The following is a 57,671-nucleotide window of genomic DNA, read 5'->3' as shown; positions in this document are numbered from 1 at the left end:
GCCCGGTACGAGGGCTCCTCCGCCTTGCGATACACGGCGCCAGACGCCGCGGGCTGATCCTCGAGGATCCACCGGACAGGACCTGCCCCCGCCCGACCCCAGCCCGCTCACGACGCCGGTCCCCTCCGCAGCCCGTACAGACAGGCTCCGAGGGCCAGTACCGCGACCCCCGGGAGCACCGAGGTCAGTGGCAGGGCGCAGGCCAGGACCGCACACCCGGCCAGGCCCAGCACCGGTACCGCGCGTACCGGACGCCCCTCGGCCGGGGTGAGGGTCCAGGCGGCGGCGTTGGCGACGGCGTAGTAGACCAGCACGCCGAACGACGAGAACCCGATCGCCCCGCGCAGGTCCACCGTGGCCGCCAGAACCGCCACCACGGCTCCGACGGCCACCACCGCGCGGTGCGGCACCGCGAACCGCGGATGGACCGCGGCCAGCGGTGGCGGCAGCCGCCGGTCGCGTGCCATCGCCAGGGTGGTCCGGGAGACCCCCAGGATCAGCGCCAGCAGTGAGCCGAGCGCACCCACCGCGGCGCCCACGCGGACCAACGGCACCAGCCCCGGCAGCCCGGCGGCGCGGACGGTGTCGGCCAGCGGAGCCGTGGCCGCGCCCAGCACATCTGCGCCCAGCACGCTCAGGCCCGCGACCGCGACCGCCGCGTAGACGGCCAGGGTGATGCCCAGCGCCAGCGGTACGGCACGCGGGATGGTGCGCGCCGGATCGCGCACCTCCTCGCCGAGGGTGGCGATCCGGGCGTATCCGGCGAAGGCGAAGAACAGCAGCCCCGCGGCGCGCAGCACCCCGCCGACGGTGGTGTCCCCGCCCGGGTCCAGCCGGGCGGCGTCGGCCGCGCCGGAGGTGAGCGAGCCGACCACCACGGCGGCCAGCACCATCAGCACCACGGCCACGACGGCCCGCGTCAGCCAGGCGGCCTTGCGGACACCGAGGTAGTCGACGGCGGTCAGCGCCACCACGGCCGCCACCGCCACCGCCCGCGCGTGCTCCTCCCAGACGTAGGCACCGACGGTCAGCGCCATCGCCGCGCAGGACGCGGTCTTGCCGACCACGAACGCCCATCCGGCCAGATGGCCCCAGAACTCCCCCAGCCGCTCCCGGCCGTACACGTAGGTTCCGCCCGACGCGGGATAGCGGGCGGCCAGCCGCGCGGAGGAGGTGGCGTTGCAGTACGCCACCACCGCGGCCACCGCCAGTCCGATCAGCAGGCCGGATCCGGCGGCGCGCGCCGCCGGGGCGAGGGCGGCGAAGATCCCGGCGCCGAGCATCGCGCCCAGGCCCACCACCACCGCGTCGAACACCCCGAGCCGGCGCCGCAGCCGCGACGGCGGACCGGGGGAGCCGGACACGTTCGACGCGGTCGGCGGCTGGCTCATGGCTACTCCCGGGCGGCGTGGCTCCTGCGGCTGAGTCGCAGCGTAAGACCCTCCGGCATCAGCGTCAGTCGCTCGGCGACCCGGAGCCGGTAGCCGGGGTCGGGGTGCAGATCGTAGCGGCGCACCAGCAGCCCCAGCACCAGGACGGCCTCGTGGAGGGCGAACTGGCGGCCGATACAGGCGCGGGCGCCGGTGCCGAACGGCTTGAACACCTGGGCGGGCCGGGCCCGCACGGCCTTCGGCGCGAAGCGGTCCGGGTCGAACGCCTCGGGGTCCGGCCCCCACGCCGCGGGGTCCCGGTGCAGCATCGCGGTCAGCACCAGCGCCCAGGCGCCGCGCCGCATGGGGTGGATCCCGCCGAGCAGGGTGTCGTGGAGCGCCTCGCGGGAGTAGGCGGGGGCGGTGGGCCACAGCCGGAGCGATTCGTCCAGGACCCGGCGCAGATAGCGGACCTTGGCCACCTGCTCGTACGCGGGCTCCTCGGCGTCGCCCCACACCTGGTCCACCTCCCGCTGGGCGCGGGCCAGGACATCGGGGTGGCGGGCGAGGTAGTGCAGGGCGAAGGACAGCGCGCCGGAGGTGGTCTCATGGCCCGCGACCAGGAAGGTGATGACCTGGCGGCGGATGTTCTCGGCGGACAGCCGCTCGCCCGTCTCCGGGTGGGCGACCTCCAGCATCCGGTCCAGCAGGTCGGTGTGTCCGGCCGCGCCGCCGTCGGCGCGGCGGGCGGCGACGATCGTGTCCACGGTCCGGTTGAGGAACGCCATGTCGGCCGCGTTGCGCCGCTCCGCACGCCGCATCAGGGGTGCCACCCCGGGCGGCAGGACATTGCGGCGCTGGGCGTGGGAGAGCGTGCCGACCATCGCGGAGACGAAGGGGTGCGGCCGGTCGCGCTCGAAGGAGCCGAAGTCGTGGCCGAAGCCGGTCCTGGCGATGGTCTCGAGCGTCAGCTTCGTCATGTCGCCGGGCACGTCCACCGCGGCGCCCGCCTTCTCCTGGCCGTCCCAGGTGTCCGTCAGCCGGGCGGCGACGTCCAGCATCGCCCGGTGGTAGCCCGCCATGGCGGCGCGGCTGAACCCGGGGGCCAGGATGTCGTGTGCCAGCTGCCAGTTGGGCTCGTGGTTGTAGGCGGTGAACAGCCCGTCGCCCACCACGGGGCGGAGGTTGGCGACCCCGAGGCCGACGTGTTTGGCGAACCGGGACTCGTCGGCCAGGTCGGCGGCCAGGTCCGCGCCCCAGACGAAGACGACCTCCCGGCCGAACGCCTTCCGGCGGAAGACCGGGCCGAGGCGGCGCGCCACCCGCATCGAGTCCTGGAGGGGCGTGCGCGGGCTCGCCCCGAGGACGTCGCCCAGCAGTGGCAGCCGGCGCGGCGGATGCGGGATGCGGTGGAGCTCGGGCCAGCCCAGCTCCGCACCGCGGAATCCGCTGGGCATCGTGGCACCGTCCGCCGCCCGCGCCGTCTGCGCCATGTGTGCCATCCCCCTCGTGTGCGGCGGCCCGTGGGGAGGATCCCCCGCTTGTTATACGTGGATTCAATAGCGCGTTCAGTGTGGTCCCGCTGTTGAACCGACGTCAAGTAGGGTGCTGCCATGGCCGTCGACCCATGCGGGCGCATCCGTCGCCGGATGAGCTCCGAGGAGCGCAGGGAGCAGTTGCTGTCCGTGGGGGCGCGGCTGTTCGCGCAGCACCCCTACGACGATGTGTGGGTCGAGCAGGTGGCGGAGATCGCGGGGGTCTCCCGGGGGCTGCTGTACCACTACTTCCCGACCAAGCGGGAGTTCTTCGCGGCGGTGGTCCGCCGGGAGAGCGAGCGGATGCTCACGCTGACGGAGGCCGTGCCCGGGCTGCCGTTCCAGGAGCAGATCGACGCAGGACTCGACACCTTCCTCGCCCATGTCGAGCAGCACGCCTCGGGTTTCCGCGCCTTCCACCGCGCGGAGGCGGCGGGGGATCCGACCGTGCGCGCCGTGCACAGGGAGTATCTGGCCGGGGTGGAGGAGCAGATCCTCCAGGCGCTCGCCGCGGACCCCTCGGTGGCGGATCCGCCCCGGGACCCCGGCGCGCTCCGGCTCGCCGTACGCGGCTGGCTGGCCTTCATGGTCGCCGTCTGTATGGAGTGGCTGGACGAGCCCGGCCCGTCCCGGGAGCAGGTGCGCGAGCTGTGCGCACGGGCGCTGATGGGGGCGCTGGCCCCCGCCCCGTGAGCCGCCCGGGTGGGCGCGCACGGCCGGTCGGTGCGCTCCGGGATGATCGGGCGGCCGGTCGGTGTTACGGCAGTGGCACCACCGGTGCGATGCACCGGACCCATGTCGTCGACGACCGGCGACCGACCGACGAGGAGGCCGTTCATGCCGCTGGAGGGCGAGTACCAGCCGAGCCCGGAGAAGTGGGTACGTGACCAGGTCGAGCTGATCGAGAGCTCCGGGGGCGCCAAGGGCATGACGATCCGGGGCATGCCCGTCGTGCTGCTGACGACGCGGGGCGCGAAGAGCGGCAAGATCCGCAAGACCCCGCTGATGCGGGTGGAGCACGACGGCCGCTATGCCATCGTCGCTTCCCTGGGCGGCGCGCCCAAGCACCCCCTCTGGTACCACAACGTGGTGGCCGACCCCCGGGTGGAACTGCGGGACGGCTCGCTGCGCCAGGACATGACGGCGCGCGAGGTCACGGGGGACGAGAAGGCGCTGTGGTGGGAACGCGCGGTCCAGGCGTACCCCGACTACGCCGACTACCAGCGGAAGACGGACCGGCAGATCCCCCTCTTCGTGCTGGAGCCCTCGGCCGCGCCGCACTGACACCCGCACGACCGCACCACGCACGACCGCACCCGCGCGACCCGACCGCCGGTGGCCCTCAGGGCCCCGGCGGTTTTTTTGGTCTCTCCTTTCACCATCTTCTGAATGCGAATCGTGATGACGGCACGCCAACTACCAGGCAGAACATGCAAGTTCTTGGCACACCTCTTGACGGGTGATGCACATCACTGAAGCATTCAACAACGAGAGAGCGCTCCCACGCTCCTCAATCGTTCACTTCCTGTACAAGGAGAGCCGCCATGTCCACACCCCCCACCGACGGTCCGGCCCATCGCAGACCCGCACTCCCCCGCCGCACGGTGCTCACCACGATGGCCGGTGCGGCGGCCGCCGCACCGGCCCTGCTCGCACTCCCCTCCTCCGCCGCCGCGGCCCCCGCATCCGCCCCGGGACGGCGCGGTCGCAGGCACGCGGCCCTGCCCGGCGGCGGCGACCTCGGCCCCAACGTGCTGGTCTTCGACCCCGCCACACCCGGTATCCAGACCACCCTGGACCGGGTGTTCAAGGAGCAGGAGTCCGCCCAGTTCGGCAACGGCCGCTACGCCCTGCTGTTCAAGCCCGGCACGTACCACGGGCTCAACGCCCAGCTCGGCTTCTACACCTCCATCGCGGGCCTCGGCCTCTCCCCCGACGACACCACCATCAACGGCGATGTCACCGTCGACGCGGGCTGGTTCGGCGGAAACGCCACCCAGAACTTCTGGCGCTCGGCGGAGAACCTCGCCCTGGTACCCGTGAACGGCACCAACCGCTGGGCGGTGGCGCAGGCGGCGCCGTTCCGGCGGATGCACGTCCGCGGCGGGCTCAACCTGGCACCCGACGGCTACGGCTGGGCCAGCGGCGGTTACATCGCCGACAGCCGGATCGACGGCACGGTGAGCCCCTACTCGCAGCAGCAGTGGTACACCCGCGACAGTTCGGTGGGCGGCTGGCGCAACGCCGTGTGGAACATGGTGTTCTCCGGTGTCGAGGGCGCGCCCGCGCAGACATTCCCCGACCCTCCGTACACCACCCTCCAGACCACCCCGGTCTCCCGCGAGAAGCCCTTCCTCTATCTCGACGGCGCCGAGTACCGGGTGTTCCTGCCGGAGAAGCGCGTGAACGCACGCGGCACCACCTGGGGCAGCGGCACCCCCCGCGGCACCTCGCTGCCCCTCACCCACTTCTACGTGGCCCGGCCCGGTGTCACCGCGGACACCCTCAACGCCGCGCTCGCCCAGGGGCTCCATCTGCTGCTCACCCCGGGGATCTACCACCTCGACCGGCCGGTGGAGGTGGGCCGGGCCAATACCGTCGTCCTCGGCCTCGGCTACGCCACGCTGGTGCCGGACAACGGGGTGACGGCGCTGAAGGTGGCCGATGTCGACGGGGTGCGGCTCGCCGGTTTCCTCATCGACGCGGGACCGGTCAACTCCCCCACCCTGCTGGAGGTCGGCCCGTCGGGCGCCTCCGCGGACCACTCCGCCAACCCCATCACCGTCCAGGACGTGTTCATCCGCATCGGCGGTGCGGGCCCGGGCCGCGCCACCACCAGCATGGTGATCAACAGCCGTCACACCATCGTCGACCACACCTGGGTGTGGCGCGCGGACCACGGCGCCGGGGCGGGCTGGGAGACCAACCGAGCCGACTACGGCGTCCGCGTCAACGGCAACGGCGTCCTGGCCACCGGGCTGTTCGTCGAGCACTTCAACAAGTACGACGTCCAGTGGTACGGACAGCGCGGCCGCACCATCTTCTTCCAGAACGAGAAGGCGTACGACGCCCCCAACCAGGCCGCGATCCAGAACGGGAACACCAAGGGGTACGCCGCCTACAAGGTGGCCGACTCGGTGACCTCGCACGAGGCCTGGGGCCTGGGCAGCTACTGCTACTACAACGTGGATCCCAGCATCCGCCAGGACCACGGCTTCGCCGCCCCGGAGCGGGCCGGGGTGACCTTCCACCATCTGCTGGTCATCTCGCTCGGCGGCAAGGGCCAGTACGAGCACGTCATCAACACCACCGGAGCCGCCACCTCCGGCTCCTCCACGGTGCCGTCGACTCTGGTGTCCTACCCCTGAGAACGGGCGTCCCGCTGAGAAGGGGCGCCCCTCCTGAGAACGGGCGTCAGAGCGAGACCTTCCGTCCCACTCCGCGCTCCCGTGCGGCGGCCAGCACCAGCGCGGCCGCGGCGGCGTCCTGCACGGCCACACCCACGGACTTGTAGAGGGTGATCTGTGCGTCGTTCCCGCGGCCGGCCGCCGTTCCCGCCACCAACTCGCCCAGTTCGGCCCGGACATGGCCGGGTGTGATCAGACCGCTGTCGATCGGATCGGCGAGGTCACGGTTGGGGGGAACGGCGGACAGCGCCGCCGAACGCGACTCCACGAACAGCAGCGCGTCGGTGACGGTGGCGTCGTCGAGCTCCCGCCCCCGCGGGTTGTAGCCGACCGAGGTGATGTGCGTGCCCGGTGCGATCCAGGGGCGGCGGACGACCGGTTCATCGGCGTAGGTGGCCGCGCAGACGACATCGGCGCCCTCCACCGCCTCCTGGTACGACGCCGTGGCACGCACCGCCGTCCCGGTCGTCGCCGGCTCCCGCGCGATCTCCTGTGCGAACGCCGACGACCTGGTGTGGTCCCGGCCCGCGACGCGTATCTCGCGGATCGGCCGCACCCGGACGGCGGCGAGCGCATGGGCCCGCGCCTGCGGCCCGGTGCCCAGGACGGCCAGCACGGAGGCGTCCTCGCGGGCCAGCAGCCGGGTGGAGAGCGCGGAGCAGGCGCCGGTACGGGCCGCGGTGATCCAGGTGGCGTCCATCAGCGCCGCCGGGGCTCCGGTGTCGGGGTCGAACACCAGCATCACGCCCTGCCGCACCGGGTCCGGGCCGCCCGCGTTGCCGGGGAACACCGACACCAGCTTGCTGATCAGCGCCCGGGTCGAGGGCACGTAGGCGGGCATGTCCACCAGCATCGTCGCCGGATGTCCGGGGAGGGCCGCCCCGGTGCGGGCGGGGACCACCGCGCGCCCGGCGCTGAGATCGGCCATGGCCGCGGCGAGCGCGTCGATCAGCGCATCGGTGTCCAGCAGGTCGGCGACGTCGTCCTGTCCGAGGATCAGCATGGGCGCAGCGTAACGACGCGCGCGCGGTGGTGGGGCACACCGTGAGGGCCGCCACAGTGATCAGTGCGCATGCGGTGGTGTCCGCCGGGTAGCGGAAGCCGAGCAGAGTCAGATCCTGATCAAGAAAGACATACCAACCATGACAACCGCGAACACATCCGGCCTCCTGCCTATTTACGACAGCATGGTGGCCGAGCACGGGGATGTGCCCACCCAGACCCGCGAGGCCGCGGAGGAGATCCAGCGGGAGGCAGCGGAGGTTCTGGACTGGAACCGGTTCCGCCCCGGCGATTGACGCCGAGCCTCGCTCCCGGGTGCGGGGCGGTGGTACCGCCACCCCCACCCGATCCCGGCATTACCGGCGCCCTTCTTGGATAAGATCGCAACGACGCACCCTACTTGATGTCGTCGACGCTTATTTCACGAGGGGAATCAGTGACTACAGGGATCGAAACCTTCGAGTTTCAGGTCGAGGCGCGCCAGCTGCTCCAGTTGATGATCCATTCGATTTACTCGAACAAGGACGTCTTTCTGCGTGAGCTCATCTCCAACGCCTCCGACGCGTTGGACAAGTTGCGGCTGGAATCGCTGCGCGACGGAAACCTGGAGGCGGACACCTCTGATCTCCACATCGCCATCGAGGTCGACAAGGAGCAGCGCACCCTGACCGTGCGCGACAACGGCATCGGCATGTCGCATGAGGAGGTGGTGCAGCTGATCGGCACCATCGCCAACTCCGGTACCGCGAAATTCCTCCAGGAATTGAAGGAGTCGAAGGACGCGGCGGCCTCGCAGGACCTCATCGGCCAGTTCGGTGTCGGCTTCTACTCCAGCTTCATGGTGGCCGACGGGGTCACCCTGCTGACCCGGCGGGCCGGAGAGAGCCAGGGCACCCGCTGGGAGTCCAGCGGCGAGGGCACGTACACCATCGCGCCGGCCGACGACGCCCCGCAGGGCACCGCGGTCACCCTGCGGCTGAAGCCGGAGGACACCGAGGACGCGCTCTACGACTACGCCTCCCCGTGGAAGATCCGGGAGATCGTCAAGCGGTACTCGGACTTCATCACCTGGCCGATCCGGATGGCGGTCGAGGCAGCGCCGAAGGCCGCGGTGGAGGACACGGACAACGGGGAGTCCGCTGACGACGCCGCCGGGGACGCCGCCCCGGAGGTCGAGACGGTCAACTCGATGAAGGCGCTGTGGGCGCGTTCGAAGGACGAGGTGACCGACGACGAGTACCACGAGTTCTACAAGCACATCAGCCACGACTGGAACAACCCGCTCGAGACCATCCGCATGCAGGCGGAGGGCACGTTCGAATACCAGTCGCTGCTGTTCATCCCGTCCCACGCACCGCAGGACCTGTATATGCGGGACCGCAAGCGGGGGGTTCAGCTCTATGTGAAGCGCGTCTTCATCATGGACGACTGCGAAGCGCTCATGCCGGAGTACCTGCGCTTCGTCAAGGGTGTGGTCGACGCGGCGGACCTGTCGCTGAACGTGTCGCGCGAGGCCCTTCAGCAGGACCGGCAGATTCAGCTGATGCGACGGCGCCTGGTCAAGAAGGTGCTGTCGACGGTGAAGGACCTGATGGCCGATGCCCCGGAGCGCTACACGACCTTCTGGAAGGAATTCGGCGGCGTCCTCAAGGAGGGTCTGCTCGGCGACTTCGAGAACCGCGAGACGATCCTCGATCTCTGCTCGTTCGCCACGACCCGGGACGCGGAGGAGCCGACCACGCTGCGGCAGTACGTGGAGCGGATGAAGGAGGGGCAGGAGCACATCTACTTCATGACGGGCGAGTCGCGCTCGATCGTGGAGAGCTCGCCCCATATGGAGGCGTTCCGGGACAAGGGGTTCGAGGTGCTCGTCCTCACCGACCCCATCGACGAGCTGTGGGTGGACGCCGTCCCCGAGTTCGACGGCAAGCCGCTGCGGTCCATCGCCAAGGGCCAGGTCGACCTGGACACCGACGGCGAGAAGGACGAGGAGGCGGAGGCCGAGCGGGAGCGACAGAAGCAGGACTTCGCCGATCTGCTCTCCTGGATGACCGCGACGCTGAGCGACAGCGTCAAGGAGGTGCGGCTCTCCTCACGGCTCACCACCTCTCCGGCGTGCATCGTGGGTGACACCCATGACGTCACCCCGGCGCTCCAGAACATCTACAAGGCGATGGGGCAGGAGCTGCCCGAGGTCAAGCGGATCCTTGAGCTGAACCCGACACATCCGCTGGTGAGCGGGTTGCGCACGGCCCATGGCGAGCGCAAGGACGACGCCGGGCTGGCCGAGACGGCGGAGCTGCTCCACGGGATGGCGCTGCTGGCCGAGGGCGGGGAGCTGACCGACCCCGCGCGCTTCATCAAGCTGGTGGCCGGGCGACTGGAGAAGACGCTGTAAGCTCACAGAACCGAACATCACGGATATAACGCGAGGGGCGGGCCGCCATGGACCGCCCCTCGCGGGCGTACGCGGACCGCCGCGGCCATCCCCACCCACACAGGATCGCGAGAAAATATCTCGCACAATGTGTTAACTTCTACTAGATCTTCTGCTAAGAATGGCGTCCGTCAGAGTTCGCGCCGGCCCACTCCCCGGGCCTGCCCACTCCAAGGGACGTACGACATGGGTTCTCCCCCACCCTCCTCCGCACCGCGGCCCTCGCCGCCGCTCAGCCGCCGCTCCGTGCTGCGTGGCGCCGCGGCGGGAGGGGCCATGGGGCTGCTGGCCGGCTGCGGCGGCCGGTCCGACGCCGCCTTCCACCCCGACGCCGGGCCCTGGCGTCGGTACGCCGGGACCACCGTGAACTTCATCTCCGAGAACACCGCGCCCACCGCCGCGATCGCCGCCGATCTCAGGCCGTTCACCGAGCTCACCGGCATCCGCGTCAACATCGTCACTCTCGAGCTGTCCGCGCTCGCGCAGAAGGTCGCCCTGGACCTCGCCTCGGGCAACGGTGAGTACGACGTGGTGTACGCGGATCCGTACCAGGTGCTGGCTCCCTACGCACCGGCCTTCGCCGACCTCAGGGAGTTCACGGAGGACCCCGGCCTGCCCCGGCTGCCCGGCGGTCTCGACGACTTCATCGGCACCCACCTGGACGCGGCGGGCCGCTTCGGCGGCGACGGCAAGGTCCTGGCGCTGCCCTATGACTGCCCGACCATGGTCTGGCAGTACCGCGCCGATCTCTTCAAGCGGTACCGCGACCGGATGGCGGACGACCTCGGCTTCGATCCGATGCCCTCCGACAACACCACGTGGGAGCAGTACTACGCCATCGCCCGGTGGTTCAACGACGAGACCGACGAGGTGCGCTACGGCACCGGCCACCAGGCCAAGCAGCACGACGCGCTGATGTGCGACTTCTCCAACCTCCTCTGGTCCTACGGCGGTGACTACTTCGACGGCGGACGCCGTGTCGGCCGTATCGGCACCCTCGACCCCGGACCGTGCCGGCTGGACTCGGACGCCGCGATCGCGGGCGCAGAGTTCTACCAGCGGCTGCTGAAGATCGCCGACCCCGGCTCGCGCACCTGGGACTGGGACGGCCTCGGCGCCGCCTTCCGCGCCGGACGCATCGCCATGTGCCCCAACTGGCACGAGTACGCGGCGTCCAACAAGGCCGCCATGCCCGGCAAGGTCGGCTACGCCCGGCTGCTGAAGGGCCCGGTCCGCTCGGCCGGGATGTACGGCGGCACCGGGATCGCCGTGTCCAAGGTGATCCCCGAACGGCGCCGCCGGGCGGCCTGGCTCTTCGTCAACTGGGCCACCACGCCGAAGACCCAACTGGCCAACCTGGCCAGCAAGGTCGGCGGCGGCACCCCCACCCGTACCTCGGTCTACGCGATGCCACGCGTCACCGCTGCCCAGCACCGGCCCTCGAAGATGGCCAACATGCTCTCCGCGGACGCGGTCAAGAAGACCTGGCGGTCCGACACCATCGGCCTGCGGCCGAAGATCCCCATGTGGGCTGAATGCGACACCGCCGTCTACACCCAGCTGTCCGGCATGCTCGCGGGCGACGCCTCGCCGGAGTCCGCCATGCGGGCCGCCACCAGCCGAATCGACCGTATCGTCGCCCGGGGTGGGTGAACTGACCATGGGTTCCCTGACGACCGGCCCGCACCGGGCCGAGCGCTCCTCCGGCCGCCGTATCCGGCTGCCCCTCCCCGGCTTCGCCGGGCGCATGATGGCCCCCGGGCTGCTGGTACTCGCCGGTGTCTCCCTGCTGCCGTTCGCGGCGGTGGTGGTCATGAGCTTCTCGCGGGTGCATCTGCTCGGCGGGCTGCGGCTGGAGGGCGCCGGAGCGGACAACTGGACACGGCTGTTCACCGACCCCGACATGGCGTGGGCCTGGGCCCGGACCGCCGGGTACTTCGTGCTCACGGTGGGCGGGGAGATGGTGCTCGGCACCGTCCTGGCCATCTGTCTGTGGCGGCTGCGGCACGGCCGCAACACCGCGCTGAGCCTGCTGCTGCTCCCGATGTTCGTGGCGCCCGTCATCGTCGGACTGCTGGGCCGCTTCCTCACCGACTCCACCTTCGGGCTCTACTCCTGGGTGCTGGGCCAACTCGGCTACCACGGCGATCTGATGGGCGACAAGACGACCGCGTTCGTCTCGGTGACCCTGATGGACGTCTGGGAGTGGACACCGCTGGTCACGCTGATCGCACTGGCCGGGCTGACCTCCGTGCCCTCCAGCGTCCTGGAGGCGGCGTCGCTCGACGGCGCCGGACTGCTGCGGACACTGCGCCACATCGTGCTGCCCGCCATCGCCCCCGTGCTGCTGGTGGCGCTGCTGATCCGGTCGATGGACGCGCTGCGGTACTTCGACATCATCTGGAACACCACGGGTGGCGGGCCCGCCGACGCCACCAAGACGGCGTCCGTCAAGCTCTACGAAACCGCCTTCCGCTTCTTCGACTTCGGCTACGCCGCCGTGACCGGACTGCTGATGCTCGCCGTCACCACCGTCGTGGCCCGCTACTTCGTTCGTCTCCTCGACCGGAAGGGACTGGCCCGATGACCGCCTCCACCACCGGTGCCGCGCCACTGGAGCGCGGCAGCCGCGGCTCACGCGTCGTGGTCCGTGTGCTTGTCGCGACCGCGCTGATATGGACGGTGGTCCCGCTCGGCTGGATGCTGCTGTCGTCCTTCAAGTCCACGGCCGAGGTCACCGCGGCCACCCCCGATGTGTGGTTCGGCCCCACCCTGGACAACTACCGCAACCTCTTCGGCGGCGGCAACAACCTGTGGCCGCATCTGCGCAACAGCGTGGTCGCCGCGGGCTGTTCGGCCCTGCTGGCCACCGCCCTCGGGGCGCTGGCCGGATACGGTCTGGCCCGGACCAAGTGGCGGGGCAAGCACCACCTGTCGTTCTGGATCATCTCCACCCGGATGGCGCCGATCGCCGCCGTGGTCCTGCCGATCTTCCTGATCTTCCGGGTGCTGGGGCTGATCGACACCCTGCCCGGTCTGGTGCTGGCCTACCTCAGCTTCAATCTGCCGTTCGCGATCTGGCTGCTGAACGCCTTCTTCGCGCAACTCCCCCCGGCGCTGGAGGAGTCGGCCCAGGTGGCCGGGTGCACCCCGTGGCAGGCGTTCCGCCATGTGATCCTGCCGCTGACCCGCCCAGGGCTGGTCACCACCTTCGTCCTGTGCCTGGTCTTCTCATGGAACGACTACGCCTTCGCCCTGGTCCTCAGTGGACCGCGTACCCAGACCCTGCCCATCGCCGCCAGTCAGCTGGTCACCCAGACCGGTATCGACTGGGGCCAGCTGACCGCCATCGGCACCGTCGTGGTGGTCCCGATGATGCTCGTCGGCCTTGCCGTACGCCGGTGGCTGGTCACCGGCCTGACCATGGGAGCCGTGACCGGAGAATGACCGCCGACGCCCTGCCCTCCGACATCCCCGACACCATGCGCGCCGCGGTGCTCCACGCCCCCGGACAACTGGAGATCCGGCGGCGCCCGGTGCCCCGCCCCCGCCCCGGCCAGGTCCTGGTCCGCATCGAAGCGGTCGGCATCTGCGGCTCGGATGTGCACTACTACGAACACGGCAGGATCGGCGACTTCGTCGTCCGCGCCCCCATGGTGCTGGGCCATGAACCCAGCGGCACCGTGGTCGCCCTCGGCCCCGGGGCGAGGCGCCACACACCGGGACAACTGGTGTCCCTGGAACCGGGCGTACCGTGCGGACGGTGCGCCCAGTGCCGCCACGGCCGCTACAACCTCTGCCCCGAGGTGTCCTTCTACGCCACTCCGCCGGTGGACGGCGCGCTGTGCGAATACGTCGCCGTCGACGAGGACTTCGCCCATCCGGTGCCCGACACCCTTACGCCCGACGCGGCCGCCCTGCTGGAGCCGCTGTCGGTCGGCGTGTGGGCGTGCCGCAAGGGGCGTGTCACCGCCGGTTCCCGGGTACTGGTCACCGGTGCCGGGCCGATCGGTCTGATCGCCGCCCAGACGGCGCGGGCGTTCGGCGCCGCCGAGGTCGTGGTCACCGATGTGGAACCCCATCGCCTCGCCGCCGCACGGGAATTGGGCGCCACCGGCGCCGTCGATGTGCGCACCACCCCGCTCGCCGACACCGGTTTCACCCCCGATGTGCTGGTGGAGTGTTCCGGGGTACCGGCGGTGGCCGACGAGGCCATCCGCACCGTCGGCCGGGCCGGGCGCGCGGTGCTGGTCGGCATGGGCGGGGACTCGGTCCCACTGCCTCTGGCGCATGTGCAGAACTTCGAGATCGAGGTCACCGGCACGTTCCGGTACGCCAACACCTGGCCGACCGCGATCGCGCTGGCGGCTTCCGGTGAAGTGCGACTCGACCCTCTGGCCACCCATCACTACGACCTGGAGGAGGCCGAGCGGGCGCTGACGGTGGGCGCCCAGGACCCGACGGCACTCAAGGCCGTGGTGCGGCCGCGGCCCAGCTGAGGACACCACCACCCCGCGGTCCGGGCCCGGCTGCTAGTCTCCGGCGGATGCGTCGCAAGGTGGCCCGGACAGCGGGTGTGATGGCACTGGTTCTGGCCATGGCCGCGGGGTGGCTGTTCCTGAGCGGCACCTACGGCCGCTGGCAGGACGACCGTGCCCTGGACGCGGCGTGCGGCGGGGCGGTGGACCCGGGTGAGGCGAAGTCGCTGCTGGGCGCGGACCGGTTGAAGACCGCGACCCGGTACGGCCGCCACGGCACGGACAACTCCTCCGGGGCCCCGGTGATCTGCTGGCTGGACGTCGGCGACGGCTACCGCAAGCGCGCCGTCGTGCGGATGGAGTGGCGCTCCCAGGCGTGGTCCCCGCACACCGAGGCCAAGCGGGACCAGAACAACTATCTGGCACTCGTCTCCACCCCGATCGGCCACGGCTGGTCGGGGATGATGAACCACTGGCTGGACGGCGACCGGGACGAGGGCACCGCCACCGTCGTCATGGACTGCCGCAACACCTCGGGGCCGCGCAAGGGCGACAGCCTCACCACCTCGGTCGTCAGCTGGACCGACCGCTCCTACGAAACGGCCGCCCACCGCATCCATCTCGCCCGGCTCACCACCGGTATCGCCGGGCGCGCGGCCCGCGCCTGGGGCTGTGACGCCCTGCCCGGCGGCGAGGTGACGGCGGTGGAGCCGATGGTCTCGCTGGATCCGGTGCGACCGGAGCGGACCGCGCCGCTGGCGGCGGCGAAGGGCACCTGTGCGGGGATACCCGCCACCTCCTCCCTCCCGCGGAGTCTGGGCACCTCGGTGGCCCGTGCCCCGATCGAGGACTGCTTCCTGCTGCCGGAGACGTCCGGGAAGAAGGCGGCGAAACCGGTCTACCGGCTGTCCGCGTTCTACGGCACCTTCGCCGACGACCAGCGCAGACTGACGTCGTCCAAGAAGGGCTACACCTCCGACGGGCCCCTGCTGACCAGCTTCGCCGACTGGGCCCAGGCCCGCTGCCCCGGCACCCCGGCCACGGCGGTCTACGCCATCAGCAAGATGCCCACCCGCACGGCGGGCCGGCCGCACACGTACACCCGCAAGGCGCTCAAGGCGTTCGCGGAGCGGTCGGCGAAGCGGCACGGCTGTACGGACGTCCGGGTCCACTGAGCGCTCCGCGGGAAGGGCTTCGTTCCGTCGACCGAGCCACGGGGAGCCTGGCAGAGGCTCAGAGAGCCTCTGCACGACGCCACAACCCCAGACAGGGAAGCTCGGGAAGGCTGACAGAGGGACAGGGCGGGGGTCTTGTGGACTCGGTGTGAATTCCACCCCGTTCTCGTCACCGCACGGCACGGAGCCCACATCCCCCGCCGTCGGGCCGGGGCGTCGAGGTCATCGCCGCGCGCGTCTCCCGCGCATCCTCGGACTCGTGCGTGTGCAACCACGTCACACTGCCCCCGCGCTTCCGCCCGAGGAAGGTCTGATCCCTCGGCCGTACGCCGCTCCGCGGATGACGCCGTTCACGCGCACGGCGTACCGTGGTCTCGCCCCTACCCGATCTGCGTGGGCTGCGCGGCCCCCGGCGCGCCACCATGTGCGCCCGCCGAAGGCGAGGCGCTGACCGGTGACCGAAGTGCGCTCGCCTGACTCTTGCGCCGCCGCTGACACTGGCTGCTGGACATGCTGGCGCGTTGGGCGGGCGGGTCTGGGATCCTTCTTCCCATGAGCACACCACCAGACGGATTGCCCGCCTACCGAGTCTTGACCGGCCCGGACGACGCCGGGTTCTGCCAACGTGTGAGCGAAGCGATTGGCCTTGGCTACGAACTGCACGAAGGCCCCGCCATCACCTTCAACGGTGAGAACGTCATCGTCGCCCAGGCGCTGGTCTGGCCGACACAGACGTAGTGGCCCAGAACTCAGCCGGCCCGGCCGCGGCTCCGAGCGGACGCCGGGCCGACGCATACCCGGAGGTGCCCCAGGTGCGGGGGCAACGGCGTCATCCCATAGGTCATCAGCAACCCCGGCCGCGCGTCGCACTGGTGGCGTGCGGCCGGGCGTGGACGCTCAGGCCCTGTTCCGCGGGGGCCGTCCGGGGTCACAGGTGTTCGGCCACCGCGGCGTCGATCAGCTGGCGCAGCCCGTCCGCGTAGATCCGGTGGTCGGTCATCGCCGGGAGGACGGCGGCCAGATGGCCGGTCAGCACCGGGAAGTCCTCGGGGTCCAGCGCGGCGAGCGCGGCGCGGGCGGTGGCCACCGCCCGCTTCGTGTCGCGGTGGTCCACGAAGGCGACGGCGCCGAGGGTGAACAGATACATCCGCCGGTAGGTCTCGATCGCGGCCTTCGGTGTCATCCCGGCGGCGAGGCTGTGGGCGAGCTGGGGTTCGACCAGCCGGCCAAGCATCCGCGGGCCGAACCAGGCGTGGCCCGCGCGCAGCGCCGCCAGCCCCGGATGTGCGGTCAGCACCTCGTAGAGCGCGTGGAACCGGATCTCGGTGGCGGTGGCCCAGCCGGTGTCCGCGGCCACCTCGGGCAGCTCGGCGGCGAGGCGGTCCGCGCAGGCTGCCAGTAGTCCGTCCAGATCGCCGCAGCGCCGGAAGACGGTGGCGTGGGAGACGCCGAGGCGCTGGGCCACGGCGCGGAAGCTCAGGGCCTCGGGCCCGTCCTCGTCGATGACCGCCAGGGCCGTGTCGGCGATGGCATCCAGCGTCGGCCGACCGGATTCCGGGGTCTTCCCTCGCGCGCTCCTCACGGGGACAGCGTAGCGAATGGTCGGTACACCGGAACGTACACTGGTCGATACAGTGTTTCAGACCAGGAGGTGTCCCCGTGACCGTGACCTATCAGGACGTACGGGCGGCGGCGCGGCGGGTGGCGGGGCAGGTCCGTCCCGTCGCCCTCGCCCCGGTGGACGAAGGGGCCCTCGGCACGGCCCGGGGGTGGCTGGCGCTGGAGTTCCTCCAGCACACCGGCTCCTTCAAGGCTCGTGGCGCGTTCACCTTCCTCCGCGGCCACGCCGAGGCGGGCAGCCTGCCGGAGGCGGGTGTGGTGATCGCCTCGGGCGGGAACGCCGGTCTGGCGTGCGCCTGGGCGGCCGCGCGCCACTCCGTGCCCGCCGCGGTGTTCGTGCCCGAGACCGCGCCCGAGGTCAAGGTGGCGAAGCTGCGCGGACTGGGCGCGGAGGTCCATCAGGTGGGCACCGCGTACGCGGACGCGCTGGACGCCTCGCGGAAGTACGCCGCCGAGACCGGAGCGCTCCCGTCGCACGCCTACGACCATCCGCTGATCGCCGCCGGAGCGGGCACCCTCATGGAGGAGATCCACCAGCTGCTGCCGGAGCTGGACACCGTGGTGGTGTCGGCCGGCGGCGGCGGTCTGTTCACCGGGGTCGCGGTGTCCGCGCTGGAGCACGGGGTGGGGGTGGTCGCGGTGGAGCCGGAGCGCTGCCGGGCGCTGAACGCGGCGCTGGAGGCCGGTGAGGTGGTCGACGTGCCCGTCGACTCGGTCGCGGCGGACTCCCTGGGGGCGCCCCGGGCGTCGGCGATGGCACTGGAGTGGGCGCGCAAGGACGGGGTGCGGTCCGTGCTGGTGCCCGATGCGGCGATCGTCACGGCGCGGCAGGCCCTGTGGGACGACCGCGGGCTCGCGGTGGAGCACGCCGCGGCCACCGCGCTCGCGGCCATCACCTCCGGTGCGTACACCCCCCGCGCCGGGGAGCGGATCGCCGTGGTGCTGTGCGGTGCCAACACCGACCCGGGCGATCTGGTGCGCGGTGCCACCCGCTGACGGCACCCGGCTCCGCGCCGGTGCCTTCCGGACCGGTGCGGAGCCGATCAGGGTGCGCCTTCCGGCTACTCGCCCGCGTGTGCCTTCTTCAGCGCTGCGATGTCCAGCTTCTTCATCGAGAGCATGGCCTCGGTGGCGCGCTTGGCCTTCTGCGGATCCTCATCGGTGACGAGGTCCATCAGGACGGACGGCACGACCTGCCACGACACCCCGAACTTGTCCCTGAGCCAGCCGCAGGCGACCTCCTCGCCGCCGCCCTCGGTGAGCTTGGTCCAGTAGTGGTCCACCTCCTCCTGGTCGGCGCAGTGGATCTGGAAGGACACGGCCTCGTTGAAGGTGAACTCAGGGCCACCGTTGAGCGCGACGAACTTCTGGCCGTTGGCCTCGAAGTCGACGGTCAGCACCGAACCGGCGGGACCGGGCCCGGCCTCGGTGTACCGGCTGACGCGTCCGATGCGGGAGTTCTTGAAGATCGAGACGTAGAACTGGGCCGCCTCTTCGGCCCGGCCGTCGAACCACAGGCACGTGGTGAATCCGTCAGTGGCCATCGGAGCCTCCTGCTCGTGGGAGTGTTTACCTGTACCGACCGCCACCTCCGGACAAACTCATCGGTCCTCCGGCATCTGATGTCCCGTGATGTAGTCATGCAGCCGTCCGGAGCCCTCGAGCATGGCCGTGGCGCGCCGGGTCAGCTCCTCCTGGCGCTGGGCGATGGCGGCGCGCAGCGCCTCGCTGCCGCCGGTCCGGCGCAGTCCGTCGAGGACGGGACGGATCTGGGGCAGGGGGTAGCGGCCCTGCCGGAGCAGGCTGACCATCCGCGCGTCCCGTACGTCGACCGAGTTGTAGCGGCGGTACCCGGTGATCGGCTCACGCTGCGGGGTCAGCAGTCCGAAGGACTCCCACACCCGCAGGGCCGAGGTACGGACGCCGAGCCGGGCGGCGACCTCCCCGATGCGCAGACCCGAGCGGGGTACCGAGGTGGCGTCCGGGGACTGCTCGGCGATCGTCTCCAGCGCCTCGCCCGCGGCTTGGAGGGAGAGCCGCTGTTCGTGCAGGGCGGCGTGGGCGGCGTTGACGAGGGTGAGGGCCAGCGGCAGGTCGTCGTCGTGGACGGCGCGCATCACCGCGCGGGCGGTGTCCGCCCCGTACCCCTTCAGCAGCGCCCGGTGGGTGAGCAGCGCCCGGCGGTGCCGGGTGTCGAGCCTGCGGTAGCCGGAAGGGGTGCGCTCGGCCGGGGGCAGGATGCGCGCGTCGACGTAGTTGCGGATCTGCTGGGTGGAGACACCCACCAGGCGCGCCAGATCGATCGGGCGCAGTGCGGTGTGCTGGGTGCTCATGGGCACGGCCCTCCCGGCGGGGCTTGCTGTCGGGGGTTTCACGGGGAGTTGAAGGTTATCCCCCCGGTTCCCCCGTGTGCCGTGCGCGGATTGCGGCATAAGTCTTCACTGGTACTTCAATGAAACACTTGAAGCCATGGATATCAGCTACGACAACTCCGCCCTTTCCCCCTGCCCTCCGCCGATATCGGACCCGGTGCTCCCCGCCCCGGACCGCACCGCCGCGGACAGCCATGATCTGATCCAGGTGCGTGGTGCCCGCGAGAACAACCTCACCGGTGTCTCCCTCGACATCCCCAAGCGGCGGCTCACCGTGTTCACCGGGGTTTCCGGCTCCGGTAAGTCCTCGCTGGTGTTCGACACCATCGCCGCGGAGTCGCGGCGGCTGATCAACGAGACCTATACGGCGTTCGTCCAGTACTTCATGCCGTCCCAGGCCCGTCCCGATGTGGACGCGCTGCGCAATCTGAGCGCCGCGATCATCGTGGACCAGGAGCGGATGGGCGCCAACTCCCGTTCCACCGTGGGCACCGCCACCGACGCCCACACCCTGCTGCGGATCCTGTACAGCCGTCTCGGCTCCCCCGCGGTCGGCCCGCCGATGGCGTTCAGCTTCAACACGGCCGAGGGGATGTGCCCCTCGTGCGAGGGTCTGGGCCGGGTGTCCGAGATCGACATCGGTCAACTGGTGGACCGGGAGCTGTCGTTGAACGAAGGGGCGATCACCGTCCCCGGGTTCGCGGTGGACAGCTGGCACTGGCAGGTGATGGCACAGTCGGGCCTCTACGACCCCGACCGCAAGCTGAAGGAGTACACCCCGGAGCAGTGGCGGGACTTCCTCCACAAGCCCGCCACCAAGATCAAGGCAGGTTCGCAGCAGTTCACCTACGAGGGCCTGGTCACCAAGGTGCGCCGGCTCTATCTGGCCAAGGACCGGGAGTCGATGCAGCCCCAGGTGCGGGCGTTCGCCGACCGGGCGGTCGCGCTCACCGGCTGCCCTGACTGCCACGGCACCCGGCTGAACGAGGCGGCCCGGTCCTGTCTGATCGACGGCCGCTCGATCGCGGAGTGCTCGGCGCTCCAGATCAGCGATCTGGCCGCGTTCGTCCGGTCCCTCGAGGACACCTCCGTCGGACCGGTCCTGGAGACACTGCGGGAGACACTGGACTCCCTGGTGGAGATCGGCCTGGGCTATCTGAGCCTGGACCGGGAGTCCGGGACGCTCTCCGGCGGTGAGGCCCAGCGGGTGCGGATGGTCCGCCATCTCGGTTCCGCGCTCACCGATGTCACCTATGTGTTCGACGAGCCTACGGTGGGTCTGCATCCGCATGACATCGAGCGGATGAACGGGCTGCTGCTGCGGCTGCGCGACAAGGGCAACACGGTGCTCGTGGTGGAGCACAAACCGGAGACCATCCGGATCGCCGACCATGTGGTCGATCTCGGTCCCGGGGCGGGCGCGGCCGGTGGGCATATCACCTACGCGGGCGACCTGGCCGGGCTGCGGGCCTCCGACACCCTGACCGGCCGCTGTCTGGACCGCCGGGTCCCGCTGCGGGAGAAGGCGCGGCAGCCGGTCGGGCACCTCCCGATCCGGGGCGCGCGGACGCACAATCTGCGCGATGTGAGCGTGGACATCCCGCTGGGGGTGCTCACCGTGGTCACCGGTGTCGCCGGATCCGGCAAGAGCTCGCTGATCCACGGCTCGCTCACGGGGCGGGAGGGAGTGGTCGTGGCGGACCAGTCGGCGATCCGCGGCTCCCGCCGCAGCAACCCGGCCACGTACACCGGGCTGCTGGATCCGGTCCGGGCGGCGTTCGCCAAGGCCAACCGGGTACGGCCGGGTCTGTTCAGCGCCAACTCCGAGGGCGGGTGCCCCGCGTGCAAGGGCATCGGCCTGATCTACACGGATCTCGCCATGATGGCCGAGGTGGCGTCGGTGTGCGAGGAGTGCGGGGGCAAGCGGTTCCGGCCGGAGGTGCTCACGTACCGGCTACGGGGGAAGAACATCGGCGAGGTCCTGGCGATGTCGGTGGCCGAGGCCCGTGAGTTCTTCACCACCGGCCACGCGCGGGTGATCCTGGACCGGCTGCTCGCGGTGGGGCTCGGCTATCTCGTCCTCGGCCAGCCGTTGTCCACCCTGTCCGGCGGCGAACGCCAGCGGCTCAAGCTGGCCATCCACATGGCCAGGAACGGGACGACCTACATCCTGGACGAGCCGACCACCGGACTCCATCTGGCCGATGTGGACCAGCTGCTGGAGCTGCTGGACCGGCTGGTGGACGACGGCAACACGGTGATCGTGATCGAGCACCACCAGGCCGTGATGGCCCACGCCGACTGGATCGTGGACCTCGGTCCGGGGGCCGGACACGACGGCGGCCAGGTGGTGTTCACCGGCACCCCGGCCGAGCTGGTCGGCACCGGCACCACCCTCACCGCCCGCCATCTGCGCGCCTACACCGGACGCGGATAGCCACCGGTGGTCCCGGGGTGTCCCGGGACCACCGGACACCGGGGGAAGCGCGGCGGTGGGGGTCAGCGCGGCGGTGGGGGCACCGGGGCGCCCGCGGGCGGCGGGATCCTGGCGAAGGCCGCCGGGACCGCCGCGCCGACCTCGGCGGATGCGGCGGGCGGGGCGGGCATCAGGGCGTCGCGCGCCGCGCCCGGGTCCCAGCCGGTGTCGACCACCCGCTTCTGCACCAGCACGGCGGCGCCCAGCACCGCGAGGCCGATCAGCAGGATGACCACCAGGCCCGCGGCGCCACCGGCCTTGCCCGCGTTGCCGATGAGCGCCCCGAACCAGCCGAAGTCGGCGTCGCCGAAGGTGGTGTTCTGGTCACCGAAGGCACCGAGCACCTTCAGCAGCAGCGCGGGCAGGAAGGTGATGAGCACCCCGTTGAGGAACGCGCCCACGACCGCGCCGCGCCGCCCGCCAGTGGCGTTGCCGTAGACACCCGCGGCACCCCCGGTGAAGAAGTGCGGCACCAGCCCGGGCAGCACCAGGACGAGTCCGAAAGCCGGGTTGAAGATCCAGGTCAGCAGGCCCAGGCTGACCAGACCGCCGGTAAAGCTGGAGAGGAAGCCGATCAGTACGGCGTTCTGCGCGTACGGGAAGACGATCGGCGCGTCCAGCGCGGGCAGGGCGCCAGGCACGACCTTCCGGGCGATGCCCTGGAAGGCCGGCACGAGCTCACCGAGGATGGTCCGGACACCGAAGAGGATCACCGCGACGGCGATGCCGAACTGGAGGCCCTGCATCACCGACTGCATCAGATAGTTGCCGGTGCCGGTGGCCACACCACCGGAGCCGTCGGCGAACGCCTTGAAGGCCGCCTTCTTCCCCTCCTTGGCGAGAAAGGCCACCGCCAGCGCCAGGTAGATCAGCAGCATGGACAGGGCGGTTGCCACCATCGAGTCGCGCAGGAAGCGCAGTCCCTCGGGGAGTTTCATCTCCTCCGTGCTGCGGCTGCGCTTGCCGACCGCCCGTCCGGCGGCGCCCGCGACGATGTACCCGGCCGTGCCGAAGTGGCCTATGGCCACGGTGTCATTGCCGGTGACGCGCTTGGTCCAGGGGTGCGCGAAGGCGGGCATGGCGACCAGCAGGATGCCCAGCAGCACTCCGCCGACCGCGACCACGGCGACCGTCGGCTGTCCGGCGCCGGCCAGGACCACGGTCAACAGGGTCGCCATGAACAGCATGTGATGTCCGGTCAGAAAGACATAGCGCAGCGGGGTGAAGCGCGCCAGCAGCAGGCTGACCACAAAACCCAGGATCATCAGCCAGGCGACCCGGGAGCCGAATCGGTCCTGGGCGATACCGACGATCGCCTCATTTGTGGGGATGACTCCATGGGCGCCTGTGACACCCTGGATCATTGTGCCCAGCGGGGCAAGGGAGTTGGTGACCAACCCCGCCCCCGCACCGATGAGCAGAAATCCGAGTGTCGCCTTGATGGCACCGCCAATGATCTGCCCGGCGGATTTCCTCAGCGCGATGAGTCCGACGGCGGTGATGATGCCGATCAGATACGCGGGTTCGCTCAGGATCTCGTTGACGAGAAATTTCGCGAGGGTGACAAGCCAGCCCATGATTCTTTACTGTTCCCGTCGTTCAGACGTCGTACGTGTCCCGGAGCACCGCGTCCACCTCGGCGGTGCTGGTGAAGTCCTGGACGACCTTCACCGGCCGTCCCACATCCCCCAGGGTCCTGGCGATCTCGCGCGAGGTGAGCAGGGCGACGGCCTCGGACGCCTTGCCCTTGGCGGAGATGGTGTCGGTGGCCTCCACGGTGACGTACCGGGACCAGCCCCAGTGGTCCAGCACCTGTTCCAGGGTGTGCTTGAGGAAGAGGCTGGTGCCTACGCCGTTGCCGCACACGGTGAGGATCTTGTGCAGGGCCGCGGGTCCGGCCTCGGCCGTCTCCGCCGCGCCGGTGGCCGCGGGTTCGGTGGCCGCGGCGGCGGGGGGTTCGGGCGCGGTGGTTCTGGGCTCGGCGGATTCGGGTTCGGACCCGCCTGCGAGGACGGCGCGCAGCGCTTCGGGGGTGGCCGCCGCGGCCAGGGCGGACGCGGTGCCGGGGTCGCCCAGCAGCCGGGCCAGGCCCGCCATCGCCGCGGTGTGCGCGCCGGAGTCCCCGGCCGCGAGGCCCACGACGAGGTCGACCGGGTCGTTCGACGCGTGCCCGAAGGTGACCGGTTCGGCCAGCCGCACCCAGGACATTCCGGTGGCCAGGACGGCGGGGGACGGCCGTGCGTGGGCGAAGGCCAGGCCGGGGGCGATGACGATGTACGGCCCGTTCTCCTCGACATTGGCGATCATCTCGGCGGTGTAGTCATCGGTGGTGACACCCGTGCCGACCATGAGTCCACCGGCGACACGGATCGCTTCGCGCCAATCGGCCACCTGTACGTCGAGCCGAACGGCCTCGACAGGGAGGAGGCTTATCAGTTCTTCCATGAACGAAATCGTGGCATACACACGGAGCGGTCTCGAGACCCGTGCGCATTCCGTGTACGACCGCCCCACCCCATTCCGGGATTTCCGGGATTTCCGGGATTTCCGGGATTTCCAGGAGAGGGGAATGTTTCGGACGGGCCGTCAACGCGCCGGAAAAGGTCATCGACCCGCAACTGCCGCATGCGAGAAGAATCGCGGCGCACTTCCGGGGAGAACGACGCCCCGAGCCGGGGTCCACTCGAGGGCGCCGGATCAGAAGGAGAGGACATCACCCACGGGACATCCACCCACGGGACATCAGGGTGTGGACGAGGGCCGCGAGCAGGCCGAACCCGGCGGCGGTCAGCAGCGCCCCGGGGAGGGACCGGGCCGCGACCGGCCCGGCCAGGCCCGCTCCGAGGGCGAAGCCGGTGACCTTCAGACCGGCGCCGGTGGTGACGATCCGGCCGCGCAGCCGCTCCGGCGCCTCACGGTGGCGCACCGCGAACAGGGCGGCGAGACCGGGGCCTTCGGCGGCCCCGGCGAGGAGCACGGCGGCGATGACCACGGCGGGCCGTCCGCTGGCCGCCAGCAGCGACGCCATGGCCAGGACCACGGCGCTGCCCCCGATGACGGCGTCCGGGCGCAGCGGACTGGGGTGGCGGGAGAGCAGCGCACTCGCGGCGAGTGACGCGGCGGCGGAGGCGGACAGCAGCAGCGCCCCGCGGTCCGCCCCGCCGAACACCGCGGCACCGAGCAGCGGAGCGCAGGTGATGAACGCGCCCTCGCCCGCACAGGTGATCACGGAGGTGGCGGTGGCGCGGGCCAGGGCCCGGTTGCGGAGGATGGCGCGGGCCCCGGCGGTGAGCTCGGTGAGGACCGGGCGATTCCGATGCACTGCCGGAACCGGGCGCCGGGCCGGGGGCAACGTCCAGGCCGCGGGCAGCGCGAGGCAGAGCAGGACGACGGCCACCGCCACGGCGGCCGGTGCCCCGGCCAGGGCCGCGACGGTTCCGGCGAGGGCGGGCCCCACCAGGGTTCCCAGACCGAAGGTCATGGCATCCAGCGCGTAGGCCCGCGAAACGGCCTCCGGCGGTATCAGCTTGGGCAGTTGGGCGGTCCAGCCGCCCGACAGGACCGGGCCGAGCAGCCCCGCGCCCAGTGCGAGGGCGAGGGTGACGGCGAACGGCACCCGGCCGAGGCCCAGCGGGATCGCGGCCAGCGCGACGGCGTGCAGGGCGAGCGCCGCGGTCAGCACCCGGCCCGGCCGGGCGGACCGGTCGAGCAGTGTCCCGGCCACGGGTCCACCGACCGCCGCCGCCACGGTGAAGCCCGCCAGCAGGGACGACCCCGAGGACGCCGAGCCGGTGAGAGCGAGCCCGGCCAGCAGCAGCGCGGGCCCCGCCGTCTCGTCCCCGGTGCGGGCGGCTGCCGCCCCGGACAGATACCTCCCGAGCGAGTAACGCCTCTTCATGCCCGGCACGTTACGGAGGTAACTCAAAATCGCGCCAGATGCGTTACCGTAAGGCCATGCCGCCCCCGAACGACGCCTGGTCCACCCGGCATTCGGTGCAGGCCACCGCGCACCGTACCGCCGCCCTGGTCAATGCCCTGGCCGAGGAGTGCCCCGAGCCCGCCGCGATCGCCGAGGTGCTGCTCGCGCACGGCGAACCGGGCCCCCTCGAGCTCTCCGCCGAGGACGTCGCCGCGATGCGGGCCGCCGCCGGGCGTCTGCGCGAGGTCTTCACCGCCGGGGACACCGACCGCGCCGCGTCCGTGCTCAACTCCCTGCTGCGGGAGGCCACGGGCCGGGTCCGGCTCAGCTCTCACGACGGCACCTCCCCGTGGCATCCGCATCTCGACAGCGACGACAACGCCCCGTGGGACGAGTGGTTGCTCGCCTCGTCCTGTATGGCGCTGACCGTGCTGATCTGGGACCGGCAGCGCCCGCCCGGCGGCGTGTGCGCCTCGCCGAGCTGCCGGAATGTCTTCCTCACCCTGGGCAGTGGCCCCGAGCGCCGCTACTGCTCCCGGCGGTGCGCCACCCGCGAGCGGGTCGCGGCCCACCGGCGGGCCAGAATCTGACACCCTTCGGGACCTGCACGTCCCGGGCCTGAGCGACCACCGGTGGCCACCGATCGCCACCGGTGGTTCTACGGATGCGGTGGTCCCCGAGGGGGCGGAGGCTGATGACTCTCCCGATGGTCCGGAAGAGGCAGCATGACGTCAGCCGTGCGGGCTGCGGCGTCCCCCCGTCGCCTCGTGTCCCGTACCGGGACCGCTCGGCCCGGCGGTGTCCGAGCGCCCGACCCTGACCGGACGTGAGGGTGAACGGCGTGCGGGGCGCAGCCGTACGCCGCCGAGGTCTACGCGGAGCCGGCCCGCGCACTTCCTGGGCGAGGGGCCGACCTTGTCGCCGCGGGAGCGTACGTGGCGGCGCCGGCCGCCGGCGGACTCACCGACAAGGAGATCGCGGCCCGGCTGGTGGCCGTGGTGCGTGGCGCGATGGAGTAGCCATTGCTCATTCCCTCGCACCACGCACCGTCTAGCGTGTGCTGATCAGCACGGCGGAACAGGGAGACGGGCGCGTATGACGGAGTTGGCGGTCACCTACCGGGGCACGGTGTACCCCTGGCACTGCGACCACATGGGACATATGAACGTCATGTGGTACGTGGGCAAGTTCGACGAGGCCACCTGGCAGTTGATGGCCTCCGTCGGCCTCACTCCGGACTATCTGCGCTCCGAGGGCCGCGGTACGGCCGCGGTGGACCAGCGGATCTCCTACCGGCGGGAGCTGCACGCCGGGGACACCGTGGTGATCCGCTCGGCGTTCCTGGAGGCGAAGAGCAAGGTCGTGCGCTTCTGCCACCGGATGGAACACGCGGTCACCGGTGAGATCTGCGCGGTGACCGTGCTGACGGGGGTGCATATGGACACCGTGGCGCGCAAGGCGGTGCCGATGCCGGACGCGCTGCTGGAGGCGGCCCGGAAGGCGGTCGTGGACCTGGACCCCTGGGAGTGACGTACGCCTCACGGCGGATGGCCGCGATGGAGTAGCGATCACTCATCGTCGTGGTGCGGGACGGTGGTCCACTGGACGTGGCGGCCGGGCCGTGGGGACGGAACCCGGGCCGCGAGCCCCGGCCGTGTGATTCCGGCCAGGGGCAATCCCGCTCCGCCCCCGAGCGGGGCCGAAGCGGCGGCCCCGGGGGCGGAAGCGGGGTCCACACCGGATCAGCGCGCCGGGCCGTCGAGCGCGGCGCCCGCCCCCTGAAAGGCAATCCGCATGGCATCAGCACAACCGGCGCGCGGCACGCGGACGGACAAGCGGACGGACAGGACGTGGACGGCCGACCGGCTCAGGTCGGCCGTTCACGACGTCGTCACCGCCCATGACCCGGCCACGACCGACCCGGTGGAGTTCCTGGGCGCGCTGTTCGACGCCGGGCTCGCCTGGGTGCACTTCCCGCCCGGACACGGCGGGCTGAGCGCACCGCGCGCCCTCCAGTCCGTGGTGGACGACGAGCTCACGGCCGCCGGGGCGCCGCCACGCGCCCCGGGGCTGCACACCATCGGGCTCGGCATGGCCGCCCCGGTGCTGCTCGCCTTCGGTGACGAGGCGCAGAAGAAGCGGTTCCTGCGGCCGCTGTTCACCCGCCGGGAGGTGTGGTGTCAGCTCTTCAGCGAACCGGGCGCCGGTTCCGATCTGGCGGCGCTGGCCACCCGCGCGGAGCGGGACGAGGCCACCGGCGACTGGGTGGTCAACGGCCAGAAGGTGTGGACCTCGGTGGCACACGAGGCGCACTGGGGGCTGCTGGTCGCCCGGACCGGCCCCGAGCTGCCCAAGCACCAGGGGCTGAGCTACTTCCTGGTCGACATGCGGGCCCCGGGTGTCGAGGTGCGGCCGCTGCGCCAGGCCACCGGTGAAGCCGAGTTCAACGAGGTGTTCCTGACCGATGTGCGGATCCCGGACACCCACCGGGTGGGCGCGGTCGGCGACGGCTGGAAGGTGGCCTCCGGCACGCTGATGAACGAGCGCGTCGCCATCGGCGCCGGGGCGATGCCGCGCGAAGGCGGTCTGGCCGGCGGGCTGGCCCGGCTCTGGCGGGAGCGGCCCGAACTGCGCACCTCCGGGCTGCACTCCTCGGTGGTGCGTGCCTGGGTGGACGCGGAGGCGCTGCGGCTGACCGCGGAGCGGCTGCGCCAGCAGCTGGCCGCCGGGCAGCCGGGTCCGGAGGGCTCCGCCGCGAAGATCGCGTTCGCCGGTCTCAACCAGCGGATGTCCGGGCTGGCCCTGGACCTCCTCGGGGAGGAGGGGCTCGGCTACGACGACTGGACCTTCCGGCGGCCGGAGCCCGACGACGACTTCTCCACCCGCTCCTTCGGCTTCTTCTACCTGCGGACGAAGGGCAATTCGATCGAGGGCGGCACCACGGAGATCCTGCGCAATGTGATCGCCGAGCGGGTGCTCGGACTGCCGCCGGAGCCCCGGAGCGACAAGACCATCCCGTGGAAGGACCTCCCCAGGTGAGTACTGAGCCCACAGTCGATCTGCTGTACAACGAGGTCGAGGACGAACTGCGGCTTCCGCTGCGCGCCCTGCTGGCCGACCGCTGCCCGGCCGTTGCGCTGCTCGCCCGGATCGAGAGCGACGAGCCGTACGACACCGGGCTGTGGCGGGCGCTCGGGGCCGAGCTGGGGGTGACCGGTCTGAGCGTGCCCGAGGAGTACGGCGGCGCGGGCGCGGGCTGGCGGGAGACGGCCGTGGTCCTGGAGGAGCTGGGCCGCGCGGTGGCGCCGGTGCCGTATCTCGGCAGCAGTGTGCTGGTGACGGCCGCGCTGATGGCGGCGGACGAGACCCGGGTGCTGCCCGAGGTGGCCGCGGGCCGTCGGGCCGCGGCACTGGCCGTACCGTTCTCCACCAGCCCCGGGCTGCCCTTCCCCGACGCGGTGCGGCTCAGCGGCTCCGCCCTCAGCGGTACGGTCACCAGCGTCGCCGACGCGCTGCCCGCGCGGGTGCTGCTGGTTCCGGCCACCGGTGCGGCGGGCCCTGGTCTGTATCTGGTGGACCTCGCCGCGGCGGGCGACACCGTGACCGTCACCCCGCGCCGTTCGCTGGACCTCACCCGGCCGCTGGCGGACCTCACCCTGCGCTCGGCGCCCGCCGTGCCGGTGGCCCTGGGGAACGAGGCGATACGGGTGCTGGAGGTGGCGCTCACCACCGGGGCGGCGCTGCTGGCGTCCGAGCAGCTCGGGGTGGCCGAATGGTGTCTGACGACCACGGTGGGGTATGTGAGGGAGCGTCATCAGTTCGGCAGGCCGGTCGGTTCGTTCCAGGCGGTGAAGCACCGGCTGGCCGATCTGTACGGGCTGGTCTCGCAGGCGCGGGCGGTGGCCCGTAACGCCGTCGCCGCGCTGGACGCCGGTTCGCCGCACACCGCGCTGGAGGCGTCGCTGGCGCAGGCGTTCGTCTCGGAGGCGGTGGTGGAGACCGCCGAGGCCGCGCTGCAACTGCACGGCGGTATCGGCTTCACCTGGGAGCACCCGGTGCATCTGTATCTCAAGCGGGCCAAGAGCGGCGCGCTGGCGCTGGGCACCGCCGACCGGCACCGGTCGGCGCTGGCGCTTCTGGTGGACCTGCCGCCCGCCGCCTGACCCGCCGCCGGAGGGGAAAGCGGCCGACGACGGGCCGCCGCCGGTGCGGCGGCGGCCCGTCCTCGTGGCGGACCGTTCGCGGATCAGTCGAAGAGCAGCGGGTCCTCGAAGTACAGCCGGGCCAGATCGGTCCGGGAGGTGATGCCCAGCCGGGGGAAGATCTTGTACAGGTGGTACTCGACGGTCCGGGGGCTCAGGAAGAGCTGGGCGGCGATCTCCTTGTTGGTGCTGCCCTCCGCCGCGAGCCGGGCGATCCGGATCTCCTGCGGGGTGAGCCGCTCCCCGGTGCCCCGGGCGGACGCGCCGGCGCGGGCCGGCTCCCCCGTGGCGCGCAGCTCCTGACGGGCCCGCTCGGCCCACGGGGTGGCGCCGACCCGGTCGAACGTGGCCGCGGCCGAGCGCAGATGGGCGCGGGCGTCCCGGCGTCTTCGGGCCCGCCGCAGGGTCTCGCCGAAGTACAGCTCGGTACGGGCCTTCTCGATCGGCACACTGCCGCTGTGCAGGGACAGCGCCTCCTCGAAACACGTGATCGCGGTGGTGTCGTCGGAGGCCAGCAGCGCGCGGGAGCGCGCCAGCAGCGCCCGGGCCTCACTGCGCGCCGAACGGGACTGCCAGCGCTCCAGGGACGCCAGCGCCTCCTGGGCGGCCTGCCGCTCCCCGGAGCGAACGGCGGCTTCGATCCGGTCCGGCAGCGAGAAGAACGCCACGATGGGGTGGCCCGCGCCGGGTTCGGCGACCGCGACCCGCTCCAGCAGCCGCAGCGCCTCGGGATAGGCGCCGCGCATCAGGGCGAGGCAGGCGAGGGCGTGGCGGCTGGTGGCCACGGCGAGGCCGATCCGGCGGCGCAGGGCGGTGCCCAGGGCCTCGTCGGCGGCCTCGCGGCACTGCCGTTCGTCGCCGCGCAGGGCGCACATGAAGGCGCGCCGGGCCAGGTGGATGGCGGCCAGGTTCTCCTGGCCGGATTCGCGGGCCAGCCGCAGCCCTTCGTCGGTGAGGGCCTCCGCGTTGGCCATCCGCCCGCTGTACAGCTCGAGTTGGGCGGTGAACTCCAGGTTGCTCGGCAGCACACCCACGTGGCCCGAGGCCCGGGCCGCCTCGGCCACCCGCCCGAACAGGGCGAAGGCGGTGGCGGCTTCGCCGAGGTAGAGCGAGCCGACGCCCGCCCAGCCCACCAGCAGCGGTTCGCCCGCCCGCTGGGCGGCGTCGATGCCCGCGGTGATGAGTTCGGTGCCGCGCTCGAAGTCCTCGGCCACCACCCGGTCGATACCGGTCAGCAGCAGCCGGGTGCCGTCGGTCATCGGCGTCCCGCCGGCCAGTCGTCCGGCCGCCGCGGACAGTTCCCGGAAGCGGCCGGGGTCCCCGGCGTGGGAGGCGGCCTCCGCCGCCTGGATCAGACAGTGGGCGGCCTCGTCGGGAGCCTCGTCGGCGAGCGACCTCGCCGCGGAGCGCAGTGCGCGGTAGGCGTCGGTGAGCACACCGCCACGCATCCGGACGGCGCCGCGCAGCTGGAGCAGCCGGCCGATGACCACCGGCCGGTCGGCGATGGCCAGGGCGTCACGCACCAGGTGTTCGGTGCGCGACGCCTGCCCCGCCTGCCAGGCGGTACGGGCAGAGTCCAGGAGCCGTTCTGTCCGGCGGGCGGGGTCGGGGGTCAGCCGGGCTGCCCGGTCCAGCAGGTCCGCGGCGGTGCCGTACTGAGCCCGGGAGCGGGCGTATGCCGCGGCGCGCTCCAGTTCGTTCGCCACGTCCTCGTCCGGGCCGAGCGCGGCCGCCGCGCGGTGTCCGGCCCAGCGGCCGTCCCGTTCGTGCGGGCGTACCACCTCGGCCAGGGCGAGATGGCAGCGGCGGCGCCGGGCGAGGGGCGCGCCGCCGTGCACGGCGGTCCGCAGCGCCGGGCTGGGGAAGGCGATACGCCGTCCCATGACGGTGATCAGGCCGCTCTCCTCGGCGGCCTCCAGGCTGGACGGCTCCAGGCCGAGGCGGGCGACGGCAGCGGCCACGGTGGCCAGGTCGCCGGTTTCCTCGGCGGCGGCCACCAGGAGCGCCAGCCGGACCGGTTCGGGCAGGGCGCCCTCGGGGCCGAGGAAGGCCCGGCGGGTCCGCGGGCCGAGCGGCAGCGGCACGGGCAGGGTCTCCTCGCCCTGGATCTGACGCTCGGACAGCATGGTGCCGAGTTCGGCCAGGGAGAGGGCGTTCCCCCCGGTTCGGGCGGTCAGTTCGCGGGCGACGGCGGCCGCCGGACGCACTCCCGCGGTGGCGGCCAGCAGGGCGGTGGCGGCGTGTTCGTCGAGACCGGGCAGGGCCAGCCGGGGCAGTACGGGGTCCTCGAGCGCCTGGGGTCCGGGGTCCCGCTGGGCCAGGAGCAGCGCCACCCCGTCCGAGCGCAGTCTGCGGGCGGCGAACAGCACGCTCTCCAGGGTGGGCCGGTCCACCCACTGGACGTCGTCCAGCAGGCACACCAGACCGCGTGGCCCGACCGCGCCGCCGTCGGCCGCGGCCGAGGTGAGCAGGGTCAGGGCGGCCATGGAGACCAGCGCGGGATCGGCGGGCGGGGCGCCGGTCAGCCGCAGCGCGGCCGAAAGGGCCCCGGCCTGCTCCGCCGGGAGCCCGGGCAGCCGTGGCAGCAGGGGCCGCAGCAGCTGGTGCAGGCCCGCGTAGGGGCAGCCGGACTCCTCCTCGGCGCCGCACACCCCGAGCAGGCCCGCGCCGAGGCCGGTCGCGCGCCGCCTGGCGTGCTCCAACAGGGCGCTCTTGCCGCTGCCCGGCTCGCCGTGCAGCAGGAGCAGGCCACCGCGGCCCGCCGTGACGCCGTCGAGAACACGGTCGATCACGGCCAGCTCGGTGGCCCGGCCGTACGTCCCGTGATGCGTGTGGTTGATCCTCATCCTCCGGTCAGCGCGCTGTTCTCATCGTAGAACGTGCTGGTCAGCGTGGCCTGCACGGAGCCGGGTGCGCTGCTTCGCCAGCACCGCACCCGGGCTCCCTCACTCACCCGCGCGGTGAGGCGTCACTCGTAGAACGCACCGCGTTCGGCCCGCTCCACCAGGGAGGCCGGGGGCTGGAACCGCTCTCCGTAGCGTTCCGCCAGTTCACGGGCGCGGGCGACAAATCCGGCCGGACCGCCCTCGTACTGGTTGACGTACTGGAGCACACCGCCGGTCCAGGCGGGGAAGCCGATGCCGAGGATCGATCCGACGTTGGCGTCCGGCACCGAGCGCAGCACCCCCTCGTCCAGGCACTTCACCGATTCGAGCGCCTCGACGAAGAGCATCCGCTCCACCATGTCGATCAGCGGGATATCGGCCGTACCGGCCCCGAAGGCGTCGGCCAGACCCGGCCACAGCCGCACCCGCCTGCCGTCGGCGTACTCGTGGAAACCGGCTCCCTCGAGGCGGCCGGGCCGCCCGAACTCGTCCACCATGCGGTCGATGACATCGTAGGCGGGCTGGTGGGGCAGGGTGCGGCCGTCGGCCGCGTAGCCTTCGATGGCCTCCTGGCGCACCTTCTGCGACAGCTTCATGTTGAGTTCGTCGCACAGGGCCAGCGGCGCGGTGGGGTATCCGGCCTGGAGCCCGGCCTGCTCCACGGAGGCCGGGGCGGCCCCCTCGGCGATCAGGTTGAGCGATTCGTTGAGGAAGGTGCCGATCACCCGGCTGGTGAAGAAGCCACGGCTGTCACCGGCCACGATCGGGGTCTTGCCGAGCTGGCGGGCGATGTCGTACGCCTTGGCCAGGGTGGCGTCGGTGGTCTTCGCACCGACGATGATCTCCAGCAGGGCCATCTTGTCCACCGGGGAGAAGAAGTGCAGCCCGATGAAGTCCTCCGGGCGGCCCACCCCCTGCGCGAGACCGGTGATGGGGAGGGTGGAGGTGTTCGAGCCGAGCACGGCGCCGGGCGCCAGACGCGGTTCGACCTCGGCGAAGACCTTCTTCTTCAGCTCGGCGTTCTCGAAGACCGCCTCGATGACCAGATCGGCCCCGGCGGCGTCCCCGGCCCGCGCGGTGGGGGTGATCCGGCCCAGGACCGCGGTGCGCTCGCTCTCTCCGATCCCGCCCCGCTCCACGGCCTTGTCCAGGATCTTCCGCGAGTACGCCTTGCCGCGCTCGGCCGCCTCGAGGTCGACGTCCTTGAGGACCACGTCCATACCGGCCTTGGCACAGCAGTAGGCGATGCCCGCGCCCATCATTCCGGCGCCCAGGACCACCGCCTTGCGGGCCTGGTGGCGGGGGTGGCCGTCGGGGCGGCCGCCGCCCTTGGCGATGTGCTCGGAGTCGAAGTGGAACGCCTTGATCATGTTCGACGAGATCTGGCCGCAGGCCAGTTCGGCGAGATAGCGGGTCTCGATGGCGAGCGCGGTGTCCACGTCCACCTGGGTGCCCTCGACCGCCGCGGCCAGGATGTGGTGCGGGGCGTCCATCGGGGTGCCGCGGCCGCGGTTGCGGACGGTGGCCGAGAACGGCACCACGACCTGGGAGAGGAAGGTGTGTGAGGTGGCGGCGCCGCCGGGGATGCGGTAGCCCTCGACGTCCCACGGCTGCGCCGACTCCGGGTGGTCCAGGATCCAGCGGCGGGCCTGGCCGAGCATGTCCTCGGGCGAGGCGGCCACCACATCGACCAGCCCGTGCCGCTGGGCGTCGCGGGGCGGGAACAGACGGCCCGTCAGCACGATGTCAACCAGCGCCTTGTGCAGGCCCAGCATGCGCACCGTGCGGGTCAGTCCGCCGGCGCCGGGCAGCAGCCCGAGGGTCACCTCGGGCAGGCCGATCACACTGCCCTCGGCGTCCAGGGCGATCCGGTGGTGGCAGGCCAGGGCCACCTCCAGGCCACCGCCGATGGCCGCGCCGTTGACGGCTGCCACCACGGGCTTGCCGAGGGTTTCCAGCCGACGCAGCAGCCCCTTCAACTCATCGGAGACGCGGGCGAGTTCGGGGACCCGCTCAGGAGCGGTGCGGCGCAGCACGGTCAGATCGGCACCCGCGAAGAAACTGCGCTTGGCGGAGGTGAGGATCACACCCGTCACCGACGCGCGCTCGGCCTCCAGCCGCTCCACGGTGCTCTGCAGCGACGCGGTGAAGGAGGTGTTCATGAGGTTCACCGAGTTCGCCGGGTCGTCCATGGTGAGGACGACGATGCCGTCCTCGTCGCGGTCCCAGCGGATCATGGTGTCGGTCGTTTCGGCCCTGTCGGTCATAGGAGGTGTCCTGTTCGTTCGCGGGTCGCGCGGGCGGAGGGGAGGTCGGGAAGGGGGTGGGCGGCGGTCACAGCCGCTCGATGACGGTGGCGATGCCCATGCCACCGCCGATGCACAGCGTCACCAGGGCGCGGCGGGCGTCACGGCGTTCCAGCTCGTCGACGACGGTGCCGACGAGCATGGCGCCGGTCGCGCCCATCGGGTGGCCCATGGCGATGGCGCCGCCGTTGACGTTGACCTTCTCCATCGGCAGATCGAGCTCCTTGACGAACGTCAACACCACCGAGGCGAACGCCTCGTTCAGCTCGAAGAGATCGATGTCGTCCACGGTGAGACCGGCCAGGTCGAGCACCTTGCGGGTGGCCGGGGCCGGGCCGGTGAGCATGATGAGCGGGTCGGTGCCGGTGAGGGCGGCGGCCACGATCCGGGCACGCGGGGTCAGGCCGAGTCCGGCGCCCGCCCGTTCGCTGCCGACCAGGACCAGGGAGGCGCCGTCGACGATGCCGGAGGAGTTTCCGGCGGTGTGCACATGGTCGATCCGCTCCACCCAGTGGTACCGCTGGAGGGCGATCGGGTCGTAGAGGGCGCCGGGCTCGGCGAACGAGGGCCGCAGGCTGCCGAGCCCGGCGAGAGTGGTCTCCGGGCGGACCAGCTCGTCGTGGTCCAGGACCGGGACGCCGTGGTCCACCACCGGGACGACCGACTTGGCGAAGTAGCCGCCGGACCAGGCGGCCGCGGCGCGCTGCTGGGACCGGAGCGCGTAGGCGTCCACATCCTCGCGGCTGAAGCCCTCCACGGTGGCGATGAGGTCGGCGCTGACGCCCTGGGGGACGAACGCGCCCTTGCGGCTGGTCTCCGGGTCGAACGCCCAGGCGCCGCCGTCGGCGCCCATGGGCACCCGGGACATCGACTCCACTCCCCCGGCCATGATCAGGCTGTCCCAGCCCGAACGCACCCGCGCGGCAGCGGTGTTGACCGCCTCCAGGCCCGAGGAGCAGTAGCGGTTGAGCTGGACTCCGCAGACGGTGTCGGGCAGCCCGGCGGCCAGCGCCGCGGTCTTGGCGATGTTGCCGCCCTGGTCGCCGACGGGCATGACCGAGCCCAGGACGATGTCGTCGATCGCGGCCGGGTCGAGACCGGAGTGGCGGCCGAGCAGTTCGTCGATGAGCCCGGTGAGCAGGGTGATCGGCTTGGTGCCATGGAGCGAGCCGCTCTTCTTGCCGCGTCCGCGCGGGGTGCGGATCGCCTCGTAGATGAATGCTTCGGTGGTCACAGCGAGTCCTTTGCCTGGGATCCGGATGTACTCGAAGGTGGTCTGCGGTGGGGTGCGGCGGTCAGCGCGGGCCGTCCGGGGCGGCGACCGCTCCGGTGGCCAGGAGGTCCGCGATCTCCTCGGGGGCGTAGCCGTATTCGGTGAGCACGGCCCTGGTGGCCTCACCGGGCCGGGCGGCGCGGGTCGGCGGCGCACAGGGCGTACCGGCGAACCGGGGCGCGGGCGCGTGCTGGAGCAGCCCTTCGTGGGACACGAAGCTGCCGCGGGCCATGTGGTGCGGGTGGTACGGGACTTCGTCCAGCGTCAGGACGGGCGCGAAGCACGCCTCCACCCCGTCGAACACCCGGCACCACTCGTCACGGGTGCGCTGCCGGATCACCCCGGCGATCCGTTTCTTGTACTCCGGCCACCGGGTGGGCTCGTACGGCTCGGGGAAGTCGGCCGGATCGAAGCCGAGGGTCCGCAGCATCACCTGCTGGAACCGCGGTTCGACGGCACCGAAGGACACATGGCGGCCGTCGACGGTCTCGTAGGTGTCGTAGAAGTGCGCACCGCCGTCGAGCCAGTTGGTGCCCGGCCGGGGCGACCAGCCGCCCTGCTGGGACAGCGCGTAGAAGACGCCCATCAGCTGGGCCACGCCGTCGGTCATCGCCGCGTCCACCACCTGGCCGCGGCCGGTGGTGGTGCGGGACTGGAGCGCGGCGAGGACCCCGACGGCCAGCAGCATGCCTCCGCCGCCGAAGTCGGCGAGCAGGTTCAGCGGGATCACCGGACCGCTGCCGGGCCGCCCGATGGCCGCCAGCGCACCTGAGAGCGCAACGTAGTTGATGTCGTGTCCGGCGGCCTGGGCGAGCGGTCCGTCCTGGCCCCAGCCGGTCATCCGGCCGTAGACCAGCCGCGGATTGTGCTCCAGACAGGCGTCGGGGCCCAGCCCGAGGCGTTCCATGACACCGGGGCGGAAGCCCTCGACGAGCACATCGGCGTGGCCGATCAGCCGCATCGCCACCGCGGCGCCCCGCGGATGTTTGAGGTCGGCGGCCACCGAACGGCGGCTGCGGCCCAGGATCACATCGTCGAAGTCCTTGCCCACCTGGGCCGGGCGGTCGATCCGCACGACCTGGGCGCCGAGGTCGGCCAGCACCGTCGCACCGAACGGACCGGGCCCCTGGGCACCGATTTCGACTACCTTCAGGCCGGTCAACGGCCCCATGTTCGCCTCCTTGCGCCGCACCGCCGGGGCACACCCCACCGCGGTCGGCACGGTGGGGGCCGCGGGGTGCGGAGGACAGTGGATCTCCGTGCCGGCCGGGGTCGCGGGGACACGGGTGGGAAGCGACCGCGGATCCGGCGGGGCTGCCCGGCCGGTGCGCCGCACGGCGTACCGGAGGTCGGGGGGCGTGGTGGCCGGAGGGATCCCGCGGTGGGTGACCGCCCGCTCGGCGGGCGCCGCTGAGCTCAGTGTTACGAGCCGGCAGCCACGATGTCCAGCGGTCCGAGGCGCCCGGTGGCCGGACCAGTGGTCCTACGGATTCGCGGCCCCGGCGGCGGACGTTGGATGGCGGAAGCGTCAACGGTGCCGCCCAGGGTGACGGCGCCACCGTCGAGGCGACGGGCCCTCGGTACGCCGGGCCGGCAGGCCGTGCGTACCGGGCCGAACGCAACCGACACGTCGCTTCGCAGCGACACACCGCTTCGCAGGAGGAACACCATGCCGGACTCCCCCCGCCGGGTCGCCGTCGTCACCGGTGCCGCCCGTGGCATCGGCGCCGCCACGGCCAGACGACTGGCCGCCGACGGTATGGCGGTCGCGGTCTGGGACCTGGACGGCACCGCGTGCGCGTCCGTGGCGGACGAGATCACCGAGGCCGGAGGCACGGCCCTGGCGGTCACGGCGGACGTCTCCGACAGCGCACAGGTGGAGGCGGCCGTCAGCCGGGTGGCGACCGAGCTGGGCCCTCCGGTGGTCCTGGTCAACAACGCGGGGGTGCTGCGCGACAACCTGCTGTTCAAGATGTCCGAGCCGGACTGGGAGACGGTGATGGGCGTCCATCTGCGCGGCGCCTTCCTGGTGACCCGCGCGGCCCAGCGGTACATGACCGAGCAGCGCTGGGGGCGGGTGGTCAATCTGTCCTCGACCTCCGCCCTGGGCAACCGCGGTCAGGCCAACTACTCGGCCGCCAAGGCGGGTCTCCAGGGCTTCACCAAGACCCTCGCCGTCGAGCTGGGCACGTTCGGCGTCACGGCCAACGCGGTGGCCCCGGGTTTCGTGGACACCGAGATGACCCGGGCGACCGTGGCCCGGGTGGGCATGGACTTCGAGGAGGTGCGGCGGCAGATGTGCGAGCGGATCCCGGTGGCCAGGATCGGTCGGCCGGAGGACATCGCACACGCCGTGTCGTTCCTGACGGGTGAGGACGCGGGGTATGTCTCCGGGCAGGTCCTCTATGTCTCGGGCGGCCCTCAGGGATGAGAGCGCCGGGTCCGCGCACCACCGGCGCACCGCGCCGCCCACCCTTCTGAGAGGTGACCGTGAATCATCCACCGTCCATCGACAACCGCCCGGTCTCCCTCGCCCACTTCTTCCTCTCCCGGGTGCGGACGACCCCCGACGCGGAGGCGTACCGCTTCCCGGTCCCCGCCGCGCCGGGAGCGGAAGAGGAGTGGCACTCGCTGACCTGGGCGCACACCGGAGCACGCGCGGCGGCGATCGCCGCCGGGCTGATGTCCCTGGGCATCCGTCCGCAGGAGCGGGTGGGGATCGTCTCCGGAACCCGGGTGGAGTGGATCCTGGCCGATCTGGGGGTGATGTGCGCCGGTGCGGCGACCACCACCGTGTACCCCACCACCGACGCCGACGAGACCGCGTACATCCTCGCGGACTCCGGGAGCCGGGTGCTGTTCGCGGAGGACGCCGGACAGCTGGCCAAGGTGGTGCGGCACCGCGCCGAGCTGCCCGAGCTCACCGCCGTGGTCACCTTCGAACCGGTGGACGCGGCGTCGGCCGGGGGTACGGACGACGCCGACGGGCCGGAGGTGCTCTCGCTGGCCGAACTGGAACGACGGGGTACGGAGCGCTTGCGCGAGCGGCCGGACGCCGTGGAGGAGACGGTGGCGAAGATCGACCGGGAGGACCTCGCCACCCTCATCTACACCTCGGGCACCACCGGACGCCCCAAAGGGGTGCGGCTGGCCCACGACTGCTGGTCGTTCCAGGCGCAGTCCGCGCTCGGACTCGGTCTGCTGTCGCGGGAGGACCTGGAGTTCGCCTGGCTGCCGATGGCACACGCCTTCGGCAAGAATCTGCTCTGCGCGCAGATCGCGGTCGGCTATCCGCTGGCGGTGGACGGCCGGCTGGAGCGGCTTCCGGCCAATCTCCGGCTGCTGCGGCCGACGGTGATGGCCGCGGTCCCCCGGGTCTTCGAGAAGATCTACAACTCGCTGGCCACCGAGGCCCGCCGGATGGGCGGGACCAAGCAGCGGATCTTCGACTGGGCGGCGCGGGTGGCCCGGGACTACACCCGTGCCGCACAGGCCAAGGGCGCCGAGTGCGGGCAGGGCATGGAGAGCGGCAAGACGCTGGTGCCGTTCTGGCTCTCGGTGCAGCATGTGATCGCCGACCGGCTGGTCTACGCGGGAGTGCGGGAGGTCTTCGGCGGCCGGATCCGCGGCTGCACCAGCGGCAGCGCCCCGCTCGCCCCCGACATCGGGCTGTTCTTCTGCGGTGCGGGCATCCCGATCCTGGAGGGGTACGGGCTCACCGAGTCCTCGTGCGGTGCCTCGATGAGCCTGCTGGAGTACCGCACGGGTGTGGCGGGCCGTCCGCTGCCCGGGGTCGAGGTGCGGGTCGCGGACAGCGGCGAGATCCTGATGCGCGGTCCGAACATCATGCGCGGCTATCACCACCTCCCGGAGAAGACCGCCGAGGTCCTGGACTCCGACGGCTGGTTCCACACCGGCGATCTGGGCGAGCTGACCGAGGACGGCTATCTGCGGATCACCGGCCGGATCAAGGAGCTGATCAAGACCTCCGGCGGTAAGTACGTGGCACCGCTGGAGATCGAGAGCCGGCTCAAGGGCGCCTGTCCCTTCATCAGCAATGTGGTGGTCGTGGGCGACCACCGCCACTACTGCACCGCTCTGATCACCCTGGACGAACCGACGCTGACGGCCTGGGCGCGGGAGCGGGGTCTGACCGATCCGACCTACGCCGGGCTGTGCGGCTCACCGGAGGTACGGGCGCTGGTGGCGGGCTATGTGGACGGGGTCAACGCGGGGCTCCAGCGCTGGCAGACCATCAAGAGGTTCACGGTGCTGCCCCGCGACTTCGACCAGGCGCGCGGCGAGGTGACACCCAGTATGAAGGTGCGCAGGCCCCAGGTGCAGCGCAGCTTCGCCGCGGAGATCGACGCCATGTACGAGGAGACCCACCACTCCTGAGCCCCTTTCCTGAGGTCCTTCTGGACGCCGACGGTGGCCGTGCGGTTCTCCGCACGGCCACCGTGGTGTTGCCGGACCGGGGATTCAGCTCGCGAGGGACCCGTAGACGGTGGCCAGCAGCGTCATACAGCGGTCGTTGGTGACCGCGCCCTCGTCCACCATGCGGTTGGGAACGTAGGAGAAGGCCATCCGGGCGTCGAGGTCGACCACACAGCCGGAACCGCCCGCGCCGCCCCAGAAGCCCGCGCGCGGGTTGGGCGAGAGCGGGAACGCCTCGGTGGGCAGCGCGAAGCCGAGGCCCCAGCGCACCGGGAACTGGAGGATGAGGTCGAGGCCGTCGGTGCGGGTGCGGAAGACGGAGTCACAGGTGGCCTCCGACAGCAGCCGCACTCCGCGGGCCTCGCCGCCGTTCGCCAGGACGGACTGGAGCGCGGCGATCGACTCGGCGTTGCCCTGGCCGCCGAAGGCGGGGAGTTCGGCCTCACGCCATTCGGGGGTCCAGGCGACCTTGTGGCCGGTTTCGAATATCGGCGGATTGTTGAGCGCCTGCGCCATGGGGTGTGCCATGTCGATTCCGCCCGCGATGCGCGGCGGCGGAATCACCGGGGAGATCCGGTGGTGCTGCTCCCGCTCCAGCCCGAAGTGGAAGTCCGCGCCGAGCGGTCCGGCTATCTCCTCGTCCAGAAAGCGGCCTATGGTCACTCCGGTGATCCGGCGGATGACCTCGCCGATGAGATGGCCCTGGGTGTAGCCGTGATAGCCGCTGGCGCTGCCGGGCTTCCAGCGCGGGGTCTGCCCGGCCAGCAGTGAGGTCGACTTCTCCCAGTCGTAGACGTCCTCGAACGACACCTTCTCGTCCCAGGCGGGGAGTCCGGCGGAGTGCGCGAGCAAGTGCTCGACCAGCACGTCTTCCTTTCCGGACTGGGCGAACTCCGGCCAGTAGCGGGCGACCGGGGCGCCCAGGTCCAGTTCCCCGCGGTCGGCGAGGACCAGCGCGCACAGCACGGCGACCGTTTTGCTGCTGGAGAAGACATTGGTGAGGGTCTGCCGTTCCCAGGGCCGGGTGCGATCGGCGTCGAAATGGCCGCCCCAGAGATTGATCACGGGTTCGCCATCCAGGTACAGGGCAACGGAGGCGCCCACATCCGTGCCATTCTCCAGATTTTCCTGGAACACCTTCTTGACAGCCGTGAAACGCTCGTCGCACGAGCCGTGAATTTCGGTCATGGCGGCCAATGTAGATCCCTCCCGTGCCCTCGACACCGGCCTCAGCCTGGTATTTCCGAATGGGAGTACCCCTTACTCACCAGGGCTTACCAGGACCGCGGGGCGGCACGGGAGCGGCACGAAGGACCGCACGGGGGCCGGCCGGCCTCGGTTCGGCCGGCCCCCGTACGGTCAGCCCGGGTGCGCGGCGAAGGGCGCCGGGTCCGATGCGGGCCGCTGCTCATGGCGCGGCCGCCGCCCGAAGCGGGAACCGGCCCAGCCGAGCGCGAAGCCCGCGGGGATGGTGACCAGGCCGGGGTTGTACAGCGGGAACCAGTGGAAGTCGCGGTCCGGGAAGACGGCGAGCGGGGTGCCGGAGACCGACGGGGAGAAGGTCATGGTGACCACGGTCAGGACCAGTCCGCCGTACAGCGACCAGCGCAGTCCGGTGGCGGTGAACCCGGACCACATCGTCCCGTAGAACAGCGCGGGCAGCAGGGCCGAGGCGGCGGCCGCGAAGGTGAAGGAGATCAGCACCTGCCGGTTCCAGTCCTGGGTCACCACGGCCAGGATGACGGCCAGCACCCCGACGGCCACGATCGCCGTACGGGCGGCGGCGAGCTCCCGGTCCGGGGAGAGCCTCCCCCGGAAGACGACCTTGGCGAGGCCGTCGTGGGCGAGGGAGGCCGCGGCGGCCAGGGTGAGCCCGGCGACCGCCGCCAGGGTGGTGACGATGACCGCGCAGCCGACGATGGAGAAGAGCAGACTGCGGTGGGCCGACTCGGTCCCGGGGTCGAGTGCGCGGGCCAGCACCAGCAGGGTGTTGGTGCCCGTGGGGTCGGCGGTGCGCAGCCCCGCTCCGCCGACGATGGCGGCGGCCCCGGCACCGGCGATCACGATCAGCACCAGGAGGGCGGTGACGGCGCCGACCGCCCAGGTGGTGGCGGCCCGGGCGGCCCGCAGCCCGCGGATCGGATGGAGCCGCATGGTGATGTGGGGCATACAGCTGGCGCCCAGGGCGATGGTCAGCTGCACGCTGAGGACGTCCAGCCGCCCGGCGGCGGAGTCGCCGTACTGGCGGCCGGACTGCCAGAAGGTGCTGCCGAAGCCGCTGGCGTCCGCGGCGGATCCGAAGAGGCTGACCGGGTTCCAGGAGAACCGCTTGAGCACCAGCACGGCGAGCAGGATGAACGCGGTGAACAGCACGAAGGTCTTCACGATCTGGATGAAACCGGTGCCCTTCATCCCGCCGAGCGCGGCGTAGCAGACCATGAGCGATCCGATGAAGACGGTGCAGCCGGTGACCGCGGCCCTGCCGGGGATGCCGAGCATCAGGGCCATCATCGACCCCGCGCCGTTCAGCTGGACCAGCAGCAGGGGCAGGGTGACCACCACACAGACCACGGCGGTGTTGATCCGGGCGGGGCGTTCGCTCAGCCGCTCCGAGAGTACGTCGCCCAGGGTGAACCGGCCGTGGCCGCACAGCGGACCGGCCATCACCAGCATGAACATCAGAATCGAGAGCACGGTGGAGGAGGCGATGAGCACCCCGTCGAACCCCGCCAGCGCGATGGTGCCGGTGGTGCCGAGCACGGTGGCGGCGGAGACGTAGTCGCCCGCGATGGCCAGGCCGTTCTGCATCGGGCTGAGCCCACCGGTGCCGAGGTAGAACTCGGTGGGGTCGTCATTGCCGGTGGCCGCGAGGATGCACAGCAGGAAGGACACCGCGATGAAGCAGGCGAAGAGCACAAACGCCAGGGTTCTCGGGTCGAGGAAGCTCATCGCTCGGCCTCCCCGTCGGTGACGGACTGCCGCTGGGTCCGGGCCAGCACGGTGAGCAGCACCGTCGCGTCCAGGGCGACCAGCAGGGCGCCCAGGGTGAAACCGCCGCTCTCGCCGATGTCGACCACACCCTCGGCGGTGCAGTTGACCACCACGGCCGCCACATGACAGGTGAGGGCGGCACAGGCGGCCCGCGCCGTCCAGGGCCACGGCCGCTGCCAGGGCGTGCGCCGGGCGGAGCGGGACACCGTCGGGAGGTGGGTCGGCATCGGGGGCACAGGGGGTGCCGAGCCCTCGGCACGGGCCGAGGGCTCGGCAGATGCCGGGAATGCGGCCGGTGCCGGGGGTGTGGCCGTAATTCCCGACATGGCATAGATGGCGGGCATCGCCTGCCGGGCGGACACCGCCGTCCTCGCGGGCGGCGGAGGCATGGCGGGGCGCCCTGACGCGGTACGACCTGCCGGCGCCGCATGACGTCCGGGCGCGGCCGCGGGGGTGCGCAGCGGACGGGGCCTCACGGGCGGCGCCCAGGGCTGATCGTGATCGGACATGTCGTTGGCTCCTCCTGGGGGTCCCGTCCCGGTAACCGGGGGGACGGGACCGCCACGACAGCAGCTCACCAGGGATCTCGTACACCCCGGCGCCCAACCGCGTGGCAGGGGCACATGATCCACGCCGAGTGATTGTGCACGCCCACATCGCCGCCGGTGGCGGGGGCACATCGGGGCTCGGCGGCCGGTGCGGGGACCGCGCGGCGGCGGGGTTGGATCAGACGCTCAGCAGCCGGTGCGCGGACAGCGCCAGGGACAACTCCACGACGTCGCGCGGGCGGTCCAGTGAGCGCCCGGTCAACTGCTCATAGCGGCGCAGCCGGTTGAGCACGGTGTTGCGGTGGCAGAACAGCAGTTCACCGGCGCGGCGGGCCGATCCGTCCGCCTCCAGCCAGACGGCCAGGGTGGCCAGCAGTACGTCCCGGTCGGCCGGTTCGAGGGCGAGGACGGGTCCGAGCATGCGCGCGGCGAGGGCGGAACCCAGCTCCGGGGCCGAGACCACCAGCGCCTCCGGGTAGTGGTCCTCCAGCAGCGCCGCCTGCCCGATGCCCGGGCAGGCGCGCAGGGCCGTATCGGCGAGCCGGCGTGCCGTGTTCACCGCGGCGAGGCCGGTCACCCCGGGGCTGACCCCGGCCCGGCCGCCCGGCGGCACCACCAGATCGCGCGCCAGCTGCGACGGGCTGGTCTCCGCGCCCAGCAGCACGATGGCGTAGGCGGCGCCCTCCCGGGTGTGCCACACCGTACGGCTGCCGCCGTACACCTCCGGCGGACGCGGGGCGCGGGGCGATGAGTCGGTGCCCTCCAGTGCCACGACCACATAGCGTCCCTGCTCGGGAAGGCCGAGGACGGCCTCCGCCTCCGGGAAGTCGCTCACCCGGGCGGTGCCGTCGAGCAGCGCAGCGACGATGATGCGGTAGCGGTTCTCGCGGTGCCAGGCGAGCTGCCGCCCGACCTCGTGGTACGCCTCGGCGACGAGGGTGCAGTGCTCGTCGACGAAGTTCCAGACGTCGGCCGCGACATGGACCAGTGCCCGGGCGCCGTCCGGATCGTCGCGCGAGGCGGTGTCCAGGAGGTGTTCCCAGACGACCGTGCAGCCGATGCGGAACGCGTGCAGCAGAGCGTCCAGCGGAAAGCCCTGGGCGGCGCGGTCGGCGCCGATCCGCCAGGACACCGAGCGGGCCGCCTCCCGGGTCTCCTTGGGATTCAGCAGCGAACGGACGTTGTTGCTCAGCGAGTCGTGGACCTCGCGCCACAGCTCGTGCGGATCGACGCAGGCGGCCCGGTAGGCGGGCTCCCGCTCCTTCATCAGCGCCACGATCCGGTCCGTCAGCCGCGGCAGTTCGTCGACCATCACCCGGGTGGTGCGGTGCAGCAGCGCGATGGTCTCCGCGTCGGCCCGTGACCGGATCGGCGGGCGGGCGGCGGGCATCCGGGGCAGGGCCCGGACCCGGTCGGTGGACAGGCGGGGAGCGGGGCGTCCCACGGCGGGGACGGAGGGGCGTGGGCCGGAGACGGTGACTGGGTGCATGACGTTCCTCCACCTGTGACGTGCAGTGCCGCTCAGCGCGGCATGGTGAGGCAGCGACCCGCTCCATGGCCGGAACCTCACCGCTATTGCACCATCGGCATACCACCTGGTCGGTGTCTTCCGCCATTTCGTTACGGGTCCGCCGCCCTGCCCCCACTACCGATCATGGACCGCCGCGCGTGAACGCCCCTCCCCTTCCCACACCCCCTTCTCCCATCGGCGGCGCGGACGGCGACGGCGGGGACACCGTGGAGGGTGCCCCCGCCGCTGTCCCGGTGAGGTGCCACCGGGCCCGGATCACCAGCCCTTGGTGACGCGGTACGCCTTCAGCGAGCCGCAGTTCGAGCCGTAGGTCCAGGTGGACTGGTTGTCGATGCCACCGGCCCAGTCGACGCACTTGCCGCGCCCGTAGGTGTAGACCGGCCCGGCGTACGAGCGGTACAGGCCACTGTCCTCGACCGACTCGGAGGCGCCCTGTGCGTAGAGGTAGGCGAACATCGAAACCGGTGAACCCGCGCTGTTGCGCACGGTGACCACGCAGTTCTTGCCCTTGGCGGAGTTGTAGGTGAGGAAGACGGTGCCCTTCGACCCGATCGGCGCCGAGTTCACCACCTTGTAGCCGCTTCCACAGGCCCCGTTGTACGCGGCCCTGGTGGCGGCTGACGCCTGCGGGGCGAGGGCCGCGGTGCCGGCGACGGCGGACGCCAGGACGGCGGTTGCGGCGATACCTCGAGAAATCTTCATTTATCCCCCTTGTCTCCTAGACGCTATTTGCGTCTGAACAAGTGACATATGGGGGCCGAAGAAGGTTGTACTGCCTTGAACCGCTTCTCCGTTCGGCCCATGACCCAGCGCGGCCGCAGCCCCGTTCCGGAATGAACGCCGCGCCCCCGCGCCGCGTACCGGAGAGGGAGGCGGGCCCCGGCCCCGCCGTGAACCGGAGCCTGGAGGGCCGTATCGGATGACCTCGTACCGCACCACCGCCGCGGCCGCCCTGCTCGGGGCCGCCCCCTGTCTGCTGACGGCGCTGGCCGCCGGGCCCGCCGCGGCGCACGGCGCCCCCACGGACCCCGTCAGCCGGACGGTGGCCTGCTCCCCCGAGGGCGGTGAGGACGCGCGGTCGGCCGCGTGCGAGGCGGCGGGCAAGGTCAACGGCCCCGACGCGGAACACTGGGACAATCTGCGCATCGCGGGGGTGAACGGCAAGGACCGGCAGAGGATCCCGGACGGAAAGCTGTGCAGCGCGGGGCTCGACGCCTACAAGGGTCTCGATCTGCCGCGCGACGACTGGCCGTCCACCCGGCTGACCGCCGGGAAGGACCTCACGCTCACCTACCGGTCGACCATCCCCCACACCGGGACCTTCGAGCTGCATCTCACCAAGCGGGGCTATGACCCGAAGCAGCCGCTCACCTGGTCGGATCTGGAGGCGAAGCCGTTCGCGAAGGCCACCGACCCGACGCTGGAGGACAACGCGTACCGGATCAAGGCGAAGCTGCCGGCCGACCGGACGGGGCGTCAGGTGCTCTACACGATCTGGCGCAACACCAGTACGCCTGACACCTACTACTCCTGTTCGGACGTGGTGCTGACGGCATCCGACGACGAGAAGAACCCACAGGCGAAGCAGCCTCCGCGGGACCGGGCAACCCCGGGGGACCGGCAGACGCCCGCCGCCCGGGCCGCGGCCGTCGGTGGCGACGGCGGCGATGACTCCACCACCCCGGTGCTGATGGCGAGCGGGGCCGCGGTGCTGGTCCTCGGCGCGGGGGTCGCGGCGACCGTACGGCGGCGACGGCCCAGCCGTTGAACCGCCCGGCGCGGCGGGCGGCTTCGCGCCCGTCCGGGGCCCCGGACGGCTCCGGACCGCTCCGGCCGATCCGCGCCCCTTGAGGCCGTCGGCGCGTGGTCGTACGTTCCCCCACACGGTCCCCGCAGGACACTCCGCCCACACCGTGCGGCCCGAGACTGAAGGGTGACCGCCGGACCTTGGAGGAGCCATGCCCGCACCTGTGTTCAGCCGCCGTCACGGCATGCGTGCCGCGGCCGCCACCGCCCTCGTGCTCCCGCTCGTCGCCCAGGCCCAGGACGCCGCCGCGGACGCCCCCTCGGGCGAACGTCCGCGGCTGACCGCCATGACCTTCAACCTGCGCTACGCCTCCGACACCGAACCCAACTCCTGGGCCCAGCGCCGCCCCGCCATGCGCGAACTGCTGCGCCGGGCCAGGCCCCAGCTGCTCGGCACCCAGGAGGGGCTGTACGGGCAACTGCGCGACATCGCCCACGACCTCGGACCGCGCTACGCCTGGCTCGGCACCGGGCGTGCGGGCGGCAGCCGGGACGAGTTCATGGCCGTCTTCCACGACGCCGACCGTCTGGAGCCGCTGGAGTACGACCACTTCTGGCTCTCCGACACTCCGTATGTGATCGGGTCGAACACCTGGGGCGGTGCGGTGGTCCGCATGGTCACCTGGGTCCGCTTCCTCGACCGGGCCACCGACCGGCAGTTCTACGCCCTCAACACCCATCTGGACCACCGCAGTCAGCACGCCAGGGAGCGCGCCGCCGCGCTGATCACCGAACGGCTGCACGGGCTCGACACGACCCTGCCCCGCGTGGTCACCGGGGACTTCAACGTGGCCGCCCACGGCGATCCGGTCTACGACGCGATGCTCGACGGCGGGGCGCTGGTCGACACCTGGGACACCGCCGAGCGGCGCAGCAAGCAGTACGCCACCTTCCACGGCTACGGTCCGCTGGTGCCCGACGGGGACCGGATCGACTGGATCCTGACCTCGCCGGGGGTGCGCACCCGCCACGCCGTCATCGACACCTACTCCCGCGACGGCCAGTTCCCCAGCGACCATCTGCCGGTGCGGGCGGTGCTGGAGCTGTGACCGGGCCGACCGGGGCGCGTGCCGCGGTCAGGTGGTGTTGAGGTAGGCGAGCACCGCCAGCACGCGCCGGTTGCTGTCGCCGTCCTGGGGCAGCATGAGCTTGGCGAAGATGTTGGAGATGTGCTTGGCCGCCGCCCCCTCGCTGATGAACAGGCGCTGGGCGATGGCGGTGTTGGAACAGCCCTCGGCCATCAGCTCCAGCACGGTCCGCTCGCGGGGGGTCAGGGTGCCCAGCGTCTCGTCGCGGGAGTGACTGCCCATCAGCTTGGCCACCACCGAGGGGTCCATGGCGGTGCCGCCCGCCGCCACCCGGCGGATCGCGTCGACGAACTGGTCGCCGTCGAAGACGCTGTCCTTGAGCAGATAGCCGATGCCGCCGGTGCCGTCGGCCAGCAGTTCGCGCGCGTACATCGGCTCGACGTGCTGGGAGAGCACCAGGATCGGCAGACCGGGGTTGTCCCGCCGGGCCTGGAGCGCCGCCTGAAGCCCCTCGGTGGTGAAGGTCGGCGGCAGCCGGACGTCCACGATGGCGACGCCGGGGCGGTGTTCGGTGAGGGCGGCGGCCAGGTCCTGGCCGTTGTCCACCGCCGCGGCGACCTCGAATCCGTAGGCTTCCAGGAGTTGGATGAGGCCCTGCCTCAGGAGGAAGAGGTCTTCGGCGAGGACAACGCGCACGGCATCTCCATTGTGGTCACGGTCGGGCCGCCCGGTGGGCTGCTGATCTCCATCGTTCCGTCGAAGGCCGCCAGTCGGCGGCGGATGCCCTCCAGACCGCTGCCCGCGCCCATCAGCGCACCGCCCCGGCCGTCGTCGCCGACCCGGGCGTGCAGCACCCCGTCCGCGTACCACAGGGCGATGGTGACGTGGTCGGCCTCGGCGTGCTTCAGCGCGTTGGTCAGCAGCTCGGAGACGGAGAAGTACACCGCGGACTCCACCGGCGCGGCCAGGTCACCGGGGAGGTCGACCGTCACCTCGACGGGCAGCGGGCTGGCGATGCCCAGGGCTCGCAGGGCGTCGGCCAGACCGCGTTCCGCGAGCACCGGGGGGTGGATTCCGCGTACCAGGTCGCGCAGTTCGCGCAGGGCCAGTACGGAGGAGGCGCGGGCGTCCTGGAGCAGTCGGCGCGCCTGGTCGGTGTCGCGTTCCATCTGCCGGTCGAGTGCCCCGAGGGTCATTCCCAGGCTGACCAGCCGGGCCTGGGCGCCGTCGTGCAGATCCCGTTCGATACGGCGGAGTTCGGCGGCCTGGATGTCCAGTGCGCCGGAACGGGTCTCGGCGAGGTGGCGCACCCGGGAGGCGAGCCGGGTGCGCTCGGTGGGGCCGAGCAGGAAGCGGGTGAAGTACGCGTGTGCCCTCAGCGTGAGCGGGGCGATCCACAGCCAGGCGACGAACACCCCGGCGGCCAGCAGGGCGGCCACCATCGCGGTGGCCCAGCTGTCCACGGTGACGCCCGCGTACCAGCGGCCGGTGCCGTTGGCGTCGAGGATGGGCTGCCACAGACCGCCCGCGACCGCGAGCCCCTCCAGGACGTAGTACAGGACCGCGGCCGGGAGGAAACCGATCATCCCGACGGCGGTGTTGAGCAGCAGCCACAGCAGATCGCGCCAGGTGGCCGGATCGGTGAGGATCCATTTGCAGCGGCGCATCCAGCCGACGATGTCCTTCTCGAACTCCTGCGGTGCGGGCTGGTAGGGGCGCTCCACCAGGACCCCCGAACGCCCGGCGGTCCGCCGGCTGGTGTCGCACAGCCAGCGGACCGCCTTGGTGACGATGGGGAGGGCCAGCGCCCCGATGCCGATGACGAACAGGATCACGAAGTACGTCGTGGTCAGGAAGAGGGCCAGCGAGGCCATGGTCCCCAGGGCGATCAGCACGCCGACCGCCGTGTCGGCGGCGGCCCGGCGCACCCGGGGGCGCCAGTCGCCCAGCAGGCTCCTCACCCTCGCTCCGCTCGTGACGGCGGCGATTCCGGTGCCCGGTGCCGTCTCCGGCTCCGCTTCCGGTGTTGCCGTCCGGTCAGGGGTGTTCATCGTACGGGAGGCCACGGTGCGCTCACAACTCATCACCGTACGCGGCCCGTTGGGCGGGTGGAGCTCCGGGTTCACGGACCGGTGACCGTCTCGATGGGCGGGGTGCGCATGCCGCGCCAGGTGGGATAGAGCGTGGCACCGAAGATCAGCAGCAGTGACCCTCCGACGATGCCGAGGTAGATCCCGATCGAGCCCGAGGGCAGCAGGGAGTCGTTCTTGACCAGACTGTAGGGGACGATGGTGGTGGCCGAGGCAAGGGTGCCGAGCACCGTGGCGATCACGGCCACCAGGGTGCCCTCGACGGTGAGCATGCCCATCACCTGGGCGCGGGTCGCACCGGTGAGCCGCGCGAGTCCGAACTCGGTGCGCCGTTTGCGGGTCACCGCCACCAGGGTGTTGACCACCGTGATGGCCGCGTATCCGACGATCATGGCGACGATGGTGTAGTTCGCCGAGACCAGGATCTGCTGGATCTGGTTGTTGGTGGCGGACAGCGAGGAGCGGTCGGTCACCTCGGTGCCGGGCCGGTCGGCGGCGAGCGAGGTGAGTGCGGCCTTCAGCGCGGCGGGGTCACGGCCGGGCGCAGCCTTCACCAGGATCTGCCCGGGCAGTCCCTCGGTGGTGTGGGGTGCCAGGACTGCCGAGGGCAGCAGCAGATAGCGCTGTTTGGGGTTGTCGGCGTAGAGCGCGACGACCTCGGGCGCGATGTGGCTGCCGTCGCCCAGGACCACCGGCAGCCGGTCGCCGACACCGACACCGAGCTGCTCGCCCTGCTCGTCGGAGAGCGCCACGGTGTTGCCGCGCAGCCGGTCCAGGCTGCCGGAGACGGGGCGTACGTCGAGGTTCTGCCGTACGCCGTCGGCGGAGACCCCGCGCAGGGCCGTGTCCGCGCCGTCCACGTAGCCGCGGGAGGTGACCAGCTCCGAGGCGGCCGCCACTCCGGGCCGCTGACGGATCTCTTCGGTGACATCCGGGGCGAACCCGCCGGTGGAGGAGTCGAGGACGTAGTCGGCGCGGATGTTCTGCGCATAGCTGCGCGCGGACACGTCGTCCTCGGTGGACTGCATGTACAGGGTGCCGGTGGCGATGGCGATGAGCATCACGATGGGCGCCACCGCACCGGCCATCCGCACACTGCTCGTGGTGGCGTTGCGCAGTGCGAGCCGTCCCGAGAGCCCGGTGAGCAGCCGGACGGGCCATCGCAGCAGCGCCACCATGACCTTGGAGATACCGGGGGCGAGCATCGCCAGGCCGATGGAGAACAGCACGGAGGCCGGGCCCGCGGTGCTGGCGAGGGTCGGGCCGTCCTCCATCACGGTGGCCGTGACCACCGACAGGGAGACGCCGTTGACGAGGAAGAACAGGGCGAGCAGCAGCCGGGGGACGGTGAACCAGCGGGCCTCGGTGGCGCTTTCGGCCAGGGCGGCGACGGGTTCGGTGCGCGCCGCGCGCCGCCCGGCGAACCGGGTGGCCGCCGCGGCGGCGATGACCACGGTGGCCGCGCCCACGGCCATCGGCATCCAGCCCTCGTGGAAGACGATGGCCGAGTCCACCACACCGCTGTCGGTGAGCACCCCGAACAGCGCCTTCCCGGCGAAGTAGCCGGGCGCGACGGCCAGTGCCACGGCCGCCACCGACAGCACGGCGGTCTCGCACACGATCATCCGGCGGAGCTGCTTGGAGGTGGTCCCGATGGCTCGCAGCAGGGCCATCTCCCGGGCCCGCTGCTGAAGCGCCAGACCGACGGTGGAGGCCACGCCGAACATCACGATGAGCACCATCGAGCTGCCGAAGATGGCCGCCAGGATCACCACGGTGCGCTGACTGGCGAGGGTGCCGGGGAGTTCGGCCAGGCCCCGCCGCTCACCGGTGAGGACCTCGGCCTTGTCGTCCACCGCGTCGCGCACGGCGGAGGCCAGGGAGGACACCTCGGTTCCGGGCCGGGGCAGCACACCGATGGAGTCGATCCTGCCGTGCGCTCCGGCGAGTTCGCGGGCCTCGGCGGAGGAGAAGAACAGGGCCGGATCCCGGTCGCGGTCACCCTTCTCCTCCGCGATACCGGTCACCCGGTAGGAGTGGGTCCCACCTCCTACGGCCACGTCGACACGTGAGCCGACGGACGCCTTGGCGTCCTTGGCCAGGCCGGTGTCCAGCACCACCTCACCCGGGCGCGCGGGGGTCGCGCCCTGGGTGAGGTCGTACGGGGTGAGCTGGGCACCGGCCCAGTCGTGGCCGTAGGAGGTGGTGGTGCCGCCGACCGGTTCACGGTCGGCGAGAACGGTGGCCGGGAAGGACACATCGCCCACGGCCTCGCGGACGCCGGGTACCGAGCGCACCCGGTTCACCAGCGCGGGGTCGATGCGGTTGCGCTCGGTGAGGGCGGAGGAGCCGTCCGTCTGCCGGCCGGTCACCACGATCGGTGCCTGTTCGAGCCGCTGCGGCTCGGCGTGCATCCGCACGCCGGTCTCCATGAGGCCGCCGCAGGCCATGACGATGGCGGCGCCCAGGAACATGGCGAGGAAGGTGGCGATGAAGCTGGTCTTGCGGAACTTCAGGGTGCGGAAGGCGAGGGCCCACATCAGTGGTGACCCCCCGCCACGCCGAGGGCCGGCTGCTGGGGGTCGTCGTCCCAGGCGCCGAGGCGGGTCATCCGGGCGGCGACCTCCTCCGCGGTGGGCCGGTGCAGTTCGCCCACCAGGGTGCCGTCGGCGAGGAAGACCACGCGGTCGGCGTAGGAGGCGGCCACCGGGTCGTGGGTGACCATGACGAGGGTCTGGCCCCCGGCCGTCACCGACTCCCGCAGCAGCGCGAGCACGGAGGCGGCGGTACGGGTGTCCAGGGCGCCCGTCGGCTCGTCGGCGAAGACCACGGCGGGCCGGGTGACCAGGGCGCGGGCGATGGCCACCCGCTGCTGCTGGCCTCCGGAGAGCTGGCTGGGCAGATGGTCGAGACGCTCGCTCAGACCGACCCGGTGGACCACCTCGGAGACCAATCGCCGGTCCGGCTTCCTCTTGGCGAGCTGAAGCGGCAGCAGGATGTTCTGCATGACCGTGAGGGCGGGCAGAAGGTTGAACGCCTGGAAAACAAAGCCGATGCGGTCCCGGCGCATCCTGGTGAGCGAGACCTCGTCGAGATCGGCGAGATCCGCTCCCCCGACGCACACCCGGCCCGAGGTCGGCCGGACCAGTCCGGCGGCGCAGTGCAGAAAGGTGCTCTTACCGGATCCGGAGGGGCCCATCACGGCAGTGAACGTTGCGGTGGCAAAACTCATCGTCAATTCCCGCAGCGCGGCGACTCGATTGTCGTCCCTGCCGTAAATCTTCGTCACAGACTCCAGCCTCACTGCCGCTGTCTGCTGAGCGTTGTCTCGAATGTGCACTGAGGCTCCCCATCACGAGTCGTGCTTCGGGCGATGCTGAGTAGGACGGTAGAACGGCGGGCCTTCCCTCGCACTGGCCCTAGTTGGCGGATCGGAGGTAGAACTTTCTCTACCTCCGGCCGGGGCACCGGCGGCCCCGGCCGCAGGCGGGGCGCGGACGCCGGCGGGGCGCGGACGCCGGGCCGCACAGCAGGGTCGGGCCGTGCCGTCAAGGGGGCAAAACCTGATCCCCGAACGCAACCCAGTACCACCGGACAAAGTGGGGAAGGCCCCGTTGTCCTTACCGCGCAATCGGGTAGCGTCGACTCCGAACGGAAATTCACCGTAGGGTTGTTGTTGATGGGGTGATCTGCCATTTGCGGCACGGACAGCTCGTTGAAAAAGAAATCGTTGCACGAGGGAGCGGCGGAGGAAAGCGGTCGTATGCGAGCTGAACGAGAACTCGTGGCGAGTGTCCGGCCCGATGGCCACCTCGAGTTGTTCTCACCGCGCACCGGAATGCGGCACCGGTGCGGTCCGACCGGCACCACGATATGGATCGCACTCCAGCAGCAGAATTGGCAGACCGCCCGCGCCGCGGAAGTGCTGGCCTCCCACTGGGGTACCGACGCGGAAAGCATTCGCTGCGATATCGATGCGTGGGTGGGGCATTTCCGCCGCGCGGGCAGCGGATGAGCCTGATGCCGCACGGGGCGCGGTACGCCGAGGCGTCCGCGCCCCGCGATATCAGCGCCGCGGCGCGCCGGTGGCATGCGGTTCCAGGGCGGTCAGCCAGCCGTCGACGGCCCGTGCGGTGGCGGTGGCCGACTCCTCCAGGATGGTGAAGTGGGTGCCGGGCACCTCGCGCTGCTCGTGCTCCCCGGACCAGGTGGCCCGCCAGTCGTCCGTACCGGCTCCCTCGGCGAACGACTCGGTGGGACGGACGAAGAGGACCGGCGCGCTGAGCGCTCCCGGCATGCAGTCGACGATCAGATCGCTGTAACGGCTCATGGCGGCCAGCCGTGCGGCGCTGAACCCGCCGAACGCGGACTCACGGTCCAGCATGCCCTGGAACATCTGGCGCCACAGCTCCTCCTTGCCGTCGTCGCCGGGCAGATAGGTGTCCAGCAGGACCACGCCGGAGGCGGGGCTGCCCGCCTTCTGGAGCGCCTCCGCCACCGCGTGGGCGAACTGGCCGCCGGAGGAGTATCCGGCCAGGGCGAACGGGGCGCCGTCCGCCGCGGCCCCGCGCACCCCCTCGGTCAGCACCTCCACCGCGGCGTCGACCGACCGGGGCAGCGCCTCCCCCGGCCCGAACCCCGGTACGGCGGGCACGATCACCTCCCGATGGCCGCGGAAGTGCCCCGCGAACCGGGCGAACTGCTGGGCGCCGCCGAGTGCCATCGGGGAGGGCAGGCAGATCAGCCGTGGGGCCTTGGGCCCCTGGGCCAGCCGCACCGGTTCGGCCAAGTGCTCCAGTTCGGCGGCCGAGGAGAAGGCGGGCAGGATCTCGGCCACGGCGTTCAGCAGGGCGATGCCCTGCGTCATCCGGCCGTCGGCGGCGGCGCGGCGCAGCAGTGCGCTGATGGACTCCTGGTCGGCGGGGGTGTCCGTGGCGGGTCCGCCCGTACCGCTCGCCAGCAGTTCGCGGAGGTGGCCGGCCAGGGCGGCCGGAGTGCCGTGGTCGAAGACCGTACCGACGGCGAGGGGCAGTCCGGTGGCCGTGGCCAGTGCGGTACGCAGTTCGGTGGCGGACACCGAGTCCATTCCGGCTTCCAGGAAGGCGGTGTCCGGGTCGACGTGGTCCGGTCCTGGGTGGCCGAGGACGGCCGCTGCCTGGGCCCGTACCGCCTCCAGCAGCCGGGCCCGCTGTTCGTCCGGGTCCGCCGTGGCCAGCCGGACGCGCAGCGGCTGCTGACCGGCCGTGGCCGGCTCGGGGGGTGTGAGGGGCTGGGCGCCCGGGGTGAGCGCCACGTCGGCGTCGAGCCAGTAGCGCCGGTGCTGGAAGGCGTAGGTGGGCAGCGGCACCCGAGCGGTGCCGGGGAAGACCGCGCGCCAGTCGGGGGTCATGCCGTCCACGTGGAGCCGGGCGAGGCCGGTCAGCAGCGCCGTGGTCTCCGGGCCGCGCCGCCGCCCGAGGGAGACACAGGACGCGGTCGACGGGTCGGTGTTCTCCTGGGCCATACCGGTGAGCACCGCGTCCGGGCCCAGTTCCACGAACCGGGTCGCCCCGGCGCCGGTGAGCGCCTGGATCCCGGCCGCGAACCGGACCGGTTCCCGGATGTGCCGGACCCAGTAGCCGGGGTCGCACACCAGCTCGGGGGTGGCGAGTTCACCGGTCACATTGGACACCAGGGGGATCCGGGGCGGATGGAAGGTCAACCGCTCGGCCACGGCCCGGAAGCCTTCGAGCACGGAGTCCATCAGCGGGGAGTGGAAGGCGTGCGAGACGCTGAGCCGTCTGGTCTTCCCGAAGTCGGCGGCGATCCTCAGCACCTCCTCCTCGTCGCCCGAGATCACTACGGAGGCGGGGCCGTTGACGGCGGCGAGCCCGACCCGCTCGGTGAGGTACGGCCGTATCTCCTCCTCGGTGGCCTGGACGGCGACCATGGCGCCCCCGGCGGGCAGCGCCTGCATCAGCCGTCCCCGCGCCTCGACCAGGGTGCAGGTGTCCTCCAGGGTGAGCACTCCGGACACATGGGCGGCGGTCAGCTCGCCGATGGAGTGTCCGGCGAGCAGATCGGGGGTGAGCCCCCAGGACTCCAGCAGCCGGAACAGGGCGACTTCGAAGGCGAACAGAGCGGGCTGGGCATAGCGCGTCCGCTCGATCCGTTCCGCGTCCTCGCCGGTGAGGACCTCGCGCAGGCCGATGCCGAGGGCCGCGTCGATCGCGTCGAAGGTGTCCGCGAACACCGGGTACGCGGCATGGAGTTGGCTGCCCATGCCCAACCGCTGGGCGCCCTGTCCGGTGAACAGGAAGGCGGTGCGGGTGTGCGGCCTGGCCCGGCCACTGACCACGGCGGCCGACGCGTCCCCGGCGGCCAGGGCGCGCAGCCCGGCCAGCAGGGCGTCGCGGTCGGCGCCCACGACGGCGGCCCGGTGCTCGAAGACCGCGCGTTCGGTGCCCAGCGCCCGTGCCACGGCGGTGACGGGGAGTTCGGGGCGCTCCTCGGTGAAGCCGCGCAGCCGGTCGCCCTGGGCGGGCAGCGCGTCGGGGGTGCGTGCGGACAGCGGCCAGACCACCAGGGGCGCGTCCGGTTCGGGCTCCGGCGGCTGGACCGGGGGCTGTTCGAGGATGGCGTGGGCGTTGGTGCCGCTGATACCGAAGGAGGACACCGCGGCGCGGCGCGGGCGGCCGGTCTCGGGCCAGGGCCGCTCCTCGGTGAGCAGCCGCACCTGGCCCGCGTCCCAGTCCACCTGCCCCGACGGCTCGTCGGCGTGGAGGGTGCGCGGCAGCACCCCGT

45 protein-coding genes (1 of these 45 only partly in view) are annotated in these 57,671 nt (G+C 71.8%); 22 read left to right on the top strand and 23 right to left on the bottom strand.

Going from position 1 to position 57,671, the window contains the following annotated elements:
- Nucleotides 1-107 precede the first annotated feature (107 nt).
- Nucleotides 108-1,391: an APC family permease gene (locus tag HUT19_RS37110; RefSeq protein ID WP_176185072.1), complete on the bottom strand. Its 1,284-nt coding sequence runs from the start codon at nt 1,389-1,391 to the stop codon at nt 108-110.
- Between the two features lie 2 nt (nt 1,392-1,393).
- Nucleotides 1,394-2,863 carry a cytochrome P450 gene (locus tag HUT19_RS37105; RefSeq protein WP_176185070.1) on the bottom strand — a complete coding sequence of 490 codons (1,470 nt, stop codon included), beginning with the start codon at nt 2,861-2,863 and terminating at the stop codon, nt 1,394-1,396.
- Nucleotides 2,864-2,983: 120 nt separating this feature from the next.
- Here HUT19_RS37105 and HUT19_RS37100 point away from each other — a divergent pair, with 120 nt between their 5' ends.
- The 3 genes from HUT19_RS37100 (at nt 2,984) to HUT19_RS37090 (ending at nt 6,273) form a co-directional block, all read left to right on the top strand.
- Entirely contained in the window at nt 2,984-3,598 is a 615-nt protein-coding gene (locus HUT19_RS37100; RefSeq protein ID WP_176185068.1) for a TetR/AcrR family transcriptional regulator, read from the top strand.
- A 144-nt stretch (nt 3,599-3,742) separates the two neighbouring features.
- Nucleotides 3,743-4,189, top strand: a complete 447-nt coding sequence (locus HUT19_RS37095) for a nitroreductase family deazaflavin-dependent oxidoreductase (protein ID WP_176185066.1) — start codon at nt 3,743-3,745, stop codon at nt 4,187-4,189.
- A 260-nt stretch (nt 4,190-4,449) separates the two neighbouring features.
- Nucleotides 4,450-6,273: a coagulation factor 5/8 type domain-containing protein gene (locus tag HUT19_RS37090; RefSeq protein ID WP_176185064.1), complete on the top strand. Its 1,824-nt coding sequence runs from the start codon at nt 4,450-4,452 to the stop codon at nt 6,271-6,273.
- 46 nt (nt 6,274-6,319) lie between these two features.
- Here HUT19_RS37090 and HUT19_RS37085 read toward each other — a convergent pair whose 3' ends face one another.
- A complete protein-coding gene (locus HUT19_RS37085; RefSeq protein WP_176185062.1) occupies nt 6,320-7,315 on the bottom strand; it encodes an ornithine cyclodeaminase family protein in 996 nt (331 codons plus the stop codon).
- 139 nt (nt 7,316-7,454) lie between these two features.
- On the opposite strand from HUT19_RS37085, the gene HUT19_RS37080 reads away from it, so the two are divergent.
- From HUT19_RS37080 to HUT19_RS37045, 8 genes are all read left to right on the top strand, one after another.
- A complete protein-coding gene (locus HUT19_RS37080; protein ID WP_176185060.1) occupies nt 7,455-7,610 on the top strand; it encodes a hypothetical protein in 156 nt (51 codons plus the stop codon).
- Nucleotides 7,611-7,750: 140 nt separating this feature from the next.
- Nucleotides 7,751-9,712, top strand: coding sequence for a molecular chaperone HtpG (gene htpG / locus HUT19_RS37075; protein ID WP_303332330.1), 1,962 nt, complete (start codon nt 7,751-7,753; stop codon nt 9,710-9,712).
- A gap of 225 nt (nt 9,713-9,937) precedes the next feature.
- Nucleotides 9,938-11,404 carry an extracellular solute-binding protein gene (locus tag HUT19_RS37070; protein ID WP_176185056.1) on the top strand — a complete coding sequence of 489 codons (1,467 nt, stop codon included), beginning with the start codon at nt 9,938-9,940 and terminating at the stop codon, nt 11,402-11,404.
- The gene (locus HUT19_RS37065) at nt 11,397-12,338 is read left to right on the top strand and encodes a carbohydrate ABC transporter permease (RefSeq protein ID WP_217712326.1); all 942 of its coding nucleotides are present in this window, start codon (nt 11,397-11,399) and stop codon (nt 12,336-12,338) included. Before HUT19_RS37070 ends, HUT19_RS37065 begins: the two co-directional genes overlap by 8 nt.
- A complete protein-coding gene (locus tag HUT19_RS37060; RefSeq protein ID WP_176185054.1) occupies nt 12,335-13,198 on the top strand; it encodes a carbohydrate ABC transporter permease in 864 nt (287 codons plus the stop codon). The genes HUT19_RS37065 and HUT19_RS37060 overlap by 4 nt, the downstream gene beginning before the upstream one ends.
- On the top strand, nt 13,195-14,250 hold the full coding sequence (locus HUT19_RS37055) for an NAD(P)-dependent alcohol dehydrogenase (RefSeq protein ID WP_176185052.1): 1,056 nt from the start codon (nt 13,195-13,197) through the stop codon (nt 14,248-14,250). Before HUT19_RS37060 ends, HUT19_RS37055 begins: the two co-directional genes overlap by 4 nt.
- Nucleotides 14,251-14,297: 47 nt before the next feature.
- The gene (locus HUT19_RS37050; RefSeq protein WP_176185050.1) at nt 14,298-15,404 is read left to right on the top strand and encodes a hypothetical protein; all 1,107 of its coding nucleotides are present in this window, start codon (nt 14,298-14,300) and stop codon (nt 15,402-15,404) included.
- Between the two features lie 552 nt (nt 15,405-15,956).
- Complete coding sequence (locus HUT19_RS37045; protein WP_176185048.1) at nt 15,957-16,142, top strand: DUF1737 domain-containing protein; 186 nt, start codon at nt 15,957-15,959, stop codon at nt 16,140-16,142.
- 190 nt (nt 16,143-16,332) lie between these two features.
- Here HUT19_RS37045 and HUT19_RS37040 read toward each other — a convergent pair whose 3' ends face one another.
- Complete coding sequence (locus HUT19_RS37040) at nt 16,333-16,986, bottom strand: TetR/AcrR family transcriptional regulator (protein WP_176185046.1); 654 nt, start codon at nt 16,984-16,986, stop codon at nt 16,333-16,335.
- Nucleotides 16,987-17,063: 77 nt separating this feature from the next.
- Here HUT19_RS37040 and HUT19_RS37035 point away from each other — a divergent pair, with 77 nt between their 5' ends.
- Nucleotides 17,064-18,020, top strand: coding sequence for a threonine/serine dehydratase (locus tag HUT19_RS37035; RefSeq protein WP_176185044.1), 957 nt, complete (start codon nt 17,064-17,066; stop codon nt 18,018-18,020).
- Between the two features lie 65 nt (nt 18,021-18,085).
- On the opposite strand, the gene HUT19_RS37030 is transcribed toward HUT19_RS37035, so the two are convergent.
- Nucleotides 18,086-18,568 carry a VOC family protein gene (locus HUT19_RS37030; RefSeq protein ID WP_176185042.1) on the bottom strand — a complete coding sequence of 161 codons (483 nt, stop codon included), beginning with the start codon at nt 18,566-18,568 and terminating at the stop codon, nt 18,086-18,088.
- 57 nt (nt 18,569-18,625) lie between these two features.
- A complete protein-coding gene (locus HUT19_RS37025) occupies nt 18,626-19,357 on the bottom strand; it encodes a MerR family transcriptional regulator (RefSeq protein ID WP_176185040.1) in 732 nt (243 codons plus the stop codon).
- A 136-nt stretch (nt 19,358-19,493) separates the two neighbouring features.
- Here HUT19_RS37025 and HUT19_RS37020 point away from each other — a divergent pair, with 136 nt between their 5' ends.
- Nucleotides 19,494-21,833 (top strand): excinuclease ABC subunit UvrA, encoded by a 2,340-nt coding sequence (locus HUT19_RS37020; protein WP_176185038.1) that lies wholly within the window; start codon nt 19,494-19,496, stop codon nt 21,831-21,833.
- Nucleotides 21,834-21,895: 62 nt separating this feature from the next.
- Here the strand turns inward: HUT19_RS37020 and HUT19_RS37015 are convergent, their stop codons facing one another.
- The 3 genes from HUT19_RS37015 to HUT19_RS37005 all read right to left on the bottom strand — a co-directional run bounded on the left by HUT19_RS37015 (nt 21,896) and on the right by HUT19_RS37005 (nt 25,770).
- Nucleotides 21,896-23,449 carry a PTS ascorbate transporter subunit IIC gene (locus tag HUT19_RS37015; protein ID WP_176185036.1) on the bottom strand — a complete coding sequence of 518 codons (1,554 nt, stop codon included), beginning with the start codon at nt 23,447-23,449 and terminating at the stop codon, nt 21,896-21,898.
- 22 nt (nt 23,450-23,471) lie between these two features.
- The gene (locus HUT19_RS37010) at nt 23,472-24,317 is read right to left on the bottom strand and encodes a PTS sugar transporter subunit IIA (RefSeq protein ID WP_176185034.1); all 846 of its coding nucleotides are present in this window, start codon (nt 24,315-24,317) and stop codon (nt 23,472-23,474) included.
- Nucleotides 24,318-24,585: 268 nt separating this feature from the next.
- Nucleotides 24,586-25,770, bottom strand: coding sequence for an MFS transporter (locus tag HUT19_RS37005; RefSeq protein ID WP_176185032.1), 1,185 nt, complete (start codon nt 25,768-25,770; stop codon nt 24,586-24,588).
- 56 nt (nt 25,771-25,826) lie between these two features.
- On the opposite strand from HUT19_RS37005, the gene HUT19_RS37000 reads away from it, so the two are divergent.
- From HUT19_RS37000 to HUT19_RS36985, 4 genes are all read left to right on the top strand, one after another.
- Nucleotides 25,827-26,381 (top strand): CGNR zinc finger domain-containing protein, encoded by a 555-nt coding sequence (locus HUT19_RS37000; RefSeq protein ID WP_176185030.1) that lies wholly within the window; start codon nt 25,827-25,829, stop codon nt 26,379-26,381.
- Nucleotides 26,382-26,886: 505 nt separating this feature from the next.
- Complete coding sequence (locus HUT19_RS36995; protein ID WP_176185028.1) at nt 26,887-27,321, top strand: thioesterase family protein; 435 nt, start codon at nt 26,887-26,889, stop codon at nt 27,319-27,321.
- Nucleotides 27,322-27,585: 264 nt separating this feature from the next.
- Entirely contained in the window at nt 27,586-28,830 is a 1,245-nt protein-coding gene (locus HUT19_RS36990; RefSeq protein WP_176185026.1) for an acyl-CoA dehydrogenase family protein, read from the top strand.
- A complete protein-coding gene (locus HUT19_RS36985) occupies nt 28,827-29,954 on the top strand; it encodes an acyl-CoA dehydrogenase family protein (protein ID WP_176185024.1) in 1,128 nt (375 codons plus the stop codon). The genes HUT19_RS36990 and HUT19_RS36985 overlap by 4 nt, the downstream gene beginning before the upstream one ends.
- Before the next feature lie 83 nt (nt 29,955-30,037).
- Here HUT19_RS36985 and HUT19_RS36980 read toward each other — a convergent pair whose 3' ends face one another.
- The 4 genes from HUT19_RS36980 to HUT19_RS36965 all read right to left on the bottom strand — a co-directional run bounded on the left by HUT19_RS36980 (nt 30,038) and on the right by HUT19_RS36965 (nt 37,628).
- Nucleotides 30,038-32,839, bottom strand: a complete 2,802-nt coding sequence (locus HUT19_RS36980) for an AAA family ATPase (protein WP_176185022.1) — start codon at nt 32,837-32,839, stop codon at nt 30,038-30,040.
- 122 nt (nt 32,840-32,961) lie between these two features.
- Nucleotides 32,962-35,145, bottom strand: coding sequence for a 3-hydroxyacyl-CoA dehydrogenase NAD-binding domain-containing protein (locus tag HUT19_RS36975; protein ID WP_217712325.1), 2,184 nt, complete (start codon nt 35,143-35,145; stop codon nt 32,962-32,964).
- Between the two features lie 67 nt (nt 35,146-35,212).
- Nucleotides 35,213-36,418 carry an acetyl-CoA C-acetyltransferase gene (locus HUT19_RS36970; protein WP_176185020.1) on the bottom strand — a complete coding sequence of 402 codons (1,206 nt, stop codon included), beginning with the start codon at nt 36,416-36,418 and terminating at the stop codon, nt 35,213-35,215.
- A gap of 61 nt (nt 36,419-36,479) precedes the next feature.
- Nucleotides 36,480-37,628 carry a CaiB/BaiF CoA-transferase family protein gene (locus tag HUT19_RS36965; protein ID WP_176185018.1) on the bottom strand — a complete coding sequence of 383 codons (1,149 nt, stop codon included), beginning with the start codon at nt 37,626-37,628 and terminating at the stop codon, nt 36,480-36,482.
- A 498-nt stretch (nt 37,629-38,126) separates the two neighbouring features.
- Here HUT19_RS36965 and fabG point away from each other — a divergent pair, with 498 nt between their 5' ends.
- Entirely contained in the window at nt 38,127-38,888 is a 762-nt protein-coding gene (fabG, locus tag HUT19_RS36960) for a 3-oxoacyl-ACP reductase FabG (RefSeq protein WP_176185016.1), read from the top strand.
- A gap of 59 nt (nt 38,889-38,947) precedes the next feature.
- On the top strand, nt 38,948-40,855 hold the full coding sequence (locus tag HUT19_RS36955; protein WP_176185014.1) for a long-chain fatty acid--CoA ligase: 1,908 nt from the start codon (nt 38,948-38,950) through the stop codon (nt 40,853-40,855).
- 84 nt (nt 40,856-40,939) lie between these two features.
- On the opposite strand, the gene HUT19_RS36950 is transcribed toward HUT19_RS36955, so the two are convergent.
- From HUT19_RS36950 to HUT19_RS36930, 5 genes are all read right to left on the bottom strand, one after another.
- Complete coding sequence (locus HUT19_RS36950) at nt 40,940-42,082, bottom strand: serine hydrolase (protein WP_176185012.1); 1,143 nt, start codon at nt 42,080-42,082, stop codon at nt 40,940-40,942.
- 171 nt (nt 42,083-42,253) lie between these two features.
- Nucleotides 42,254-43,843, bottom strand: a complete 1,590-nt coding sequence (locus tag HUT19_RS36945; protein WP_176185009.1) for a cation acetate symporter — start codon at nt 43,841-43,843, stop codon at nt 42,254-42,256.
- On the bottom strand, nt 43,840-44,112 hold the full coding sequence (locus HUT19_RS36940; protein ID WP_176185007.1) for a hypothetical protein: 273 nt from the start codon (nt 44,110-44,112) through the stop codon (nt 43,840-43,842). The genes HUT19_RS36945 and HUT19_RS36940 overlap by 4 nt, the downstream gene beginning before the upstream one ends.
- A 499-nt stretch (nt 44,113-44,611) precedes the next feature.
- A complete protein-coding gene (locus HUT19_RS36935; protein WP_176185004.1) occupies nt 44,612-45,922 on the bottom strand; it encodes a CdaR family transcriptional regulator in 1,311 nt (436 codons plus the stop codon).
- Nucleotides 45,923-46,219: 297 nt separating this feature from the next.
- On the bottom strand, nt 46,220-46,666 hold the full coding sequence (locus tag HUT19_RS36930) for a spore-associated protein A (protein ID WP_176185002.1): 447 nt from the start codon (nt 46,664-46,666) through the stop codon (nt 46,220-46,222).
- Between the two features lie 217 nt (nt 46,667-46,883).
- Between HUT19_RS36930 and HUT19_RS36925 the strand changes: the two genes are divergently transcribed.
- Nucleotides 46,884-47,732, top strand: a complete 849-nt coding sequence (locus HUT19_RS36925) for a lytic polysaccharide monooxygenase (RefSeq protein ID WP_176185000.1) — start codon at nt 46,884-46,886, stop codon at nt 47,730-47,732.
- A 190-nt stretch (nt 47,733-47,922) separates the two neighbouring features.
- Nucleotides 47,923-48,819: an endonuclease/exonuclease/phosphatase family protein gene (locus HUT19_RS36920; protein ID WP_176184998.1), complete on the top strand. Its 897-nt coding sequence runs from the start codon at nt 47,923-47,925 to the stop codon at nt 48,817-48,819.
- 27 nt (nt 48,820-48,846) lie between these two features.
- Here HUT19_RS36920 and HUT19_RS36915 read toward each other — a convergent pair whose 3' ends face one another.
- From HUT19_RS36915 to HUT19_RS36900, 4 genes are all read right to left on the bottom strand, one after another.
- Entirely contained in the window at nt 48,847-49,494 is a 648-nt protein-coding gene (locus HUT19_RS36915; RefSeq protein ID WP_176184995.1) for a response regulator transcription factor, read from the bottom strand.
- Nucleotides 49,458-50,750 carry a sensor histidine kinase gene (locus HUT19_RS36910; protein ID WP_254886283.1) on the bottom strand — a complete coding sequence of 431 codons (1,293 nt, stop codon included), beginning with the start codon at nt 50,748-50,750 and terminating at the stop codon, nt 49,458-49,460. Before HUT19_RS36910 ends, HUT19_RS36915 begins: the two co-directional genes overlap by 37 nt.
- Before the next feature lie 170 nt (nt 50,751-50,920).
- Nucleotides 50,921-53,428 carry an FtsX-like permease family protein gene (locus HUT19_RS36905; protein WP_176184991.1) on the bottom strand — a complete coding sequence of 836 codons (2,508 nt, stop codon included), beginning with the start codon at nt 53,426-53,428 and terminating at the stop codon, nt 50,921-50,923.
- Nucleotides 53,428-54,186 carry an ABC transporter ATP-binding protein gene (locus HUT19_RS36900; RefSeq protein WP_254886282.1) on the bottom strand — a complete coding sequence of 253 codons (759 nt, stop codon included), beginning with the start codon at nt 54,184-54,186 and terminating at the stop codon, nt 53,428-53,430. Before HUT19_RS36900 ends, HUT19_RS36905 begins: the two co-directional genes overlap by 1 nt.
- A gap of 465 nt (nt 54,187-54,651) precedes the next feature.
- On the opposite strand from HUT19_RS36900, the gene HUT19_RS36895 reads away from it, so the two are divergent.
- Complete coding sequence (locus HUT19_RS36895) at nt 54,652-54,903, top strand: PqqD family peptide modification chaperone (protein ID WP_176184988.1); 252 nt, start codon at nt 54,652-54,654, stop codon at nt 54,901-54,903.
- Nucleotides 54,904-54,954: 51 nt separating this feature from the next.
- On the opposite strand, the gene HUT19_RS36890 is transcribed toward HUT19_RS36895, so the two are convergent.
- Nucleotides 54,955-57,671: the 3' portion of a type I polyketide synthase gene (locus HUT19_RS36890; protein ID WP_176184987.1), read on the bottom strand. 1,165 nt of this gene lie beyond the right edge of the window; only the last 2,717 of its 3,882 coding nucleotides appear in the window; its start codon lies beyond the right edge, outside the window — the gene reads right to left on this strand; it ends in the stop codon at nt 54,955-54,957.

This window comes from Streptomyces sp. NA02950 (assembly GCF_013364155.1).
In the GTDB taxonomy this organism is placed as follows: Bacteria; Actinomycetota; Actinomycetes; order Streptomycetales; family Streptomycetaceae; genus Streptomyces.
The sequence above is the reverse complement of the archived record's forward strand: the minus strand, read 5'-3'. Positions and strand labels throughout refer to the sequence as shown.

What these genes read in the sequence shown, in the direction of transcription:
- HUT19_RS37085 (WP_176185062.1), bottom strand. Translation starts at nt 7,315, where the DNA reads ATGCTGATCCTCGGACAGGACGACGTCGCCGACCTGCTGGACACCGAT.
- HUT19_RS36975 (WP_217712325.1), bottom strand. Translation starts at nt 35,145, where the DNA reads ATGACCGACAGGGCCGAAACGACCGACACCATGATCCGCTGGGACCGC.
- HUT19_RS37010 (WP_176185034.1), bottom strand. Translation starts at nt 24,317, where the DNA reads ATGGAAGAACTGATAAGCCTCCTCCCTGTCGAGGCCGTTCGGCTCGAC.
- HUT19_RS37000 (WP_176185030.1), top strand. Translation starts at nt 25,827, where the DNA reads ATGCCGCCCCCGAACGACGCCTGGTCCACCCGGCATTCGGTGCAGGCC.
- HUT19_RS36930 (WP_176185002.1), bottom strand. Translation starts at nt 46,666, where the DNA reads ATGAAGATTTCTCGAGGTATCGCCGCAACCGCCGTCCTGGCGTCCGCC.
- HUT19_RS37095 (WP_176185066.1), top strand. Translation starts at nt 3,743, where the DNA reads ATGCCGCTGGAGGGCGAGTACCAGCCGAGCCCGGAGAAGTGGGTACGT.
- HUT19_RS37055 (WP_176185052.1), top strand. Translation starts at nt 13,195, where the DNA reads ATGACCGCCGACGCCCTGCCCTCCGACATCCCCGACACCATGCGCGCC.
- HUT19_RS36980 (WP_176185022.1), bottom strand. Translation starts at nt 32,839, where the DNA reads ATGAGGATCAACCACACGCATCACGGGACGTACGGCCGGGCCACCGAG.
- HUT19_RS36995 (WP_176185028.1), top strand. Translation starts at nt 26,887, where the DNA reads ATGACGGAGTTGGCGGTCACCTACCGGGGCACGGTGTACCCCTGGCAC.
- HUT19_RS36935 (WP_176185004.1), bottom strand. Translation starts at nt 45,922, where the DNA reads ATGCACCCAGTCACCGTCTCCGGCCCACGCCCCTCCGTCCCCGCCGTG.
- HUT19_RS37030 (WP_176185042.1), bottom strand. Translation starts at nt 18,568, where the DNA reads ATGGCCACTGACGGATTCACCACGTGCCTGTGGTTCGACGGCCGGGCC.
- HUT19_RS37020 (WP_176185038.1), top strand. Translation starts at nt 19,494, where the DNA reads ATGGATATCAGCTACGACAACTCCGCCCTTTCCCCCTGCCCTCCGCCG.
- HUT19_RS37110 (WP_176185072.1), bottom strand. Translation starts at nt 1,391, where the DNA reads ATGAGCCAGCCGCCGACCGCGTCGAACGTGTCCGGCTCCCCCGGTCCG.
- HUT19_RS36925 (WP_176185000.1), top strand. Translation starts at nt 46,884, where the DNA reads ATGACCTCGTACCGCACCACCGCCGCGGCCGCCCTGCTCGGGGCCGCC.
- HUT19_RS36940 (WP_176185007.1), bottom strand. Translation starts at nt 44,112, where the DNA reads ATGCCGACCCACCTCCCGACGGTGTCCCGCTCCGCCCGGCGCACGCCC.
- HUT19_RS37005 (WP_176185032.1), bottom strand. Translation starts at nt 25,770, where the DNA reads ATGAAGAGGCGTTACTCGCTCGGGAGGTATCTGTCCGGGGCGGCAGCC.
- HUT19_RS36895 (WP_176184988.1), top strand. Translation starts at nt 54,652, where the DNA reads ATGCGAGCTGAACGAGAACTCGTGGCGAGTGTCCGGCCCGATGGCCAC.
- HUT19_RS37080 (WP_176185060.1), top strand. Translation starts at nt 7,455, where the DNA reads ATGACAACCGCGAACACATCCGGCCTCCTGCCTATTTACGACAGCATG.
- HUT19_RS36905 (WP_176184991.1), bottom strand. Translation starts at nt 53,428, where the DNA reads ATGTGGGCCCTCGCCTTCCGCACCCTGAAGTTCCGCAAGACCAGCTTC.
- HUT19_RS37090 (WP_176185064.1), top strand. Translation starts at nt 4,450, where the DNA reads ATGTCCACACCCCCCACCGACGGTCCGGCCCATCGCAGACCCGCACTC.
- HUT19_RS36950 (WP_176185012.1), bottom strand. Translation starts at nt 42,082, where the DNA reads ATGACCGAAATTCACGGCTCGTGCGACGAGCGTTTCACGGCTGTCAAG.
- HUT19_RS36945 (WP_176185009.1), bottom strand. Translation starts at nt 43,843, where the DNA reads ATGAGCTTCCTCGACCCGAGAACCCTGGCGTTTGTGCTCTTCGCCTGC.
- HUT19_RS36965 (WP_176185018.1), bottom strand. Translation starts at nt 37,628, where the DNA reads ATGGGGCCGTTGACCGGCCTGAAGGTAGTCGAAATCGGTGCCCAGGGG.
- HUT19_RS37060 (WP_176185054.1), top strand. Translation starts at nt 12,335, where the DNA reads ATGACCGCCTCCACCACCGGTGCCGCGCCACTGGAGCGCGGCAGCCGC.
- fabG (WP_176185016.1), top strand. Translation starts at nt 38,127, where the DNA reads ATGCCGGACTCCCCCCGCCGGGTCGCCGTCGTCACCGGTGCCGCCCGT.
- HUT19_RS37025 (WP_176185040.1), bottom strand. Translation starts at nt 19,357, where the DNA reads ATGAGCACCCAGCACACCGCACTGCGCCCGATCGATCTGGCGCGCCTG.
- HUT19_RS36990 (WP_176185026.1), top strand. Translation starts at nt 27,586, where the DNA reads ATGGCATCAGCACAACCGGCGCGCGGCACGCGGACGGACAAGCGGACG.
- HUT19_RS37105 (WP_176185070.1), bottom strand. Translation starts at nt 2,863, where the DNA reads ATGGCGCAGACGGCGCGGGCGGCGGACGGTGCCACGATGCCCAGCGGA.
- HUT19_RS37050 (WP_176185050.1), top strand. Translation starts at nt 14,298, where the DNA reads ATGCGTCGCAAGGTGGCCCGGACAGCGGGTGTGATGGCACTGGTTCTG.
- HUT19_RS36920 (WP_176184998.1), top strand. Translation starts at nt 47,923, where the DNA reads ATGCCCGCACCTGTGTTCAGCCGCCGTCACGGCATGCGTGCCGCGGCC.
- HUT19_RS37015 (WP_176185036.1), bottom strand. Translation starts at nt 23,449, where the DNA reads ATGGGCTGGCTTGTCACCCTCGCGAAATTTCTCGTCAACGAGATCCTG.
- HUT19_RS37100 (WP_176185068.1), top strand. Translation starts at nt 2,984, where the DNA reads ATGGCCGTCGACCCATGCGGGCGCATCCGTCGCCGGATGAGCTCCGAG.
- HUT19_RS37045 (WP_176185048.1), top strand. Translation starts at nt 15,957, where the DNA reads ATGAGCACACCACCAGACGGATTGCCCGCCTACCGAGTCTTGACCGGC.
- HUT19_RS37070 (WP_176185056.1), top strand. Translation starts at nt 9,938, where the DNA reads ATGGGTTCTCCCCCACCCTCCTCCGCACCGCGGCCCTCGCCGCCGCTC.